Origin of the sequence: Chitinophaga cymbidii, assembly GCF_007992715.1 — a bacterium.
GTDB classification, from domain to species: domain Bacteria; phylum Bacteroidota; class Bacteroidia; order Chitinophagales; family Chitinophagaceae; genus Chitinophaga; species Chitinophaga cymbidii.
In genome coordinates this window covers 57672-115342 of the sequence record NZ_BKAU01000003.1, presented here as the reverse complement: position 1 = coordinate 115342, position 57671 = coordinate 57672, and the positions used below count along the sequence as shown (strand labels likewise).

The window sequence follows — 57671 nt, the reverse complement described above, 5'->3', positions numbered from 1 at the left end:
GTCAGGGGATTGCGGATGCCGTTGCTGGTCCAGGGCACCGGGTCATAAGCGTCTTTATCGCCAAGCAGCGGGTCCACCAGTATTTGTTTATTGCTCATTTCAACCAGCAGCGTGGCGTTGCGGAGTAAACGGATTCTGATCATGCTTCAAAAGTAAGGCAAACGCGCTACTCATCAATCAGTAGGCAGCGGATAATCCGATATCGGTTTTTTATCCCACCAGAGCCGTGTGAAATTCTCGTCCGCGCCGCCCAGCATGCCTACGGCGGCATCATAGGCCGCCCGGTTCGTGGATATTTCCACCGGCGGATAGGTCACCCTGCGCACCAGGCCGGTCCTCGGCACATCCGGACTTTCAGACGCAATGATGGCGTAGCCTCTTGGATAGCCGGTCCTTCTCCGCTCAGACCAGGCTTCCCATCCGTCAGGATACAGGGCGATCCATTTTTGCGTGATGATCTGCTCGAGCCGCTTTTCAAAACTGCCGGCTTCGTCGTATTGAACAGGGATGTCGCTCATGGCGGGACTGCCCCATTTATCCGGCAGCGGCGCGGGCGTGGTGGTGCCGTTACGGTAGTTGATGATCAGTTCCGGTGTTGCGGACACCCGCTCTGTGAGCGACAGCGCGATGCCCTGCTCATACAGTTCCTTCGCTGTACCGCCCATGTTCCATCCGCGCAAAGCGCCTTCCGCGCGCAGGAAAGCTACTTCCGCGGCGGACAGCACACGGTTGGGCGTAAGCGTGCCCTTCCTGTCCGGCGACAACCATTTCGTGCCTACGAAAGAAGTCACGTCCGCCAGCTGGCTGCCCCGTTCCGATGCGGGCAGGCCATTCCGCAAGCCGGTGTACTCGCCGGTGGATACGGCGGGAGAAAAATAATCCGCCATCCGCGGATCGTTATAACCTTTCAATGCGCTGATCATGGTGGCGCTGGCGCGGAAGTCGATCAGGTAAGTGATGCGGGAAAGGATGTTGACGCTGTTGGTGGTGGACAGCACGTTGGCATTGTCCTCATTCGCCAGTATAACACCGGCGGCGACTGCTTTTTCCGCTTCTGTTCTTGCTTTGTCTGCATCCACATAAGCGAGGCGCATGGCGAAGCGCAAACGCAGGGAATTAGCCAGCTTGAGCCACTTTGCCGCGTTGCCGGCGTACACCTGGTCGTGCGCGCCGAAGCCGTTGGCGGCGGGGTCTTGCGCCAGCACAGCGGAGGCTTCGTCCAGCGTTTTGAAGAAATCGTTGTAGATCGCTTCCTGCGAATCATAGGGCACCGTGTTCGCCTGTTCGCCGAAATGGGAATAGATGACCGGGCCGAAGTAATCCGTCATACGGCCATAGATGATCACCCGCCAGATCTTTGCGATGGCATTGGCTACGTCCAGGTTGTTCTCGCGGGTTACTTTTTCCGTGAGGAACAGTTGCGGAGCGGCTTTAGTATAAAAATCATTCCAGAACAGGTCTACCCAGGTGCCGTTCGGCACGAACTGGTCTGTGCTGAAAGTGGCCGGCACGCTCATAAAATACTGGGCGTATATGTCCGCATGCAGGTTCTGCCCTACTTCCACATACACGGCGCAGAGGCCATGGTACTGGGAAAAAGCAAATGCCTGCCCGATCAGCGCGGGCGTGATCTCGTCTTCCGGAAGCAGGTTGTCCGGCGTATTCAGCTCGTCGAAATTTTTCGTGCATCCTGCTACGGCGGCCCAGAGGAGCAATACGAATGCTATTGAATGCTTTTTCATCTTTATTTATTTAAAGTTGATTTTAAGATTGGCGCCAAATGAACGCGATGCGGGAAGGGCGAATGACTGGAAGCCTTCGGAAACGGTGCCGGTGCCTTGCGTATAATCCGGGTCCAGGCTGGATGCGGCCCTGTGGAAGAAAAAGAGGTTCCTGCCTACGAGGGAGATCTGCACGGAGGCCAGCGGGCCTCTCTGAAAGAGGGTTTCGGGCAGCATGTAGCCCAGTGTAAATTCCCGCAGCCGGGTGTTGGTGGCGGAGCGCACGAACATCTCCCCGACCGGCGCATTTCTGCCGCCGAGCAGTTGCCAGAGCTGCTGTGCTTTTACCGGTACGTCATTCTCCGAACCGTCCGCTTTCACAGCCGGGATGTCTGTAAAAATGTTCTTACCGAATATCAGGCCGCCTTCCCTGCCTTGCAGCGTTTCTTCCACCAGACCTTCACCGTAGAGGATCGCGTCGGTAAAGGAGGCAATGTCCCCGCCCTGCTTATGGCTGATCACAAAACCCGCGCTCCAGTTCTTCCAGCTGAAATTGCTGGAAATGCCGCCCGTCCAGTCCGGGTTCACATTGCCGAGCAGCACGGTTTTGCCGGGCGTTGTCTGCGGAAGACCGTTGACGCCTACGATCACGCGGCCCTTGCTGTCGCGCGCGAGGCCCTTGCCATAGATCTGGCCGAAGGGCTTGCCTTCTTCCAGTACAAAATTCCGCATGTAGGTGTCGCCGCCCACGATCAGCGTGGGGATCTCGTCGGACAGCTCCTTCACGACGTTCACATTCCGGGCGAAGTTGATGTTGAAATCCCAGATGAATTGTCCGTTTCGTACAGGCGTGGTAGTAAGTATCACTTCCACACCCTGGTTCTGCACATCGCCGCCGTTGGTGTAAAAGCTGGAAGCGCCGCTGCCGGGGGGCAGCGCCTGCAGGAATATCTGGTTGTCCGTATTCGTGCGGTAAGCTGTAACGTCAAGACCTATACGATCGTTCAGCAGCCGCAGTTCGATCCCTGCTTCGAGGGAGCGCGTCATTTCAGGTTTGAGGTCTTTGTTGGGCAGCGTGGTGCCGAGCTGCAGGTACCCGAGATTGCCGCCTGCCACGCTGGACGCAAACCGCTGCAACAGGCCGGGGGAAGCGCCATTGCCTACCTGCGCCCAGGAGCCGCGCAGCTTGAGGTAGGAAAATACTTTTGGCAGCTGCACGAGCTCGGAAAGCAATGCGCTGACGCCCGCCGACGGATAGAAATACGAACGGTTGTTGGCGGACAGTGTAGAGCTCCAATCGTTCCTGCCCGTCAGCTCAAGGAAAAGCGCGTTCTTCCAGCCGACCTGCGCGTTGGCGTAGAGGGACTGTGTTTCCATGGCTACACCTGGCGTGTAGGTGGCTACCGGCGCCAGTGAGATGTTGGACAACGCGAAGAAATTGGGCACGCTCATACCCGCGCCGGTGCTGGTGTTCAGCGCATCGTCCTTCATATGCCGTATCTCTCCGCCCGCGTTGGCGGTGAAAGACCAATCGGCATGCAACGCTTTGGTATAGCTCAGCAGGAAATCGCCATTCACCAGTGAGGCGGAGCCTTTGCCCACGGCGTAACGGCCGGAGGGATCGCGGTAGGTGCCGTAATAGGATTTCTCTTCCAGCGCGTTGTTCTCCATATCGAAAGAGCCGCGTATCATGGCCCGGAAGCCTTCGGTGAACTGATAGCTTAACGATGCCATTCCCATCAGCCGGTCGATCTTGTTATAACGCAGGTTGCGGTAAAGCGTCCAGTAAGGGTTTGCGCCGGTGACGGTGCCGGGGTTCCAGTAGTTCTGGCGCGTTACGCCGAGCACGGGGTCTACATATTCGAAATGCGTCACGTCCTGGTCCCGGATGTTGGCTGGCATGGTGGCGACCTGCCGCAGGGGGTTGAAGCTGGATTCTCCTTCGTCCAGCCGGTTATCGATCTGCTGTTTCATATAATCGAGCTTCACGTCCAGCGTCAGCTTGCTGGTCAGCTGATTGGTGATCCGCAGGGCGGCGTTATGCCGCGTCAGCTCGTTGCCCGGAAGAATGCCGGCGCCATCTGTATACGTATAGGTGAACAGCGTCCGCGCTTTTTCATTGCCGGCGCTGACAGACAGATTGGTGGCCGAGTTGCGGCCATTGCGGAAGATGTTTTCGCGTGCGTCCCTTTGCGGCAGGAAACTGTATTGCGTATTGGCATCCGCTGGATCGAGCGACCAGTGATCGACCATGCGGCCGTCCAGCTTCGGGCCCCATGAAGATTCGGAGGTTTTGAGATAGTTATCGGAAACGCCCTGGCCATATTCATATTGATAAGGGGTGGAAAGGATGGCGCTTTCGATCATGTAAGTGCTGTTCAGGCTGACTTGCAGGCCGTTCTTTCCTTTTTTCGTTTCGATGACGATCACGCCATTCTGCCCCGCACTGCCGTACAATGCCGCGGCATTGGCGCCTTTGAGCACGTTCAGTGAAGCGATGTTGTCTGTATTGAGGTCGGCCGGACTGGAACGCACCACCACGCCGTCGATCACATACAGCGGCTGGCTGTTGCCGCTAATGGAGCGGTTACCGCGTAGCGTGACCCTTGCCTGGGAGCCAACGCCGCTGGAACCGGAGTTGATGTTGAGGCCGGCGACTTTTCCCTGCAGGGCGTTCACCATGTTGAGTTCCCGGGCTTCCGTCAGCTCTTTGGCGCTGACGCCCTGCGTGCTGTAGGTGAGCGTTCTTTTCTTCCGTTCGAGGCCGAGGGCCGTTACCACCACTGTTTCCAGTGCGGTGACCGAGGGGGCGAGATTGACGTTGAGGTTCGTTTGTCCGTTTACGGGTACTTCCTTTCGTTCATAGCCGGTGTAAGTGAATACCAGCACGCCGTTTTCGGGTACGCTGATGCTGAAGCGGCCGGCTTCGTCCGTCATGGCGGAGCGGCTTGCTCCTTTCAGCACGATGGTGACGCCGGGGAGCGGTGTGCCTCCTTCGCCGGTCACCGTGCCTTTTACAACGATGTCGAAGGTGCCTTTGGTAGCGATGTCGATAGCGTTGGCAGCGGTGCCTTTGGTAACGATGCCGGTAGCGTTGGCAGCGGTGCATAGCAGCAGGAAAGCCAGCAGGATAAAGGGCCGGCGGCCTTTGCAGATCATGCGGGCAGGGAGTGAATACCATCCGGTGCCCGGCGAAGCGGTGATTGCCATAAGCAATTCAATTTTGGTTTGTTACGGAAATAAAACTTGTTCGTTAACGTACCCGGAATTTGTGCAGGCAATAATCTGTCATTAGCGTACCAAGGTTCTTCTTAAAAGCTTTTATGATGCTATTCCGGGTTTTCTCGTACTACAGGGGTAAATAGAGCGGGTATCGCCGGCGGTGGGGCGCGGCGTTTACCGTGGGGCATAGGGTAAATGGGGGGTGTTGCCGCCACCCGGCAAACGGGTCGCGAACTTGCTGCTGACGGCAGCGGTACATCAGGCCGGGCAGATACCGCCAGCCTGATTATCTCGCCAGCAACTTCCTCATCGCTCCGAGCAACACCTTCTCCGCATCCGCCGTTACAGCAGACGCCTGCCCGGTTTCATACCCTCCTTCATCATAAGCCGCAGCCGTACCGATATACCCCGGCGCATAATCTCCATAGGCCGCCACGGTCACAAACAGATCAGGGCGCATCGCTTTGGCGGCCAGTTGATATTCAATAAAACATTCTCCGGGCAAATGCACCATCCGTGCTTTGCCTATACCCAGACAGCTGAGGCTGATCTTCTTTCCTTTTTTTGTTCTTTCCAGCCAGACCAGCTTGGATGCGTTATTAGCGACAAATACGCTGGTTTCCTTGTGCAGCAGCTCTCCCAGGCCGTTGAGGCTGGCTTTGGGCGGCAGCGCGACCGGCGTTGTGCGCCATGTTACATCCGCGGCGGTGATCTTTTCTTTATTTGTCTGCTTCCAGGCGCGTTGCATGCCATCCGCCAGGCGTTCGGCCAGCAGCAAGCGGTTTTCATGCGAGCCGTCATTGTATTTACCAACGGTGATATTTCCGCCGGCGCCGTTGAAATGCAGGTGCAGCGCGTCCGGTACGGCCAGCTGCCGGAAGAAGCGGGCCACGCCGGGAATGTCAGGGTTGGCTACGCCTGTGCGGTAGTAGCTTTGCGGGTGCGTGGCGTAGTAGCTTAATACGGCTACCGGTTTATCATTATTCCAGAAGCTGATCAGTGATACTACGGGGTCTATGAGGCCCTCGGGTTTTTCGCGGACTTCGGCGCTTTTTGTGGCGGAGGTCCGGGAGGCGATTACTTTGCCGTTCTCTCCTACTATGCGCCGGTTGGAAGCGACGTTATGCACTTCCGCCTGTCCGAGGCCAATGTGGGTAACGGGTTTTGCATTTTTAAGGGAACCGCTTACGGCTACACGTAACCGGCGGATCACCTCGCGGGCGAAGGTGCCTTCAAAGCCCAGCGGGTCCATCCCCTCTTTCTTCAGCCATTGTTCCGCGCCGAAATCGCAGACCGGCGCATCGTGCTGATGCAGGGCGTGAAGGGCCACCCGGTCCGGCGTAGTGCCGGCGGCTTCGGCCAGCGCCTTGCAGAATTCATCATATCCTTCATTGGCGATGCCGATCCAGTCGATCACACACAGCACAACAGGATCTCCGGCGCCTGTGAGCACGATTCCTTTTGCACGCAGGCTCTGGTCCCAACTGTTGATCATCTTGTCGTACACCAGCCAGGAGCCCACGGGCGGGGTGGCGTCCACATCAAAGCTGGATATTTTCAGCGTATCTCCCGGTGCGGCGTAAGCATATGCGCGCGGGCAGCAGATCACTGCCAGCAAAAGCAGACAGCAAGCGCCTTTGATGAGCCGTTCGGAACTTGTATTGATAAATTTCATCATCGACTTATAACGATTTAACCGATCTCCCTGATCTTTTACTTTATCTCCGCTATAACGATTTTAACTGATCCCTGTTTTCATATACTTTCATCACGGCGTTGATCACATCATCCATATCCGCCGTACCGGCGATCAGCGGCCCCGATCCCGGCAGCACCACCATCTCCTCGCACACCTGGTCACAGCCGGGAAGATGCCGCGCTTCCTCGCGGTATTTTTGCAGCCTTGCGGCGGGGAACAGCTGTTTATATTCATCCAGCGCAAGGATGTGGTCTATCCATGCTTCGTGATGCAGGCCGTTCCGGATGTACGGGCTCAGCGCGATCCCTTCCGCGGCAACTGCTTTCAGGAATTGCTGGCGGCTGGCGTTGTTGAACGCTTCTTTTTTATACGACATGGCGTAATTGTAATAACCGCCGCTTTCGGTGCCGTCATATTGTTTCTGCGGTATCAGGCCGGCAAAGCCTTTCAGCTTCGAGGAGAGGTATGCGGCATTCCTGTTCCGCAGCAGGAAACGTTCGGTGGCAGTCGGCAATTGCCCGTTCAGTATGGCGGCCTCAAATTCGTTCATGCGGTTCTTCGGGCCAATGGTCACATGTTTGCCTTTGCGGTTCGTGCCGTGATTGTGTACGGTATAACATTCGTCGATCAGGCTTTCATCATTACCCACGATGGCGCCGCCTTCGCCGCAGGCGATAGATTTGCTGGCCTGGAAGCTGAAGCAGCCCAGATCGCCAATAGTACCCAGCGATTTGCCGCGGTGTTTGGCCAATGCGCCCTGGCAGGCATCTTCAATCACTTTCAGGCGATGCCTGCGCGCGATGTCCATGATCCTGTCCATATCCGCCGGCAATCCCATGATGTGCACCGGCATGATGGCTTTGGTAGCAGGCGTGATCTTCCGTTCCACATCCGCGGGGTCGAGCTGGTAAGAGGCGGGGTCGAGGTCCGCCATCACCGGCAGCGCTCTGCTGGTAAGGATCGCGGAGATCGTACCGAAATCCGTATAAGGGGAGGTGATCACTTCGTCACCGGGACCGATGCCCATGGCTTCCACGCATATGGCAAGGGCCTGTGTGCCGGAACCGGTGCCGATGCAATATTTTGAGCCGATCATGCCGGCAAACTGTTTCTCGAAAGTAGCCACCGCGCCGTTAATGGGCGATTGTATCCGGCTCCAGACGCCGCTTCTGGTTGTTTTCACCACCTCATCGATCATCCTTTCATCTACATGCGGCCACTTCGGCCACTTTTTGGCGGCGGTCCTTACAGGTTGCCCGCCGAACACAGCGAGCCGGGAAGGCGGGGCTGAAAAAGCCCGCGGAATCATACCCGCAACGGATGCGGCGGTGAGCGTACCGATGAAGTAGCGGCGCCCGATTTCTTTACCTGCCATATGATAAGGATTTTATTTCGCTGATCGCTACCGGTCGTCCACCCCGCTCCCGGCTCTTCTGCGCCGCTTCCACAAAGGCGCATATTTCCAGCGTTTCCTCCGCGCGCACGGGCACGTTACCTGTTTCAAAGAATGGAATGATCCTGTCCAGCAAACGTTCGTAAGAAAAAGCGCCGTAGTTCACCACGCCTTTCTCTCCGAAGATGGTGCCGCCATACGCCGCTTTACCCGCGCGCGTACCGCGGAAAGTACCGATGCGGCCATCTTCCCATACGCCCACCACAACGTCCATATTATCCTGGTAGAAACGGGTCACCGTTTTGCAGCCGGTGCCCATCACCGTGAACAGCATCTCCACGCCGTGAATGCCATACCAGTAAAAATCGATGTGCGTCTGTTCCAGCTTGGCGGGACTGTAAGCGTCCGCCGCCAGTATCTTCCCTATCTTTTTACCACTTACGATATCGTCTATCCCTTCCGTGAAGCGCAAAGAGGAACAGGAAAAAACGGGCACGTTATGCTGCTTCGCCGCTTCAAAAATGGCGATGGCGTCACGCATGGAGTTGGCGACCGGTTTGTCGATGAACATGCGTTTGCCCGCCCTGATCACTTCCAGCGCCTGTTCCCGGTGCAGGCGGCCGTCATTGGTTTCCAGCAACACTACATCCACCATTTTAAGCAGCTCCCGGATGGAATCCACGATTTGCACGCCTTTCGCCTTTACGGCATCGATGTACCCGGGAATCCTGCTGGCGCTGCTCTCAATATCGCGGCTGCCGTAGGGATACGCTGCCACTACCTTGTATCCGCCAAACTTCTCTCCGGCATTGGGGTTATTGAGCAGATTGGTGAAGGCGGTGCTGTGTGAGGTATCCAGACCGATAATGCCTACACGTTTGCCTGTTTCCCGCGCCCATGCGGCCGATCCTTCGAGCGGCAACTGGGAAAGCACGCCCGCGCCGATGCCTGCATATAATGCCTGCCTGATAAAATCCCTTCTTGGTTGATACTTTTGCATTGCGTATTCCTGTTTTAAATAAACTGCCGTTAACGTACCCGAAAAATTAACAAAAAAGCGCGGCATTTTTCACGAAATCCTGTCTTTTTTAATAATTATAGAAACGGTAGTTCTCGCGTGTAATGATATCGATCGGCATAAAGGTGACCTTTTGCACCGGCGAAGAGATGGCCAGGTGCTGGTAGACCGCCATCACGCCTTTATACGCCTGCTCCAGCGGCTTCTGGCAGATGAGAAAATCGATCACCCCCTTCTCTATGTATTCAATATTCTCGTTTACGAAGTCGTAACCGATCAGGATCACCTTCCTGTCCAGCTTCTCCACAAAGGCCGCCACGTTGGACACACGGGAGTTGGTAACGAACACAACGCCGATATTGCCGTGTTCTTTAAACATATTCGCCAGCCCCTTTTCGATGGATTTGGGATCGGTTTTATTGATATTGATCTTCAGTATCTGGTTGTCCCAGCGATGCGTACGGAAATAATTCCGGAATCCTTCTTCCTTTTTGAGCAGATGGTGCTGATCATCCAGCTCCTTTGATATGTTTACGATGAGAATGCTGTCGTTTTTCTCGATGAGATAGCTGATGAGGTGCGCGGAAAGGTGGCCGCTGGCCTGCTGGTTAGGGCCGATGTAAGCCAGGCTGCCTTCCACGGGCAGGTCGGAATCCATCAGTACGTAAGGAATATGCTGCTTGATGCATTTCTGCACAAACACCACGGATTCCTCCATAAAAGAAGGCGCGAACAGCAGGCCGTCCGGTTTCGTTTTCAGCAGCGCCTGTGACTGCTGCTGGAAAGAAGTAACGGATTCCTGGTCGTAAAAGAATTTTTCCACCACCACGCCATACTGACTGATCTCCGCGGATGCCATTTCAATGCCTTTCAGCGGCCCTTCCCAGAAGCTGGTCTCTTTAGACCGTACGGGGATGAGCGTGGCGATCCTGAACTGTTTGGCCAGTGCGAGGCGCCGGGCATGGATATTGGGTTGATAATTCAGCTCCTTGATGATCTTGAGTATCCGCTCCTTGGTACCCTTCGCAATCCCCGTCCTGTCATGGATCACACGGTCCACCGTAGCGATCGAAACGTTTGCCCGGCGGGCAATTTCCTTGATCCCTGAAAGCTGGTTATTCTTCTTTTCTTTTTTTGGTGATGGCATGGCATTAATCAGTTATGGATGCCCGAAATTATGAAACCTTTGCCGGATACCCTACAGCTTCAGGAACCGTTGTGCATTTCCTTGCCGGAACAGGGCCCTGTCGGCTTCATCCGCCTCCTCTTTCCGCAGGGATTCTATCCGCAGCAGGCCGGTATAGTAATCAAATACGGGAAAATGCGAGCCGAAGGCGAATTTCTCCTTGCCGAAGCGGTTGAACACTTTGGCGAAATGGGTAATATGCCGGCCGGAGGTGTCGAACAGCACATTGGCGTTTTTAAGGGTGGCCTCGTCTTCTTCCGGCAGCGCAAGACCGGTGCTCAGGTTGAGCAGCATATAGCGCGCGTCCGGCACTTCCCGCAGCAGGGGCACGTAATCTTTCAGGCCCCATTCGGTGGCCAGGTCCATCCACGAACGCTGCCGCGAATCCACGATGCGCATGGTAAGCCCCACGGCCACATCATGATCGCGGGCCATTTTCACCAGCTCCACCAGGTTCGGGTCGGTGATCGTGTAATCGTGATAGTTGGGGAACACCCGGATGCCTTTCATCCCGAAATCCTTCACACATGTTTTGAAATCATCTTTCCAGCCGGCATAGATAGGATTGATGATGGCAAACGGCAGGAACCTGTCTTTATAAGCCCGCTTCGAACGGATCTCCTCATACAGCTCTTCGTTGGCGGATTGGGTATTCTTGTAGAACACGCCGTTCAGGTTCGTGATAACGGACAGGTCTACGCCATATTCCTTCATTCTTTCCAGCAATCCTTCGCAATGGTTGTTCAGCAGGCGTTTGAACGGCCAGTGGCCGGTGTATGCGTTAATATCAATCAACATGATAGCCTCCTTTTTTCAGGATGTTATTGTAATTATCGAAGAATATTTTCCGTTTCTGCTCTTCGGTGAGCCGGGCGTCGATCATTTTTCCGACGGACTGGTAGTACATATTGTCGGAGCCATACAGCACCCTGTCCGCGCCCAGGCATTCCACGGCGAACTCCACCATGTTGTTCTCGTTGTTGCTGCCGGACACGTCCACGTAAACATTCGGGCTGTTGCGGAGCGCCTTGCAGGCGTACTCCCAGTCCGGCCCGCCGCCGATGTGGGCGAACTGAAACATGGCCTCGGGGTAGCGCGCGGCGATATCCACGAAGTTTTCGGGGATGGATGACTGCGGTTTGATCTTCTGGTCATATTTCATGCGATAACCGGCGATGCCGAGCGTTGTTTCCGCATGCATGAGGATGATCATCTTCAGGTCGATCAGTTTTTCGATGATGGGATAAAAAAGCGGGTCGTTGATCTTCACCTGGTAATATACTTTCACGCCCCACATTCCCTCGCCGGTGCACCGTTTGATCTCTTCCAGCGATTCCCTTTTGTAGGTGGGGTTGAGCGTGAGCATGCCGGTCAGCCGCTCCGGGAAGCGTTTCATGCATTTGAGGATGAAATCGTTCGCTGCCCTGAAATCCTCCGGGGCAGCGGGCCCGCGCGTAACGGGCTTCGAGATGAACATCCTGTCGATACCAAGCCGCTCCGCGTAGTCCACGTTCAGCTCGGGGCCGTCGTTCGTGAGGCCTACATGCACATGGGCGTCCAGCTTGCGATAGCTGAACACTTCCTTCATGCGGTCAGCCGGCGTGGGGCGCGGGGCCATGCCGGCGGCCGTTTCCTGCAAAAGGCTGCTGCCCAGGATGATGCCTGAAGCGGAGGTAGCCATGTTACGGACAAAATTCCTTCTGTTCATAGGATCACTAATTTGTTTTCATAATGATGTGGCACTTCGAATATGCCGCCGCTGGTCTTGTAAAAGTCAGCATTCAGCTCGAAGGCGCCGTTCCTTCTTTCCATCCATGATGCGCCGGCCAGCCGGTGGTACCTGCTCATCTGCTCCCAGTGCACATAGTTCATGTCGCCGTTCGTTTCCATCAGGCCCATGCCAATGCCGGGGAAGGGCGCCACGCGCGCGGCGAGGTTCTTGTGCCAGTCCACCAGCACCGGGTTCACCGTGAGATCGGCGCAAAGGCAGGGAACGTTGCGTTGCTGCGCCACCTGCGCGATCTTCATGGACTGGCTGAGTGTTTTCGCGATGCCTTTCAGCACCAGCGCGCCGTATCCCTGGTCCAGCTTCCTAAGCGCATCTGCCGGCTCGTGGATGCTTTCATCGGCGGCAATGCGCACGCCCAGGTCCCCCACCCCTTCGTTATTCGCTTCCACAAACGGCTCTTCATACACGAGTATCTGATCGAACGCGCCGATCTTCCGGGCATGATCGAAATACCGCTGCAGCAGCGCTTTGCTTTCATACCGTCCGTTGGCGTCCATCGTGTAAACGAGCCGGCCGTCGGGCGTGTGCGGCGTGCGCAGGTCTTTCAGGGCCTGGTGCACTTCGGTCAGCCGCGCCATGTCTTTCGCCAGCATTTCTTCCTGCGTACCGGGATAGCCGGTCTTGACCTTTATAACAAAATACCCGTCTTTCACGGCATCCACCAGCGTTTCCACCGGCATGTCGTAAGACACCTGGTACATGATGGCGATCTTTTCGTTGTGAAACGACAGCGCGGAGCGGTAAGGCGCCGGTATCATTTCATCGAAGGACGTGAAGCCGTTTTCCCTGGCGTACAGCAACCAGGCGGCATTGTCGATGCTCACGAGGGTGTTGTGCACGAAGTTGGCGTTGAGGTCCTTTTTGCCGGTGATCCGCACGCCGGCGGCGTGTACCCGCGGCCGGATCTTGTCCATCAGCTCCACCGGGTCTGTGAAAGGCGTTTCTTTCACGATCTTCAGCGCTTCGTTGACGAGCACGAACATCAGCGCGTTGCCGCCGGCTTCGGTGTTATCCGCAAACAAGTCCGCATCCGCGTATAATACGCTTTGCGTGGCGATCCCCGTTCCGCTGGCGCCCGAAGCGGATTCCAGGCGGGAAAACACCTGCCATAATTCTGTAAGGTAGCCGCCTTTGAACCCGAAGCGGCCTTTCAGCGGCTCGCGCTCAAACCCGGCGTTCGTTCCGGTTACTTTGATCGTTTTCATACGTTGTCCGCTGCCTGTGCAGCGTGGTAAATTGAATAACATGGCCAGCAAGCCGGTATTTTTGACAAATCCTCTTCTGTCCATATAAACTGAATTTTATAACGTGGTGGCGGGTTGTAACGAGTACAGCACTTCGCCCATGACCATGACGGCCTTTACGGAAAAGTTCGCATCGCATATCGTGATGTCCGCGTCCATCCCCGGCGCGATCGTTCCTTTGCGGTTCTCCACGCCCAATATACGTGCAGGCGTAGCCGTTATCATGCGGATGGCTTCCGGCACGGGCACTTCCGCCATTTGCACCATGTTGCGCACCAGCTGATCGGCTGTTGCCACGCTTCCGGCGAACGCCGTTCTGTCCGGCAACTTCGCCACGCCGCCTTCGATGATCACTTTCATGCCTGTACGAATATTGCCGAGGATGCTTTCTCCCGGCGGCATGCCCGCGCCGCGCATGGCGTCTGTGATCAGCGCAATGCGGTCCGCCCCTTTTATCTTGTAGATCAGCTTCAGCAGCGGCGCGGGCAGATGTCGGCCGTCCGCGATGATCTCCACGTCCATATCATCCAGCAAAAACGCTGTTTCAATCACACCGGCGTAGCGGTAGGCGTTCCTGCGGGTGACGCCGGACATAGCGGAATACAGGTGCGTGGCGAGCGTGTAACCGTTCTCGAAACCTTCGAGCGCTTCCTCGTAGATGGCATCGGTATGCGCCAGCGAGGGCAGGATGCCGTTTGCTTTCAGGAAGCGGGCGAAAGGCAGGGCGCCGGGCAGCTCGGGGGCTGCGCTCCATCTTTTGACCGACTGGCCGGCCGCCCGCACAATGGCTTCATATTCCGCCGGATCGGGATCACGGATGTACGCCGGGTCCTGCGCGCCGCGCTGGTTCATGGAAAGGTACGGCCCTTCCAGGTGAAGCCCCAGGAACTGCGCCCCGCCTGTGTTTCCGGCGGCCACCCGCTGATAGCATTCCACCGTGCGGAGAATGCCTTCCCGGTCGCTGGTGAGGGTGGTGGGCAGCATGGCGGTGGTGCCGTACCGGAGGTGCGTGGCCGCGATCTTCCGGAATCCCTCTTCCTTTCCATCCATAAAATCATGCCCGCCACCGCCGTGCACATGAATGTCAATAAACCCGGGCGTCACGTAATACCCCTGCGCATCAAAGACCGTGGCGGCCTCCGCCTCAATGTCCCCTTCCTCTACCGCCAGTATCCGCGTACCTTTTACCAGCACTGTTCCTCCGGAAATGATCCGGAAGGGTGTAACAATATTCGCGTTAATTATTTTTATCATTGTACAGCCACTTTCCCTTCTGATGATTTTACCGACCAGTGACGCACACGATGGCCGTACACTGCATAATAAACAAGATACAGATAACAGGGCACGAGCACCCAGTAAGCCTCCCGCAGCCCGTGAAGGTCCGCGAAATGGCCGTAGATCACAGGAAGGATAGCGTTGCCGCTAAGGCCCATGATCAGCACGGATGCGCCCAGCTTTGTGAATTTTCCCAGTCCTTCCAGCGCCAGCGGCCAGATGCCTGCCCATATCAGGGAATTGGCAAGCCCCAGCAGCACCACGAACCAGATAGATATGTCCGCCTGATGCCCTAACAAGCTGATCTGCCCTTTTGCAAAAATGATCAGCAGGGAAAACAGGGTGCCGAGCATGGTGCATATCTGCAATGCCTTCACCTGGCTGATGAATTTTGGAATGAGCAGGATGCCGGTCACATACCCGCAAATGGTGCAGAACAGCGTGTATGAAGGAAACACTTTTGCTTCCAGCAGCGGGATGTTCATGGAACCGGCATAACCGATGATCGTATCGATGGCGATCACCTGCGTGCCTACATGCAGGAATATGGCCACGGCGCCCAGCACGAGATGCGGAAATTGCAGGATGCCCGATTTGCCTTCGTTGGCCTGCCTGATCTCCGGCGATTCCTGCTCCGTATCAATATCCGGCAACGGGGAAAAGCGGATCATCAGGCCGAGCAAAAAGAGGAACACGCCCACGCAGATGTACGGCACGATCACGCGGCTTATCAGCTCGTCCAGCGCCGCATCCTTCTGTGCTTCACTCATCAATGGCAGCTGCCTGAACAGGTCGCTGTCCGTTGCACGCAACACCACCGCCGCAAAGATCAGCGGCGCCAGTATCCCCGCTGCCTTGTTGCAGATGCCCATGATGCTGATCCGCTGCGCGGCCCGTTCCTTCGGACCTAAAATGGTGATGTAGGGATTGGCGGCGGTTTGCAGGATGGCAAGACCGGTCCCCAGTATGAATAACGCTACCAGGAAAATACCGTAAGTGCGTGTAGCCGCCGCCGGTACGAACAGAAAAGCGCCCGCCGCCATGATCCAGAAGCCGGTCATCATCCCTCTTTTGAAACCGGTCGATTTTAAAAGATAGGATGCGGGAACGGACATGATGAAATAGGAAATGTAAAAGGCAAAGGTCACCAGGTAAGCCTGGAAATTGTTCAGCTCGCAGGCTATCTTGAAATACGGGATCAGTATGGCGTTCACCCATGATACAAACCCGAACATGAAGAACATCACACCGATGATGGCAATGGAAATCGTCACCTGCCGCCGGTTAAGCGAGCCTACCTGGATCGTTGCGTTTTTTGTCATTCGTTGCAGTTTAAATTAAGGGGTGATGGTCAGGTCGAGCTGGCGCACGACTGTTTCCACCCCATCGATATTATGATTATAAGCGATGAAATAAACTTTATAAGTACCCGGCCTTTTGTAGGTGTACGTGTACCCGTCCGCCACGTCCGTGTTAATCCCCTTCACGGAAATAGCCTTGTCTGGCCCGAGGTTCACCACGCCTTCAACGATCGGTTTGGAGATCACCCAGGTTTCCGTCGGCGGATCGTTATACGGGCTGTTGGGATCATACGGCACGAATACCGGCAGCTGCGCGGTTGGCTGGTATAATGGGCTGGTGGGATCATAGATCGGGTTGTTCGGATCATAGATGGAATATTCCGGGTTGTAAATGGAATCGGCGGGGTCTTTGTATTTGTTCCCCAGCAGCGTGATCCGCGTGGCGTTGATCGTGGTGAGGGAAGGCGCGTCTTCGGGAAACTGGTCGATGGTCCTGAAGCCGGCGTTTTCCTGGTCGGTCAGCAGAAGTTCTTTGCCGCCCAGACTGTCCGCCTTGCTTCTTACCGCGAAGCTCTGTATCCACCACACACGCGCCAGCCCGTTCGTTGCCTGCGGCTGGGTGATGTATTTGAAGCCGATGTAAAGCGGCTGGTCATGCGAGAGCCAGCTGCTGACATCTACCTTGCCGGAAGCGACGTTCGTAGTGGACGAAGCCAGTGTGAGGTCCGCCGTTATGTCCGTCCACGTAGCGGCTTTCACGCTGGCGTGATCGCCGTTGCCGTTGTAGTTGGTGGACAACCATACGCTCAGCTGACCGGTCTGTGTGCCGGTGCCTGCAAGCTGGCTGAAAAAATCCAGCGTGGCGCCCTTACCGGAAAGGTCTACTTCCCGCCCTTCGCGGAATGCATATTCGTTGTACACCTCCCCGGAATAGAATGAGATATTGTCCTGTTCACCGCTGAAGCTGAACACGACCGGCTCATCCACCTTAAATGTTGTTTTCTCCACCGTTACCTCAAAAGTGGGCGGGTCCACATCATCCAGCTTTGAGCAGGCGGCGGCCGCCAGGCAGATATATATCAGACACAAGAATTTGTATTGCATAACATTGCTTTTTAAATGTTTTACCAACCCGGGTTTTGCACCATTTTATTATTGGTGAGCATTTCCGCGTTCGGGATCGGCAACAACAGGTGTTTGGGAACTTCGATGTTTGAATAATAGGAAATGAAAACGTGGCCGGGGATGTCGGTTGACATGGTGGCAGCCATGTCCCGGTTCACGGTTTCGTAAATTTCCCAGCGGATAAGGTCGGCCCTTCTCATGTTCTCGAAGTTCAGCTCGCGCATGCGCTCATCCTGCAAAAATTTCCGGAATGCTTCTTTTGACGCGGTGAACGGCGCTTTCACATCCGCATCCTGCGGCGTGTAGATCTCCGCGGTCACCTGTGCGCCGGAGCCTCCGCCGCCGGAGAGCGTAACCGTGGGAGCCGACGTATAGGCACCCGCGAGCGAGAATGCTTCGCCGGTGGGATCGCGGTCCAGCGTAATGGCCGTTACCACGCCGCCGGTCACAACGGCTTTCGCGGATGCGCCGCTGCCGCCGCCGCCGCTGATCGTAACGGTGGGCGCGGACGTGTAACCGCTGCCGCCATTCGAGATCGTAAAGCTTTTGATGCCTTTGCTCCATCCCCTGCGGCGGATCTCATTCACCATGTTCACCGCGGTAGCAACGGGACCGCTCTTCTCATTCAGCGCTTCCGCATACATCAGCAATACGTCCGTATAACGCAGCAGCGGAACATTGATCGGCGAGCGGGTGGCGCTCTTCGGGATCAGCGTTTCGTACTCCCGGCGGAATTTACCGGGATAACGCAGGTACTTCGTGGCTTCAGACGTGATCTCCCCGATCAGGTTTTTGGTGCCGGAAACAGCCGGCAGGTTCGCGTAGTCAAAAAGCGGAATGCACCAGTATTTGCGCAGGTCGCCGGGCTCGTAGCAATTGTACAGCTTGGCGGTATAGCTCATGTAGCCGTCTGACCGGCCGGTATTGGTATTGGTGGTCCGGATGCCGTTGATCCATCCGTTGCGGCCTGTTTCTACATAGATATCCGATCCGTTGCCGGAAAATTCCGCTTCCCAGATGCTTTCCTTGATATCGTATTTTTCCTGCGCCATGGTGATGAAGATGTTCGGGAAACTGGGGTTTATGGCATGCGCCGCCAGTCCGTCACCCATCAATTTATCCCCCCACTTGATCACTTCATCATAACGTGCGGTTTCTTTCAGCGGGTAACCGGCCATGTAGAGGTTTACCCGCATCAAAATGCCGCGTACGGCGGACTTCGATACACGGCCGCCAAAGCCCAGCGCCGTAATATCCTGCACGAGTCCTTCCGCTTCCGTCATATCATTTACGATCTGGTCATATACCTGCTTGACGGTGGCTTTCTCCTGGTGTACGTCCACAGCGGATTTGCTGGATGCCAGCTTCAGCGGCACGCCGCCGAAGTTCTGCACCGCCAGAAAATAAAAGTAGGCGCGGAGGAAAAGCGCTTCCCCTTTTACGGTATTCCTTTTTTCCTGGGGAATGGCCGTGTTGTTATCTACATTTTCCAGCAGGATGTTCGCCCTGTTGATGCCATTGAACAGCTCCCGCCAGAATGCGGTCACGTAGCTGTCGCCCAGCGCGTGATTCAGCCGGAACGCGCCGGTGGCAATGCTGCTCCGGTTCATAAAACCTTCGTCCGCCGTCCAGCCGAGGAGGTACAGCGCGTTGTTCCCGTACATCGCATCGGCGCCGAGGCAGTGATAAACTGCGGTGAGGGCAAAATCCAGCTCCTCCGCCGTTTTATAATAATTACCGGGAAAAAGCGCATCCTTCGGTTTTGTGTCCAGGAAGTCCTTACACGAACCGGTTGAGATGCAGAGGAGGCCCAGTATGATGATATGTCTGATTTTCATACCTGAAAATTTTTAAGCGGTTTAAAAGTTTGCTTTCAGACCGAATGTGATGGTTCTTGGCTGCGGATAGGCCGAGTAATCGTAGCCCGGCGTGAGAATATTGTTCCGGGTAGACACTTCGGGATCAAGCCCCGTGTATTTGGTCCAGGTGAAAATATTCTGCATTGCCACGCTCAGCGAAAGGTTGGTCATGTATAACTTCTTCAGGAAACCCGCGGGCAGCGCATAATCCAGCGCCACGGTCTTCAGGCGCAGGTAGGAACCGTCTTCCAGGTATTTGGAGGAATGATACCCGATCACACCTTCCCCGCCGGCGCGGAAATGCTCGTTGGTCTGGTTTTCCGGCGTCCAGCGGTTCACATAGCTCGCAAACTGGTTCATGTTGCGCCGTCCGTTCGGATTGCCTTCGAAGGTGATGCGGTTGGCGTTGTAGATATTCGCGCCGTAAGACCACTGGAAAAAGACGTTCAGGCTAAAGCCTTTGTAGCGGAAGTTATTCACAAAGCCGCCGGTATGGATGGGCTGGCCGCGGCCGATGATCGTTTTATCGTCGGAATTGACGATGCCGTCGCCATTCAGATCGCGGTACTTGATATCGCCGGGCTGGATCGTGTTGCGGGGCCTGCCGTTGGAAGGCACTTCCGGTTTCAGCACGTATACCCCCGGCGCCGGTTCGTTAAAATCCGCATACTGATAATTCCCTTCCCAGATATATCCTACCATCATCCCCGAAGGTTTGCCGATCTCGGACGTGTAAAGGTTATCGCTGTAGTTCACGTCCGTTTGCACCGCATTGTCCAGCGAACGCTGGCCTTCCGTCAGCGCCAGCACTTTGTTCTTATTGAAGGCAATGTTGAAGCTGCTTTCCCAGCTGAAATCCTTTGATTCCACCACGCTCGCGTTCAGCGTCAGTTCCAGCCCCTTGTTCTCGATCTTGCCGATATTCTTGAACGCCGTGCTGAAGCCGACGGTCGGCGGCAGCTGTGCGTTCAGCAGCAGGTTGTCCGTCGTTCTTTTATAGAGATCGAGCGTCAGCTCTATCCTGTTACGGAACAGGCCGAGTTCATAGCCCACGTCTGTTGAAGTAGTGCGTTCCCATGTGAGGTCTTCGTTGCCGAGGTTGGACTGGTACACGGCCAGCAGCGGCGTGGCGTTGTTGAAGCCGTAACCGTTCGTGGAGGTGATCAGCATGGAAATGTAGCTGAAATCCCCCACCCGGTCGTTCCCTACCACGCCAAAGCTTCCCCGCAGCTTGGAGTTGCTGATCACGCCGTTCCCTTTCATGAAGCTCTCGTTGTGCATGTTCCAGGCAATGGCCGCGCCGGGGAAATACCCCCACCTGTTGCCGGGCGCGAATTTCGATGATCCGTCCGCGCGGAAGGTGAGCGTGACCATGTAACGCGAATCAAAATTATAATCAAGACGGCCGCCATAGGAGCTGCGCGTGTTGTAGGAATTGGTGTTCACCGGGTTGTAGGGAATGCCTTCGTTCAAACCGGCGAAGCCGAGGCTTTCATTCGGCAGCATGCGCGAAGAATATCCGTCCGACAACAGCTTGTTTTCCTGGAAGCTCAGCAGGCCCAGCGCGGTGATGGTATGTTTCTGGTTAAATGTTTTTGTGTAGGTCAGCGTGTTTTCGTTGGACCAGCTGTTGGTCTTTGTGTGGAGCACGGAACCGTTGATGCCGTCCAGGTTATTCGGGTTGTTCGGGCTGCCTTTGGAGGTTTTGGAGTTGAAGAACTTGTCGTATTTGATGCCGTTCTTCCGCACGCCGCCGGAAACCTTCAGCACCAGGTCGTCGAGAATGTTGATGCTCACATTTCCCAGCCCTTCGAACTGCTCGTTGTAGTTATACTGGTACTGGTTCTGCAGGTCCAGCACGGGGTTGATCCTGAAATCGCTTGGCGTGATGGACGATTCGTCTGCCGGTTCCTCCACCAGGCTTCCTTCGGAATCGGGGAAACCGATGGGGCGGTAGGCCCAGGTGCGGAACATCACGTAGCTGGAAGTGCTGCTGGTGGGCGTGCTGCTGATCACCTGCCCCCATGAGGTCACGTCGGAATAGCCCGCGGTAAAGCCTACTTTGATGCGTTTACTGACGGTATGATCGAGGGATATTCTGCCGGTGTATCTTTTCAGGCCGGTGTTGATGATGATGCCTTCCTGGTCGAAGAGGGAGCCTGAAACGGAATATTTTGTCTGTTCGTTGCCGCCTCTCAGCGCGAGGTTGTAGATGTTCACCTTGCCTTTGGTGAACACATAATCCTGGAAGTCCTCTCCTTTTACATCCTTATAATCCTCCAGTGTTTTTCCGCCGGCGAGGTAACGCCATCCTTCGGCGGTGGAGGGAAATCTTTCCAGTTGGTACCGGATGTACTCATAGGGGCTCATCAGCTCCATCTTTTTCCGTTCCAGCTGGAAGCCGGTGGATGCGCCGAAGGTGATGGACGCTTTGCCGGCCTTGCCTCTTTTCGTCTGGATGAGCACCACGCCGTTGGCGGCGCGGGAGCCGTAGATGGCGGTGGAAGAGGCATCTTTCAGGATGGAGAGGGATTCAATGTCTTCGGGGTTGAGCGTTGCGGGATCGAAGTCTTCCACGGGGAAACCGTCGATCACGTAGAGCGGCGACACGTCCTGCGTCAGCGATCCGGGGCCGCGCACCATGATGTTCACGCCTGCGCCGGGCTGTCCGTCTACGCTGGACACCTGCACGCCGGCCACGCGGCCCGCGAGCGCTTCCGCAAAGGAGCTGACGGGAGCTTTGGCCATGTCTTCCACATTGGCCTTGCCTACCGCGCCGGTGAGGTCTCCGCGGCGAACGGTGTTATAGCCGATCACGACTACCTCTCCGAGGGCTTCCTCTTTGGATTCCATGGTGATGTTAACGGTGGTTCTTCCCGCCACCCTTTCCTCCACCGGCTTCATGCTGATGAAGGTAAAAACCAGTATGTCATCGGGACCGGCATTGATGGAATAGGTTCCATCTTCCCCTGTATAGGTTTTGCTGGTGCCGTTTTTGACAGTGACCGTCACTCCTTTCATGATGCTGTTCGTGCCGGCTTCCACTACCCGGCCTTTGACCACAGGCTGTCCCTGGGCGCTTGACCGAAAAGGTAAAAGAATGGCAAAGGACAATGCGATGAGAAGTGCGGCAAATGAATAGTTACACTTTCGTTCCATAGCAGAATAGTTATGATAGATTAAATTTTGGCCTACTACGGGTACGTACACGACAATGAATGCAAGTTGATAACGAATAAACTTCCCCTCTTCGGGCCTACAATGACCGACGCTTATTTAAAGCCTTCCTTGATGATATTATATTTCGCAGAGAATTTTTGCGGGTCCTGGTGGCAATAGATCAGCACGCCGTCCGCATACTGCTTGCTCAGGTCCAGCACCTGTTTCACGTACTCCGGTGTGGATGCGCCCAGTCTTGAGTGGGCGGTGGCATAGATATCCACGAACACCGGCATGTCTTTTCTGAAGAGCTTCCGGATGGAAGCGATCTCCGGCCCTACTTTCGAGGGGTCCGTGAGGTTGGCGCCGGCGGATTCGGCCCTGTAGGGGAACAGTATCCCGTCCAGCAGCTCCCCATATGTTGCGGCGAACTGCGGCGTGATCTGTTTGTAATACACACAGGGCACAAAAGCGAGGCGTGGGTTAATGTTTTCCGCGGCCTGGAGGCAGGAGTCCGTATAAGCCTTTGTGAAGGTCTTCAGGTTGTGCGCAAAGTCATCGATGCTCCAGGCTACGAGGTTGGGTGCTTTCAGGCTGAGGCGCGCGAACTCGGCGGCCCAGCGTTTGTAATCCATGCCGAAGGGTTCGGATGAAAACCGGGCGATCGGTTTTGATTCTGATGGCGGCACTACGGTCACCCATACCTTGATCCCTTCTTTTGCCGCCAGCGGAAGGAACAGCTGCAGGTCTTCCCAGTCGTTTTCATTCTGCCAGATCAGCCAGTGATAGGTGGTGGCATGCAGGTCTTTCAGTTCGGCCAGGAGCTTCGCCTGATCTACACGGCCATCCGCCTGCCGCGGCGGGGCGCCGTAGGTGCCGAAGGTGTTCTTCAGCGGCGGGGCATGGCTGGCCTGGTGCATCTTCCTGTCAGCGCAGGCTGTCAGCCAAAGCAGGCATGTGAGAAAAATCAATCGTTGCATGTTGTTATTTTTTACTGACACCGATTTTTTGCATGACGGCCCTGATGGCCGCATTCACCTTTTCTTCCACGCTTTTATCAAAAGGCCCGGGCATGCCGTAATAGATCATGCTGGACACGGGCTCGTAGCCTCCTTCTTCCAGTATCCGTTCCGTGGGGATGTAGCAGACCACCTGGTTGCAATATCCTGCCACGAAGAGCTGTTCGCCGGGGTATTGTTTTTTTGCGTTGAGGGCGTAGTCTACCACCGTTTCGCCGCTGAGGGAAAGGATGGTGAGCTTGTTGCCGATGCGCATGGCCTGCACGGGGTAGCTGTGTGCGGAGAGGTCCCATCCCTTGTTCATGGCTTCGGTGATGAGCTTTGCCCTTCGCTGTTCGTACTTGTTGCCGTGCAGCAGGTCGTGCTGCATGGTTTGGGTGGTGACGGGCTGGAACGTGAGGTCTGTTTTTACGAAGGCACTGCGAAGCGGAGTGCCGACCGGTTTCGTTTTGCCGGATACCACTTTTTCCACGGCTTCCGCCAGTTCGTGACCGTGTTGCGCGGCCAGTTCAAGGGTGCCGCGGGGCGAGGGGTTCTGATCTCCCGCGCATCCGATGAAAAAGAGCGCCGTTGCTTCCGGATATTTCTCTTCCAGCTCAATCTGTGCAAAGCCGGCATAATCCCCATTGATAACATTATGCGTTCCTGTTACGGTCGTATTGTGGCAGGCGTAACCGAAGAGGATCGCCTTCACCGTGCCCTGCGCGTCTTTTGCCATCAGCACGGGCACATCATGATCTACATGCCCGCTCCTGCCCGGAATAATGCTGCCGTTGGCCATCTTTTGCCGGCGGTTGATCGCAAATTCCGCGGAACCGGAGCCATAGCTCAGCTCCATGGGCGTGAGGTGCTGCATCGCCATATCCACTACTTCCACCAGCTTGTCGGTAAGACTGACCGCGTATCTCGTAAAGCCCTTGATCGTAGCGGTATCATAGTCCCCGATCACGCTCAGCGCAGGCCAGATCATGGGACCGGAATGCGTGTGGGAGGAATTGAACATGATCTGTGAACGTTTGATGCCGTACTTCTTTTCCAGGCGTTCCGCTGCCGCATCAGAGATCGCGGGCGTCAAGCCGAGCAGGTCGGTGGTGACGATGATGATCCTGCTGTCAGCACTTTCTTCTATCACCAGCGCTTTCGCCCAGAGGTCATGCACCTTTTCCGCGGTCGGGTTATCCCGGCCGGCATACCCCGTGAGATGGAAAGGCAGCTGCGGTGTGATAACAACGCTGCCGGTACCCACTTTCACGAAAGCGGCAAACGATACTTGCTGTAATATCAGCAGCAACAATAACAACGCATATTTCAGTCTAATGGCCATGCTGTATAAATGGATTTTTGATGCTGATCAGATCGGTCACCGTTTTTCCGTTCCTGTCAATGCGCGCAAGCGTATAGATCGTACCATCCGCGGCCACCGCGATCGAGTTCACGTACAGCGGCCGGTCGCCGTTCTCATAAAAGATCGGGCCGTGATCGTTGTAAGTGCCGGACGGAATATGATAGGTGACGAGGTGCAGGTTCTCCAATCCTTTCGCTGCTCCTTTCCCTATCTGATCCAGCCCACCGAGGCGTTTGCCGTTGATGTAGATCGGGCCGCCGGTCAGGTAGTATATCGTTTCCTTATCAGGCCCCACCTGGAAACCGAGGTAGCCGTAACTGAACTGGTCGAACATCCCGCTTTTCCGGGAAAGGCCGGACGTGATCCGTTCTATCAATTCAATTTTTTCCGATACCGGATCGAATCTGAACAGGTACCCGGAATTGCCGTGCACGCCGTACGCCACTTCATCTTCTTCGTGCCAGCAGATCTTCCGCCAGTTATATCCCATGCTGCCGGGCTGTTCCGGCAGGTATTTTCCGAAGTAATCGATGCGGAGGTTGGCTTCTTCCAGCTTCCGGAGGAAGCCGTCTTCCGGCGCATAGGCGTAGATCTCGCCGTTGGCGGTGGAAAAGTACACCGTTCCGTTCCGCTGGTCTACAAAAAGCGAGCGGCAGAGCGACCGGAAATCCTTCCCCGGCGTGCCGCCTTCTCCCCTGCCTGCCACCTGCCCCAATTGCCGCATCTCTCCCGAATCAACATGATAATGTATGAAGTTCCCCAGCGGCCATGAAATACAAAAGATATTCCCCCGCTGCACGTCCATCGTCATGGAAACCGCGCCTTCACCGCCGGGAATCACCGCCAGGTCTTCAAAAGCGCCTGTTTTCATATCATAGGCCAGGATGTGACCGCCATTGTACAGGCGGTATCCTTCCGGTGCGTTCACCGGCAGCCTGTCCATCCCGTCGATCAGCTCGTAAAAGCCGACATGCGTGGAAAAATAAAGCTTGCCGTTCCGCTCAAAGAACTCCACATGACTTTTTCCCTGCGATATAAAATGTTTCCCTTTCTCACCGCATATTTCGGTGAGATCGCCCAACATGCGGATGCTGTTGTTCTGTGGATCATATGTATACATCCTGCCTGCCACGTCGTGTTTGTCCGAAGACAGTACATAATAGATCCGGCCGTCGCTCGCCACCGTGATGGCGTTATAGGAATCATGCGCCAGCTCGAATCCCGAATCAAATGTTTTGGCGATGAGTTTTTCTCCGTGTGAATTTAAGGGCGTTAAAATGCTCTGCTCACCTTGCTTTTCTACTTGCATGAACTTGATATTCGAATTGATTTTTTTTAGATCTTGTCAGCGTTACGGCTGATGTTGCGGACCGCATCGGCGATGCCTTCCATGTCTTTCCGGGAGCCGAGCAGTACGTTCTGCGTCAGCCATACGGCGTCTTTGCAGAGCGCTTCGTTCTCGGGACAACTGTTCCTTTGTTTGTAATCTTCGAAGTCCAGCATCTTCTTCGAATAAAAGCTCTTGTATACCCTTGATGCGAAGGTGTTGCGCATGAACTCCTGTGTATGCATCACTTTATAGCCGCCGGAGCAGGGCAGTCCTTCCTTTCGCAGGGCTTCCAGGAATTTCTGCCTGCTGAGGCCCTTGAAACTTTCGGGATGATAGCGGAAGGAGTACAGGTGATAGGCGCCGCGGGTCACCTTGTCGTATAGTTTGATGGGCCTAACGCCGTCGATATCTTTCAGCATGGACGACAGGTAGGCGGCGTTCTCATGCCGGGTATTCGTCTGTTCTTCCACGCGCTTCAGCTGCGCCAGCCCGATGGCGGCCTGGTATTCGGTGAGCCTTATCTTGGATGCTCTCATGAAGCTGTCTCCCGCCACCGCGCCGGTAGAGGTGCCGTAGGCATACCCGAGGTTATGTGCGGCAAAGCAATTGTCGATGAACCGTTCATCGTTGGAAACGATGGCGCCGCCTTCACCGATGGGCAGGTTCTTTGAGTTCTGGAAGCTGAAGCAGCCGGCCTTGCCGATGGAGCCGACCTTCTTACCGTCGTACTCCGCAAGGTGCGCCTGACAGGCGTCTTCGATCACCGCCAGGTTATGTTTCTGCGCAATGCTCATGATCCTGTCCATATCCGCGGGAAGGCCGAGGATATGCACCACGAGGATGGCTTTCGTACGTTTGGTGATCTTGCTTTCCAGTTTGGCCGGATCGATCTGGTAAGTAGCCGGATCGATGTCCGCAAACACGGGCATGGCATTATTGGCGAGGATGGCCTGTACGGAAGCGATGAATGTATAAGGTGTGGTGATCACTTCGTCACCCGCGCCGATGTCCAGCTGATTGATGGCGGTAATGAGGGCGTTGGTGCCGTTCACTACGGTCAGGCACCGTTTGGTGCCGATGGCTTCCGCCCATTTGCTTTCAAACTCGTCTACCAGTTTGGCTCTTGACCACACGCCGCTCCGCACGCTGTCCATCAGCACCTTTTCATCTTCGGCCTGTACCCACATCGGCCATTTTATCCAGTGGGAATCCGCCCAGAGCGGGCTGCCGCCGAGGGCGGCCGGTACACGGGGAGATAATGTGCCGGCAAAGGAACTGTTGAGCAGGCCTGATGCAAACAGGAATCCTGCCGTTCCTAATGAACCCTGCCGTAAAAACTCCCTTCTTGAAGTGTGACCCATTTGAATATGTTTATAACTGTTGATAATAATTGAGCAGACTGAAAAACGATCTTTTGGCTGATTTCCGTTAACGTACCCGAAAATAACTAAAAAATTTATATGCTGTCTATTTTTTGCTGATTTTTTTTCCGGGATGATTGTTATTGCGCAACGGCATAGATTTTCATGTTTTCAAGGTTGAGTTGCAGCACCGCCATGCCGTTATTTTTCCGCCGTATTTCCACAGGCGTCTGACGGCCGCCGGTTTCCGGGCTGAGCAGATGCAGGGATGAAAGCGGTATTTTTGCCGTGTCGATCTCTATCTGCAACCGGTTATCCTGGATGGCCGATGTGATCTGTTTCAGAATGGGAACGTTACCCATATCCCTGATATCCGGATGCGGCACGGGCTTCATGGCGGTATTCATGAAGTGAAGGACCGTTTTCCCTTTGTGGTCCCTGGCCCGGATGGCCCATCCCCTGTCCCCTGCCGTTTGCCGGATGGCGGGACTGAACTTTCCTTCGGAAATGAGCTGTTCCAGTGCGGCTGTTTTTACTATATGCAGGCCGCGGTATTTTTTCTTCAGCAATGTTTCGGACAAAGGGGATTTCCGACGGAAACCCTTCTCATCATGTGTACCGAAAGGCAATACCAGCCAGGCCGTTCCGTTTTTCGACAGATAGGTGCTGATCGCATGAAATTGCGGGTCGGAGACGCAGCCCATACTGTCCAGCACCAGCGGCGTTTCCTCCGCGCAGAGCGCATCCGCATCCGCCAGCTCTTCGTAACGCACAAAGCGGTAACCGGTATTATGTTCAATGAACTGCTCCGACCATTCCCGAACTTTTGTCCAGTGTTCTTTGCCGTCGGGGCCTTTCCAGCCGTTCGCCTTGCAGAAATTGTTATATGCCAGCCGCACTTCAGCGATATCTTTTCCTTCCATATAATCCAGGTCACTGTATTGCTTCTCCCAGTTGTTGGACGGCCGTGCTACATCCTCATTGCTGGCGGCATCCACCGGATCTTCTTCCAGCCGCATTTCCAGTGTGCTGATCCAGTTGGCTACGCCCCAGAAGCGTGCAAGGCTCCAGCCCAGGTAACCGCCTTCCTCATAAATGGTGTAGCTCAATGCGATCGCGGGGGAATGGCCTCTTTTCTCCGCGATGTCTTTCTGCTGCAAGGCTTCCGCATCTTTTTCCATCCAGTCCACACACCTGATATTGGTGCCCACGTTCTCCAGCATGAAGAAATCCACGTGCTTCGCAATCCTTTCGAGGTTGAGGGAAATGGCATTCAAAACAATGGGCCCTGTGCTGGAACAGCAGGTCATCAATGGTTTCCGGCCAATCACCGACTTGACCATCTGCACATGGTCCGCAATGCTGTCGTCTTTCATTTTGAGCCAGTCGCGGAATGCCGGGTTTTCATAGTTGCCCCATTGCAGCATCGGCTTGCTGGTATCACCGAAAAAGCTTTTGTCTTCAAATGGCGGTATTTCATGCCCGTAATCTCTCCGGAACCGCTCCCGGCAATACTTACAGCCGCAGGTGGTGAGTCCGGCGTAGTTACACATATCGTCTACCTGGTAACCGTCATGCCCTACTTCCTTTTCCAACCGTTCCAGGTATTTGCGATGCATGTCCAGGAAGCCGGGATTATTGTGGCAGAAAGTTTCCATCTGGTATTGCAGCGCATAACCACGGCTGCCGTCGCGGATATCTGTTTCGCAGAGATCATGAAAAAGATGGCCCTCATATTGCGCGTGCTTTGCCGCGACGGGATCGTGGAAAAGCAAGGTATGATGCCGCTGCCGCTTGTGCAGCTTTCTGAATTCCGCTTCTCCCCGCGGGCGTTCCACATGATTGCAGGAATAATGTTCGATGAATTTGATGTTGTATTGGTGCAGCTCTTCGCGCACATCCGCGAGGTATCCGTGCAGTTGCCCGAAGTAATTGGCAAAATCAAAACGGATATGAAACCCGAAGCTGACGGCGGTATCAATGTCCGCTTCCGCGAAGCCCGCGGCACGGCGCTTTATCTTGTCCGTGATCTTCTTCTGTGACCAGAGCAGGTCTTCCAGCGTACACCACCAGCTGGCTACCCGGCGTGGCACAAATGGCACGTCCGGCCCCGGCGGTATGTTTTGCGGTGCGATGATCCTGTTCGGCACTACCGGCTGTGCCGCCGCGCCCGGGGGAAGCGTACCCGCAAAGCTGCCGGCAACACCTATTCCCAAGCCTGATAAAGACAGCATGCGGATGAATTCCCGCCGGCTGTTCGATTTATTTGTCGCCATAAAATTTTTGTATTTGGTAAATGACCGGCGGAATTACAATGCCGGAATTGAACATTATTGTAGAAGTGTTGCAAGGGCATCTGCCATAAACCTGATCGCGCTGATGTTACCATCGCCGGCCCGGTCACAATACCTGCCATCAACCTTGCTGCGCCGTCGCCATAACATCACCCGACAACAGCCATCAACTTCGCTGCACCAGCACTTGCAATACCTCTGAATTATCAATGTTTTAGAAAATGTCCCCTGCCTGCGCTGCACAGGCTTTCCCACTAAGACCAGAACGATCCGCCGAAAAAAATTTTGGTTTTTATAGCCCTGCCATTATAGAATGTCAGAAATTTAACGCTATATTCGTGTACGTTAACGGAAACTGAACAAATCTAGTTTTTAAAAGCATAAAAAGCAAGTCATTTTACTTGCATCATCAAAAATTTATACCGTTTTATCAATCAGGATTAAAATTCGACTAACAATGCGGAATACTCTCAAACTGTGCGCTGGACTGCTTTTGCCAGCAGCCCTGTTAATATTCGGAAGTTGTGGGAATAAAGAAAAATACCCGGGCCCGCTATCGCCGGAGGAAGCATTAAAAAGCCTCCAGGTGATCGACGGACTGAAAGCAGAACTGTTTGCCGCGGAGCCGCTGGTAACTGACCCTGTATCCATGGAATTTGATGAAGACGGTAACTGTTATGTGGTGGTTATGTCCGACTACCCGGACAAACCCGCGCCGGGCACAGAAAAGGGGCATATCCTTGTGCTGCGTGATCTGGACGGGGACGGCAGGGCGGATACATCTATTGTATTTGCCGGCAAGCTGTCCGAAGGCACCAGCATCCTTCCCTGGAAAGGCGGCCTGCTCGTGACCGCCGCGCCCGAGATATTATATATGAAAGACACGACCGGCGATTTCGTGGCCGACACGCGCGAAGTGATGTTCAGCGGCTTTTTCAAGGACAATCCTGAAACGCAGATCACCAATCTACGCTTCGGGGTTGATAACTGGATCTATGCGAATAACCGCGGCCAGGACGGTAACGTTACCTTTCGTGACCGGCCGGACGCTCCTCCCCTGTCAGTAAAAGGCGCGGACTTCCGCTTTCGCCTGGACCGCGGGCTTTTTGAACTGGAAACCGGTCCCGGCCAGTTCGGGCAGGTGCTGGACGATTACCGCAACCGCTTTGTTACCGAGAACTCCATACATATCCAGCAGACGCTTATTGCATGGCGGTATACGCACCGGCATCCGCATCTGCCGTCCACCCGCTCCATCAAGAATATTTCCGATCATGATCCCATCATGTTCCAGGAATCCGCAACTCCTTACTGGAGAGCCGAAAGGAGCCGCAGAAGAAATAAGGAGTTCCAGGAAAAGAACCTGAACCGCGTGGAATATGAAAGAGGGCATTTTACCGGCGCTTCCGGCGGCACGTTCTATAACGGCGATGGTCTGCCCGCATCGTTTTACGGGAATATATTTACAGGTGAAGTAGCGGGGAACCTTGTGCACAGGGACGTTCTCAGCATCGGAAAAGACGATGTTCATTTTACCGCAAAACGCGCGGAAGGCGAATTCAACAGGGAGTTCATCTACTCAAAAGATAACTGGTTCCGCCCCGTGAACTTCTCCGTTGGGCCGGATGGTTACCTGTATGTGCTGGACTATTACCGCCAGCATATCGAAACACCGGTATCCATTCCCGACGACCTGAAAGCGGAAATGGACTTCTACGAAGGATCGGACAAAGGACGTATTTACCGCATCATGCCCGCTGGCAGCGCATATAAAAAAGCTACGCCGCAGCTGAGCAAAGCGGGCAGCGACAGCCTCGTACAGCTTTTCGCGCATCCCAACCAATGGTACGCGCAACAGGCGCATCGCCTGCTGGTGGAGCGGCAGGACAAATCGGTGATCCCCGCCCTGCAAACAATGGCGGCACAACACACCGATCCCCGCGCCCGCCTGCATGCACTGTATGTACTGGAAGCATTGAACGCCCTGAACCTTTCCATCGTTAAAAAAGCACTGGCAGACAGCTCCACAGACGTGTGTGAACACGCGGTTATCCTCGCAGAAAGCTACCCGCAGTGCCTCCCGGACCTGCTGGCAATGGTGAAGGACAGTCCCGCCAAATTAACATTGCAGGTGGCGCTCAGCCTCGGCCAGTTCAATCATGCAAGCGTGACAAACGCGCTTGCCGAAGTGCTCGGCCGTTATGGCGACAGCAAAGTAATACAGATGGCCGTGCTCAGCGCTGAAACGGGCTCTGCCCCCCCACTGCTGGAAACCCTGTTCAACAGTCCAACCGGGAAAGACACCGTGAAAATCCCTGCCAGCTTCATTCACGACATCGCATTTGTGACCGGTTCGCGTAACGATAGCAAGCAGGTAACACAATTTTTCCAGCTGCTGAAACACGCGGACATGCAAATCAGCAACCGCCTGGCCTCCGCCGTGAAAGGCTTCGTAAGCGGACTGGAAAGATCGGAAGGCATTGATCCCGCGCTGAAAGCCGGGCTTAAAACATTCAAATCCGGGCTGAAAGATGTATCCGGACAAACCGTCACTGATCTGGAAAAACTGATCGCAACAAAATACTGATCGAATATGAATACGCGCAGAGATTTTATCAGGAACGCCATCGGCATGAGCGGCCTGCTGCTGGGAGGTTCTTTTTTAGTCAGCCGCTGCGGCAATCCGAAGAAGCCGGCCAAAGACGCCGGGGAAAGCAAGAAGCCCGTTTCCTGCAGCGATCTGTCAGGCATCAGCCCGGAAGAAATAGAAAAGCGGAAGCGGTTGGGATATGTGGATGAAACACCGATCGCGGACAGCAATTGCGGCAACTGCAAGCTGTACCTGCCGCCGGGGAAAGGAGAGAGTTGCGGAAGCTGCTCTCTGTTCAAGGGGCCGGTGGAAGTGAATGGCTATTGTACGTACTATGCGCCGCTTTCGTAAACGACAGAAGCGAATTGTCTTTCCAAACTAAACGGTCGTTGGTAAAGGGAAAGCGAAACGTTCTTTCCAAACGCAAAACTGCCGTTGGTAAAAGGGGAAGCGAAACATTCTTTCCAATCCAAAACGGTCGTTGGTAAAGGGAAAGCGAAACGTTCTTTTCAAACGTAAACTGCCGTTGGTAGAAGCGGAAATAATTTGTTCTTTATAAGCATAAACCATATCAGTTTTTACCGGGAAAAGGCAGCATCAAACAGAACGCCTGCTTTTTCCCGGCTCATGTAAAAACATCCCGATATGCTAACGATCATACAGATACTGGCGGCGACACTTTTTAATGGATGCTACTCTTTTTCTACGATCCCCGACACCGCCATCTCACTGAAACGCGCCAACGAAATGCTGGACGCCCTGCCCAAAGGCGATCCCTGGCTACGATTAAAAGACGCCAGCACGCTTGCCTGGGGCGAATCCCCGGTACTGCACGCCCTGGCAGACCTCTACGAAACCTCTCATGACCCGGCTTACCTTTCCACACTGGCCGGGCGCGCGCAACTCGTGCTTTCTCACCGGAACGACAGGCGCAGTGTGCCGGACGGCTCCGGCAACATACGCCCCGGCTGGAGCATGGCCTTCAAATATGTGGTGGCCGCCGGCGAGCTGAAGGGAAGCAACAACCAGCCGGTTATCTACATCCGCTCCACGCCTTCCTCCAACAATCATGTGACCTCGGTAGAAGTGATTCCGGTATCACCCGGAAAGGTGACGATCAAAGCGCACAACCCGTTTTACAAACGGTACGAAACCTTTACCGGCGTCAGCCTCGATCCGGCGGACGAGCGCTTCGCTGAAAAAGTGATCAACGACCCCATGGCGCCCTACTCTTCCGGTTCCGGCAGCTACACGTCCAGCTCCAACCTGATACGGATCACTGTGCTGAATCAAAACCCACTGCCGGCGCAGACCGTCAAACTGTCGCCCATACCGCTTGCCTACACCGGTTATTACGGCGTGATCTATCACCCGATGCTGCGCTTCGCGGAAACGGTAAAAAAAGATCCGGCGCTGAAATCCTTGCTGCCGGCGGCCGACAGCTTCATCCTCGCGGCTGAACAATCGTATGCCGATGTGCTGCAAAGGCTTTGGCGGGAAGGTCCGGGGCAGGACGAAGGATACATCCTCACCTGCGAAAAAGGGGAATCGTTCCCGGCGGATAATGTGGGGCAGCCGTTCAATTTCCTCGGCAGGCATGTGTGTGCGTTGCTTGCGTTGCACCGCCTCACCGGTAAAGCGGCTTACAAAACCGCCGCGGAAAAAATGTGCCGGTTATTCAAAAACCGCCTGCGGTATAACAGCAGCGCGGACCTGTATGAGTGGAATTACTGGTACGAGCCGATGACCACTACCGGCTGGAAACCGGCAGACAGCCTCTCCGCGAATGTAAAGTACTTCCGCCCCGCTGCGATTACAGAGGACGTTTCGCACGGTATACTCGATATTGCGATGGTGACAACAGCGGCGGAAAACAAAGTGGTGTTTGACGATACCGACATGAAACGGTTTGCGAATACGCTGCTGCTGCATGTATTAATGCCGGACCGCAGCGGTGTAAGAAGACGGGTGGATGGTAAAGGGCCGGAGCATCCGCCTTACTTCAACCAGCTGCATGGCTGGCTGGAACTGGCATCCGGCAATCCCGCGGTATATGAGGCGATTCGCGCCGCTTACCTGGTCAAGGGAGAAGAATCCCTGACTTTCTGTGCGCGGCTGCTGAAATGGGAGCGTAAGTTGCGCTAGTTGCCCAGGCTTTTAACGGCGATGTAAGCCATCAGCCCGGTGCTGATCCGCAGCGCATCTTCATCGATATTAAAAACGGGCGTATGCAGGGAAGCGGTGATGCCTTTCGAGGCGTTCCCTACGCCCAGTAAATAAAAGCAGGAACTGACCTGTTCCCCGTAATAGGCAAAGTCCTCCGAAGCCATCCAGATATCCAGGTCCACCACATTTTCCCGGCCCACATAGGTTTCCATGAAACCGGTGATGGAGGCGGCGAGCGCTTCGTCGTTAACAAGACAGGGATAGCCCCGTGTGATCTCCAGCTCGCAGGTGGCGCCCATGCCTTCGGCAACGGATTCGGTGATGCGGCGTATCCGTGCATGCGCTTCGTTCCGCCAGGCTTCGTCCATTGTACGGAAAGTGCCTTCGATGTATACGGCGTCCGGGATCACGTTCACGCTTCCATCTGCGATAAAACGGCCGAAAGACAGTACGCTTGGCACGGAGGGGTTCGCCATCCTGCTAACCACCTGCTGCAATGCCACGATCACCTGCGATGCGATAGTCACCGGATCGACGTTCAGATGCGGCATGGCGCCGTGGCCTCCCCTGCCGGTGATCCGCAACGTGATCTGGTCCATCGACGCCATGAATTTTCCACGGCGGATGCCGATCTTGCCGCAGGGCAGCGAGGGCATTACATGCTGACCGATCACCGCGGAAGGAGCAGGATCTTTCAACACACCATCCCGTATCATCTTCGGCGCGCCGCCGGGAACCTTTTCTTCGCCGGGCTGAAAAAGCAGCTTGACCGTACCGCCGAACAGATGTTTCAGCGAATGCAGAATGGCCGCGGTGCCCAATAGCGAAGCCGTATGCGCATCGTGCCCGCAGGCATGCATCACACCGTTATTCAATGAAACATATTCCAGCTCATTCGCTTCTGTGATCGGCAATGCATCCATATCCGCACGAAGACCGATCACTTTGTCCGACGCAAGTCCGCCCTTCAATATCGCGAGCACGCCCGTGTCCGCTACAGGTTTCCATTCAATACCAAGCGCGTCCAGCGCCTTCTTTACAAAAGCGCAGGTACCGTATTCTTCGAAAGAAAGTTCAGGATGCGCATGCAGGTAGCGCCGGTTGCCGATCACCTCCGGATAAACGGAAGCGGCCAGCTTCTTGATCTCTTCCAGTATCATATCTTGTCGTTTCTGATGAATGCCGTTACGAACGGATCATCCACAAGATAGGGATATTGTTCCGTGACGCGGGTAATTTCCTCCGCCTGGCCGGGAGACAGCTTCTCTTCGGGGCTCAGGCACCAGGTGCCTTTCATCAGTCCCTGCCGCCGCAGTACTTCATGAATACCGGCAATACTTCCCTTAAAATTATGTTTTACGTCAAAAAGAGCGGCATTCATGTCCGTCACTTCCACACCATTCGCGAGCAGGCTGTTAAAATCCGCAACGCCTTCCGCGAGCGATCTTTTAATGCGCCGGAACAGCTCTACCGAGCGATGCGTCCATACCGCATAATGCCCGAGCAATCCGCCAACGAATCGTTTTTCCAGTACTGTTCCGTTTTTTGAAAAACGATACGGCGTAAGGAGGTCCGCCACGATGTTATCGTCATTACCGGTATACAGCGCGATCTCCTCCGCCCTGCCGGAATCGCATACAGCGCGTACCACATCCAGCGTCTGGTAACGGTTGAATGCAGCGACCTTGATGGCATATACATTGGGGATGGACGCAAAGGCCTTCCAGAAATCGTAGCTCAGCAAACGGCCGCCCACAGCGGGTTGCAGGTAGAAACCAAAAACCGGTATCAGCTCCGCGATGGCTTTTGTCCGGTCGATCAGCTGCTGCTCTGTGAGCGATTGCAGGCCGCCCATGCTTACAAGACCGAGATGATAGCCGTATTGTACGGCCAGCCGGGCATCTTCCAGCGCGGCTTCCACCGGCCCGCAGATGCCGGCCACTTTGATAAATGGTTGATCTCCCATCGCCTTTTCAATTTCCTCCGCCGCAATCCTTAAAACCGGTTCCAGGTAGCTGAATGCCGGTTTCCTGATCTCGAACTGCGTGGTATGCACGCCCACCGCCACGCCGTCCACGCCACTCGCCATATAATAGCGGGTGAGCCTGCGCTGGCTCTCCTCGTCGATGGTAAGATCTTCCCGCAGCGCCAGCGGATGAGCCGGGATGAAAGCGCCTTGCTGCACAAGGGCATTGATCTGTTCGTTCAAATATTTCACATGGATCGTTTTAAAATTTCCCTTCCCTTTCCTGGAAATGTGTGGGTTTGTTGATGGTTTTGCCGCCGCCTGTCACCCATCCGGCGATCAGGTCGATCATCTGCTTCAGCGTTACTTTCGGATAGCCGAAAAGCGAAAAACATTCGGCGGAATTGCTTAACAGCGCATCCGGCTGTTCGGCGTTCACGAAGAAAGGCGTTTTATGCATCCGCTTCCCGAATTCGTTGGCCAGCCAGCGGACAGCCACCGTTTCCGGCCCAGTTACGTTCACCGTCTTCGCCGGTGATTCGCAATGCAGCAGCGCGCGTATCGCGATTTCGTTGGCATCGCCCTGCCAGATCACGTTCACATGCCCCATACGCAGGTCTATTTCTCTTTCTTCATAGACAGCTTTCGCGATTTCCAGCAACACGCCATAGCTCACATCATTGGCGTAATTAAGCCGGTAAATGAATAACGGCGTACCATGCAGCGAAGAAAAATACTGGAACATCCTTTCCCTGCCGAGGCAGGACTGCCCGTACTCCCCTACCGGAGCCGCGGGCGCCTCTTCCGTGAGGCCGCCGTTCAGCACCGGGGAAAGCGGATATACGTTACCGGTAGAGAACACCACGATCCGCGCGTCTTTGTACTTTTCCGCTACCCTGCCCGGCAGGTAAGTATTCATGGCCCAGGTGTAGGCTTCCTTACCGGTGGTGCCGAACTTCTGCCCGGCGAGGTAGATAACGTTCCTTGCCACGGGAAGGCTTTGCAGCTCTTTATCATTCAGCAGGTCCGCCTTAATGGTTTCGATGCCCAGGCTGTTCAGCTCTTCCTGCAGGCCCGGTTCCGAAAACCGAGAAACACCGGTGATCTTCTTTTTTATACCCGCGGCGTCCACTGCGGCCTTTGCCAGCCGGGCCATGGCGGGGCCCATTTTTCCGCCCACGCCGAGCAAAAGTATATCCCCGTCCAGCTGCGCGATATCCCGCAACAACGCCGGCGAGGGCTTCAATAATTCCTGATAAATATATTCCATGATCTCAATTGATTTTTTATGAAAGGAAAAGGTCGCGGAAATTCAGTCCCGCCAGGAACAGAACGATCAGCAGCCCCACTGCGCCCGCGATCTTCACAAAAGCGCTGTTCTTCGCCGGCCCCATGATCTTTTCGTCGTTGGCGATCAGGTACATGGCGATGCCGATAAAGGGAACGATGAAGATGGTGACGCTTTGGGCGAATACGATCAGTTCCAGCGGCAGCTTGCCGAATGCAATGGCGATCACCGCGCCGGACGCCATTACCAGGGCGATGAAAAAGCGGGTGGACCGGGCGCTGAAATCACTGCCATAGCCCAGGGCATCTCCCAACAAAGTGCCCCCAACACCGGCATTTCCCACAATGGAGGAGAAGGAAGCGGCGAACAGACCGACGAGGAAAAGTCCGGATGCATACTCTCCGAACAGCGGCGCCAGCGCGAGGGACATGTCCGTGGCCGTATTCACTTTAATACCGTTCGGGTGCAGTACCGTGGCGGCGCAGATCATTACAATAGCGCTCATCAACCCAAGGATGATAATACCTGTTACACTGTCGCTTTTACGCTGCGGGCCCGATTGCTGTATCCTTCTTCTCTCCTGTACGAGATACGACTGGTAAAATGCGCCGACGATGGAAAAGCAGGAGGCCATGAACGCGATCACCAGCCCCTGCGAGCCTTCAGGAATAACAGGGATGAAGCCCGCGGCGGTATCCACCGGGTCCGGCCTGGCGAGGAACACCGTTACCACAAAGGCCAGCAGCATAATGCCGATCAATGCGATCATCAGTATTTCCAACGTTCTATAAAATCCTCTGAAAAAAAGAAGGCTGATGCCGATGATGTTGAAAAGGATGATCCAGGGCGTTACCGTGGTGTGGGTCAGTTCCGCCAGCGCCACGCCCACACCTACTGAATTGCCGGCTTGGAAGGAGGTGCAGACGAGGAAGATGCCAATGCCAGCAATGATCCCCGCCGGGCGGCCCCAGCGGGCGGTGATGGTCTTCAGCAGGGATTGCTGTGTGGCGTACCCGATGCGGGCGGACATCGTCGTAAAGATCACCATGAAAAAAATAGCCACAACGATGATCCATAACAGGTCGGAGCCATAGTTGGCGCCGAGCTTGGAAGTGATGGTCATCTTACTTGGGCCGAAGACCAGTGCGGCGATGATCAGGCCGGGGCCGAGGGACCGTAGCCATGATGTGATTTTTGCCATTCGGAAAACGATTTTGGTGATTTACGGTAACGTTACCGAAAGTAAAACATAAAATCGGTTTTTTCAAAGGGCAGTGTTATTTTTTTCTGCTTCGCGCATGCGAAAAAGGGCAAACCATAGGATAGTTTGCCCTTTCCGGATGATGTAACCTTCCTCACGGTGTTTTCCTGTAACCGGAAACGCCCACCGGCGAGCCGGGATTAGGCAGGTAGTAATTGGTCGTATCCACATCCGCCAGCGCCACCGTCAGGAATTTGGTGTTCGCATTGCTGCCGGTGCCTTCGGTGTAGGTAGCGCCGCCTTCCGTGTATATGTAAGCGTTAGGGTAAACAGTCCCTCCGGCTGTTCTTGGTTCGATGAGCGCGTTGGCATTGATGATATGCGCGGCCGTTGCCGCGCCGCTGTTGCCGTTCAGCCGGATCAGGTTCCCTCCTGTTTTGGCGAACGTATTGTTCGTGATCTGCACAACGCCGTTGGCGGTGGGCCGCAGGCTCACGCCGTCGTTCCCGGCCTCGTTGGTACGGAACAGGTTGTTGTGTATCACATGCGTGGCGCCGCCTTCGCCGGAACCGTAGAACTGCAGCAGCTCGCCCCAGCCGTTGTGCACATAGTTGTCGTGCGTATTGGTGTTGGTCGTGCGCCCGCCGATCAGGATGCCGCCGTTATGCGAATAATTGTGCTGCAAAGCCCAGTTGGTCACCTCGTTGTTATACACTTCCAGCAGATCGATCGCGGAAGTCTGAATACCATCCGCGCCAATGTTGTGCACATAGTTGTCGTATATTTTTACGTTGTACCATTTTATCGGCTGCACATACTGATGCCCCGGTATGAACCCGGAAGAATCGCCGTAATAGGACGTTCCCGCCGTAAGGTCCCAGTAAGTGGCCGTATGCCCCACATACATGGCTTCGTTATGCGTGCCGTCTATTTCAACATCATGAATTTTCAGGTTGAACATCTGCGAGTTGGGATACCAGCTGCTCGTATCGGTGATCAGCGGATCTGTTTTGGCCCAGATGCCGGTGCCGCCGTCGTTGATGGTGAGGTTCTTTATTTCGAAATTATCCGTATGCCGGCGGAGCACCAGGTTCATATAAGCCTGGCGGGCCGGCTGCGCGGAGCCGTTAATGACGAAGTCCGATTTGTCGGTTTCCGCACCAAGTATAATGTGGTGGCAATTGGTAAAAACCAGCCCTTCCGCCCAGGAACCGCCGTTCCAGGCCGGGTTTCCGATAGTGGTCACCGTGCCGGAAGCATTGCGGATAATGATCGGCTCGGAAGCGGAACCGCTCAGATTCGTAAAGAAGACGGCCGAAAAATCACCGTCCAGGTTAAGTATGTCGCCCGGCAGATAATAGTCGTTGCTATTATCGATCATCAGGCGGCCGTTGACATCCGGGGTAAGGGTAAATTCCCTGGCGTTGAGGAGGGACATTTTACTTTTTTCTTCCGGCAGTACAACGGTCCTGCGGCAGCTGGTAAAACAAAAGGACACGGCAATAACGATCGCCGGAATCCAGCCAATTGGAGAATGCAATGTAAGCTTCATGGGAACAATGTATTTTGGGTGATAGAAATGAAAAAACGTGGGAAATCGGGTTATAACATAAGAAGCGGGCAACACACACTACTAATGTAAAAAGAAGATGCCGGATACGGGTGTTGTTTTTAAGGCTTGGAAAGTTGACCGGCCCTTACAGGCGGCAGTATGCTGATCCATATTGCTATTTGAAAGTTTCCCATAAGTTTGCACTTTTGCAGGATAAACATCACAGCCAGCTGATTGACGGACTACTTACCAGATAATGAGCAAGCATTGCTTTTGCAGATAGCAGAAGGGGATGAAATTGCCTTCAGTGAGCTATTCCGTTTCTATTATCCCAGGCTGCTCCACTTCCTCGGCCGTTTTGATCAAAGCTCCGCCAATGTGGACGAGGCCATCCAGGAAACCTTTATCCGCGTGTGGATGGCCCGTGACCAATTACCCAGCATCGATAACTTCAGGGCCTGGCTGTTCACCATCGCATCGCGGGAGGCCATTGCGCTGATACGCAAGCATCTGCTGACGCAGAAGACCAGCGAGGTATTTTTGAAAAATCAGCCGTCCACCGGTCCCGAAACGCCCGCTGATATCGCGCAGACGGGGGAAATAAGACGCCTCGTGGAAGAGGCTGTTGCGCGCATGCCGCCTGCCCGCCGGCGTATTTACCGGATGAGCCGCGAAGAAGGGCTGAAACCCGCTGAAATCGCATCCAGGCTTAATCTTTCCGTCAATACGGTTAAAAATACCCTCGTCACCGCGCTGCACGACATCCGCAAATTCCTCTCCGCACACGGCCACACCATCATCCCCCTGTTTGCCACCCTTCTTTTCAATAATTTTTTTAAAGGCGAATAGTACGTTCTTTTCCGCCGCTCTTCTATCATACATAAAGCCGTCATCAGCATATGAAAAATGCAATCGCCAGGCAATTAATTGAGAAATATCTGAATAACACCCTCTCCCCGGAGGAAAGACAGCAATTGCTTCGCATGACGGAAGATGCTGATGATACTGCTTTGCAGGAGCTGCTTTCCGGGATGCTGGCGGATGATCCCGCTGCTGACCGTCCGGTGGATGAGGAACGGCTCAGGCATTCGCTGATGAAAGTACTGGAAGCGGACAAGCCGGGATCCCGGCCGGTGCGCGTTCTCAAAATGCCCTGGTTGCGCTATGCAGCCGCTGTTGTGCTGATAGCCGGCGCGGGCACTTATGTATGGCTTACCAATACGGGCAAGCCCAAACCTGCTGTTGTCAATATCCCTGCATCGGTGAACGACATCGCCCCCGGCGGGCAAAAAGCCGTGCTGACGCTGGCCGATGGCAGTACCATTCTGCTGGACAGCGCCGCCAACGGCCGGTTAGCCACCCAGCAAGGCAGCCAGGTCATGAAAAAAGACGGACAGCTCATCTACACCCCTCCTGGCGGGGAACAGGGCGTGCTCACTTACAACACCCTGCGTACGCCCAGGGGCGGCATGTACCAGCTCAGCCTGCCGGACGGCACCAAAGTATGGCTCAACGCGGCCAGCGCTATCAGCTATCCTGTTGCGTTTTCCGGTAAAGAGCGCGTAGTGTCCATGACGGGCGAAGCCTATTTCGAAGTGGCGCCGCATGCGCAGATGCCGTTCAGGGTGAAAGTCAACGAAACAAATTCAGTGGAAGTACTGGGCACACATTTTAATGTAAAAGCCTATACCGAAGAAGAGCTGATCAGCACCACGCTGCTGGAAGGCGCTGTACGCATCGCCAGCAACGGGAAAAAGGTCACGCTGAAACCCGGGCAGCAGGCGCAGGCTTCCGTTAAGCAGCTATCCGTCAAAGCGCTTGGGCGGAACGGCATTTCAGAAGCAATGGCCTGGAAAGAGGGGCGGTTTAACTTCCAGGACGTGAACCTGCAGGAGATCATGCGGCAATTGTCCCGCTGGTACGATATAGAAGTGGTGTATGAAAAAGGGATTCCAGACCTGGAATTTATCGGTGGAATGGAAAGATCGCTTCCGCTATCGGAAGTATTGAAAGGTTTAAGAATGTCCGGAGTAAATTTCCGCCTTGAAAATGGAAAGCGGCTGATTGTATCTCCATGATGAACATTTACATCAACTAAAGAAGAAAGCAAAGACCAACCAGATCCGGTTCGTGGAGGGCGTCATCCACGATCAGGGCGACTTTTGTGTTCATTTTTTTATTCATTTTATCAACTAAATGTGTTTTTAATGGCTGCTCAATCAAAAACAGCTGTATCACGATGGCAAGCCACGTGGCTTGGCGTTATGCTGCTGATGTCGATCTGTCTTAGAATGAATGCCCAACAGGCAGGGCCCCTTATTACCTATACCGGAAAAGATGTGCAGCTGGTGACAGTGTTCCAGGCTATCCGCGAACAAACCGGCTACACGGTATTTGCGGCCAAGAACCTGCTGAAAGAAACCCAGCCTGTAACCTGCGCCGTGCGCAACATGCCGCTGACGGAATTTCTTGCGCTGATATTACGCAACCAGCATCTCTCCTATGAGGTGAGCAACAAAACCATTTTTCTGAAAGCGCGGCCTGCTGTTCCGGTGGATGAACGCCCGGATGAACCGGGTATGATCAGCGGCACCGTGAAAAATGAAGCGGGCGCGCCTATCGCACCGGCTACGGTGATGCTGGAACCACAGCAACAGGGCGTTGTTACCAATGAACGGGGAGAATATCAATTCAAAAATCTGCCCGAAGGATTTTATACGGTCCGGATCTCCTGCATAGGATACAGCCCGGAAGTGCGAAAAGCCTATGTCAGTAAAGGCGGGCATACGTACGTTGATTTCGTATTGAACGAATCATCCAGCCAGCTGAAGGAAATTGTGGTAAGCAGCGGCTACCAGACATTTTCCGTGAAGCGGAGCGCGGGCGCATATGCCAAGCCGGACATGCAAACGCTGCGGGACAGAACTACGTCCATGAACATCCTGCAACGGCTGGACGGACTGGTGCCGGGGCTCACGGTCAACAACGCGCCCTCCGCATCCGGTACGCCCGTGCTGATCAGGGGCCTTACTTCCATTAACAGCAACAAATCCCCGCTGCTGGTAGTGGACGGCGTTCCGCTGGATAACATCAACTCCCTGAACCCGCAGGACGTAGAAGATATTACCGTATTAAAAGACGCCTCCGCCGCCTCTATCTGGGGTGCGCGGGCGGCCAACGGCGTGATCGTTATCACTACCCGCAAGGGCGGCAGAAATGAACAGCTCGCCATCGAATACGATGGTTTTGTGAACTTCCAGGGACGGCCGGATGTTGACTACTATCCTGTGCTCAGCAGCCAACAGTTCATCCAGGCCGCCAGCGATATTTTCAGGCCGGACCTGTATCCCTGGGCTAACGCCAGCGCCTACACGGGGCTGGGATCTACCGGCGTACCGCCGCACAACGTGATCCTGTACAACCGCCACCGGGGCCTCATCTCCGATGCGCAGGCGGCCGCGAGCCTGGACAGCCTGGCGGCGATCAACAACATCCAGCAGATACGCGATATCTGGTACCGGCCGGGATTGCTCACAAACCATACGCTTTCCGTGCGCGGAGGCGGAAAGTCTTACGGCATTTACGGCTCCATCGCATACACCGGCACGCAAAGCAACAAGCCGGGTGAAACGAACAACACTTATAAAATAAATGTCAGGCAGGATTATACTGTCAACAAACGCCTCGACCTGTTCCTGATCACCGACCTGACGAACGTCAGCACCAGCGCGCCCAGGAATGTAGAAGCCGATAACCGCTTCCTCCCCTACCAGTTATTCCGGGACGCGCAGGGCAACCCGCTTTCCATCCCTTATGTAAAGCAGTTGTCGGATTCAACGCGGCGGGCGTTTGAAGGGAAAAGCGGGATCAACCTCGATTATAACCCGCTGCTGGAGCGTGAGTACGGTTACACGAAAGCTGACCTGCTGCAGGCGAGGATCACAGCGGGACTTACTGTGAAGCTGCTGGATGGATTGTCTTTTTCCGGCGTATACGGACTGTTCAAAACGGCGGAGAAGATCAGGTCTTATGACGACAGCCGCAGCTATCTTGTGCGGTCGGAGGCCGTTCAGTTTGCGGTACCGTCAACCGTGCCGGGCCAGCAACCCAAATATTATCTCCCCGTTACGGGCGGCAGATACGCGCTTACAAATGCTTCGCAAAACAACTGGACGGTGCGTAACCAGCTGACCTATGAGCGGGCCTGGGAAGGCAAAAGGCATCAGCTTTCCCTGCTGGCCGGCCAGGAGGCGCAGGAGCAGCTGCTGGTCAGCAGTCAGTCACTTACCCGCGGCTATAACGAACTCTTGCAGACCTACCCGGCGATCGATTATGCCACGCTTTCCACTACCGGCGTGTCCAACCCCGTTATGCCGAACAACGGATCAAGAAGCCTGCTCGCCAATGCGCAGCCGTTCGGTGAAACGGAAACGCGCGTACGCTTCCTTTCCTACTATGGCAACATGGGTTATACTTACCTGAACCGCTACACGCTCAGCGGCAGCATCCGGCTGGACGAGTCCAACCTCTTCGGCAAGGACCGCTCTTCGCAGAGCAAGCCTGTGTGGAGCATCGGCGGGCGCTGGGAACTGGGAGATGAAGCGTTCATGGGGCAGCAGCATGCATTCAATAACCTTGCACTGAGGGTTTCGTACGGCCTTACCGGCAACTCCCCGATGCCGGGTACCGCTGCTTCCTACGACATCCTCACGGCGCAGTCAGGTGCCACGCTGCCGGGCAATACCGGTCTTACCATTGTAACACCAGCCAACGCGGCGCTTACCTGGGAAAGCTCCCGCACCTTGAATATCGGTGTTGATTTTGGCGTCCTGAAAGGCAACAGGCTCAGCGGCTCGCTTGATTTTTACAGCAAGCAGACGGATAACCTGATCGGGCAAATGGAGGTGAACCCTTTCTCCGGGTATAACACGGTTGTCGGGAATTTCGGGAATATGCGCAACACCGGCATTGAAGCTTCCATACGTTCGCTGAACGTAGAAGCCGGCCGTTTCCGCTGGATCAGCCAGCTGGTGCTGGCCTATAACCGCAACGAGATCACAAAGCTCAATCAGCCGGCACTGATCGCTACCGGAGCACAAAAGGCAAGCACCATCTATCTCGCGGGTTATCCCGCATTTGCTGTTTTTGCTTATGACTTCGCGGGACTGGACGGTGAGGGCGATCCGCAGATCAGGCTGCAGGACGGTAAAGTGACCAAGGAAAGAAATGCCGCCATGCCTGAAGACGTAGTATACATGGGCACCTATCAGCCGGTATGGAATGGCGGGTTGTCGAACACCTTTACGTTCGGGAACATCACGCTGGCGGCAAATATCATATACAACTTCGGGAACGTGATGCGGAGGGATGTGAATGATTTCTATTCCGGTAACGGACTGATCACGATGACCGCCAACAACGCCATGCAAAGCGGCGACCTGCGTTTCCGCAGCGGCAATGTGCACGCGGAATTTGCCGACAGGTGGCAGCAGCCGGGCGATGAGCTGATCACCAATGTTCCTTCCTGGATACCGGTGAACAGCGTGAATGCCAGCCGTCGCGATACAAGATATTATACGCAGGGCGATATCAACGTTGTGAGCGCCGCCTATGTAAAGCTGCGGGACGTATCGCTGATCTACGACCTTCCCCGCAAGCTCGTGTCTGTAGCGAAGCTCAACGGCGTGAGGCTGCGCCTGCAATTATCCAACGTGATGTTGTGGAAAGCCAATAAATACGACATCGATCCTGAATTCCATGATGCGCCGGGTGGCAGCGCGGCCGGACAGCTAGCCGGCGGCCTCCGCTACATGCGCACCAATCAGGGCACCGTTACGGCAGGTTTGAATATTCGGTTTTAACAAGGAACATTTATTAAAAGAAGGACATGAAAAAATATATTGCTGCTCCGGCTTTGCTGCTTTTGTTGCTGACAGCCGGCATATCCTGCAAAAAAAGTTTCCTGGAGGTTTTGCCCAAGGGTAAAGTGATCGCGGTTGGTTATAAGGATTATGAATTGCTGCTGAACAATCCTAACCTGCTGAATGTGGGTACGGATGCGCAGCTGTTGATGGGGGACGAAGTAACCGCCATCGAGCCTTATTACAGCGGCCTTACCTTACGGGAACAACGGCTTTTTACCTGGAGCGACCAGATCTATCAGCCGGATGAAAACAGCGCGGAAACTTCCGGCCCGCTTTCCAGCATCTATACCTATAACAAGATCATTAACGAAGTGATGGACGCGCCGGACGGAACGCCGGAGCAGAAAAGGATGATACGCGCGGAAGCGCTTGCGGGGCGCGCATGGACCTATTTTCTGCTGATCAATTACTACGGCAAACCGTACCAGTCGTCCACAGCCGCCAGTGATCCGGGATTTCCCATTATCACGACGGCCGACATCACCGCCAATAAGTTCAGCCGTGCTTCCGTGCAGGAAGTTTACGATTTCATCATCAGCGACCTGGAAGAAGCGCTGCCGGCCCTCTCCGTTCCCGTCTTTCACCGCCTCCGCATGAGCAAGCCTGCCGCGCAAGCGCTGCTTGGTAAAGTATATGTTTTCATGCGGCGGTACGAAGAAGCGCTGCCGCTGCTGGAATCCGCACTGCAGGGGCTTGCCAACACGCAGGTACCTGTTCAGCTGTACGACTATAATGAAACATTTGCACCGGGCGGCGCATTTACGCCGATCGATATGTTTGGCCCTAATTATCCCGTTACCGCCGAAAACCAGGAAGCATTATACCTGCGCCAGTTTTCGAACTTCCATGTATTATTCAACACGCTGCAGGTAAAAGGCGAAACGATGGAGTTATATGAACCTTCAGACCTTCGCCTCTTCCTCTACTCGAAAACGCCTTTCCCCGCCGGTGCTGAATTCCAGGCGGGCGCACAGCGCAGAACAGCGCCCAGCATTGTGCCTTTCGGCGTGGTAGTACCGGAAATCTATCTGCTGGCGGCGGAATGTAAAGCAAGACTGGAAGACCTTCCCGGCGCCGTAGCAATGCTGGAACAATTGCGCGTTAAACGCATGCCGGAAGCCGATGCCGCGGTACCGTCCGCCATCGCCGGCGATCAGCTGCAACTGCTGCGGTTCGTGATGGATGAACGCCTGCGGGAGTACGCCGGGCTTGGCGTCCGCTGGTTTGATATGAGAAGGCTTTCCGTTGATCCGTTATTCGGCAATCCTTCCTATAACCATACGCTCTACCAGGCAGACGGCACTACCACGGTATACCCGCTGCGGCCGGAACGGCTCGTGCTTAAAATTCCGCCCAGGATGCTGCTTACCAACCCGGGCATGGACGATAATCCATAAAACAGAAACCAATCAACTGATAAAAAACAGATCGTTACATGAAAAAGATCAAACTTTCGTTACTCGCTTTGTTAAGCTGTTGCTCGCTGCTGGTCAGCGCGCAGGAACAGACCGCCCTGATGAAGCAGATGAAAAGCCTGAGAGAGGAACATGATCCGGAAAAGGGCGTGCTCATCATGAACAGGATCATTGCAGACAACAAGCTGGACGCGGTAAAAGATGCCGAAACCATCGATATGCTCAAAGGCACTGTTGCGCTCACCTTCCTCCACGAGCGCCGGTACGACGGGTATAAAAAATACATCGACGGCATACAGAACAAGTTCAACCGGACTTCCTACATGAATATGGGCGCCAGTATGCTCGTGAAAGAAAAGATCGACACGGTGATGGCGGAAAAAATCGCCAGGGAAACGCTCGACCTTTATTTTTCTTATAAAGATGATCCTGCCGCCCGGCCCGAAAGCATGCCGGAAGCCGACTGGAAGCGGTTCATGTCTTTTGCCCAATATCCTTATTACGACACTTACGCCCACACGCTTTTCGTTAACGGTAAATACCGGAAAGCGCTGGAATACCAGGAAAAGGCGTTTGACGGCCCTCCTGAAGAAGGGATGTCGTCTTCCGTAGAACGCTATGCCCGCCTGCTGGCAAAGACCGGCCAGCAGAACAAAGCGTACGATCTGCTGGTGGCCCTGACCCGGAAGGGCAAAGCAACGGCGGACATGAATGCGCAGCTGAAAGAATTGTATGCCCGCAAACACGGCAACACCAACGGCTTTGAAGCATATCTTGATCAGCTGCAAAAGGGTGTGCAATCGGCGCTGAAAGAATCGTTGAAGCCCAAGATGCAGGACGTGGAAGCGCCGGGCTTTGCCCTGCTGGACCTGAGCGGGAAAAAGGTATCGCTGTCCGATTTCCGCGGAAAAGTAGTGGTACTGGACTTCTGGGCTACCTGGTGCATGCCCTGCATTGCCTCCTTCCCTTCCATGCAGAAAATGGTGAACCGTCATCCTGAAGTGGCGTTCCTGTTCATTGCCACGCAGGAAAAGAAAGAGGGTGCTTTGCAGCGGGTGAAATCATTCATGGAGAAGAATAAATATTCCTTTCATGTGCTGATGGATGAACCGCTGGCGGACAAGCCGGCAAATTACAAGGTGGTTTCGGACTACAAGCCCAAAGGTATTCCGGCCAAAGTGGTGATTGACGGCAAGGGCAGGATGCGTTTTATGAGCACGGGTTTTTCGTCTGATTCGGAGCTGATCAATGAACTGGAAGCGATGATCGAGTTGGCGAAGGAAGCATCCTGATCGCCGTTATTGTCTGTTGAAGGAACGGTCCGCGTTCGGATATTTCCTCTGAAACGCTCTATTCATCAGCCTTTCAGCATTTTTCAAAAACGGAAGTAAAAAATATTTTTTTTAATTCAACCGGATTTATACTTTTGCGGCGGAGGAATGGCAGAGCGGTCGATTGCGGCAGTCTTGAAAACTGTTGACTGTAACAGGTCCGGGGGTTCGAATCCCTCTTCCTCCGCTGAAAGCAAAAAGCACTGATTTTCAGTGCTTTTTGCTTGATACCAGGAATGCAAAGCGGAATACCTTTCATTTTCCAATCACCTCCTTCCGATGAGCAAGTCCCCAGTTCCAGAGCTCATATAAAACCTTATTGAGCGATCTTCCATGTTTGGTAATAGTGTATTCTACAGTTGGCGGGGATGTGTCGTAAACATCTCTTTTAATAAGCTTGTTAGCTTGCAGGGCCTTCAATTCTTTGGCCAATGTTTTGTCCGTTATGCCTGCTACTTCTCTCCCAATTTCCGAAAAGCGTTTAGGGCCACTGCAAAGTGAATAGAGAATCAGCAATTTCCATCTTCCTTCAACGGCTTCCAGCGCATCCTTGATAGAGAGCATCGCTCTTGAACAATCTTTTTCGGGCAGCATATTTTCAACTTTAAGCCACTTTCAATCCGGATAGTGCTTTCCAAAGGGAAAGTACTATCGGTTGGAAAGTAAATGTAAGTACTTTTGCGGCTAACTATGATTGAAATTTTTAAAACCAATATTCAAGCGCAAAGTCAGGCAGAAAAAGTTATGGATGCGCTGGCAAAGGTCTTGCCGAACGCCAGGATCAGCTTTGACCTGGATGACCGGGATAAGGTACTCCGCATCGAAAACCCGGACATTGATACGGACGCAGTAGTTGCTACCGTCGGGAACCTCGGCTTTAAATGCAACGTAATACCTGATAAAGTTTGTCCGGATATGCGTAATTCTGCGGAGAATATGAAAGGGTTCTGGGATGGAAGCTTTGTTGAACACAAAGCCATGTGGGGCTTCGAACCAACCAGATCTGCCGCCATAGCGAAAGACCTGTTTATGCAGCATGGCGTGAAAGATGTTCTTGTTCCCGGTATCGGATATGGTAGAAATGCACGTGTCTTTACAGAAAGCGGCATGAAGGTAACGGGCATCGAAATATCCCCGGCAGCGATCGAAATGGCTGAAAACTATTACGGCTCGGGGATGAAAATTTACAATGGTTCTGTTACGGATATGCCATTTGACAGCCATTTATATGATGGTATCTTCTGTTACGGACTGCTTTATTTGCTGGATGCTGATCAACGGAAAAAGATGATACGTGATTGCTACAATCAACTAAAGCAGGGAGGCTGGATGATCTTTTCCGTAGTTTCTAAAAATTCTCCGAACTACGGCAAAGGAAAGGAGGTGGCTGTTGATACATTCGAGATTGGGAAGGGCGGGCAAATATTTTTTTATGATATGGAAACTGTCAAGCGTGACTTTAGCAGGTATGGATTAACAGACCTTTTTGAAATCGAGGAGCCTCATAATCTCGCCATGAGTAAGCCCCCTTTTCGTTTTATAGTCATTCAATGCAGAAAGGGGATTTAATTCTTCCGGGAAGAATACCCCCGCCCCTTGGCGTGCGGGGGTATCCGGAATTGTATCATCGGCCGGGCGGCAGCGGCCAACCCTGGTTTTGATCCAGCTTGAGGTTCTTGGTAAGCTCGGAACCAGGGATCGGGAACCAGTACATCCTCTTATCAAACTTGAGCGGACGCGGGTCCCGCTCGGGATATTCATATGTGTAGGTGCTTCCGGTCCTGGTGATATACACGCTGTGATACTTTGTGTTATTCAGCATCTCATGCGCCACTCCCCAGCGCTTGAGATCCCAGTACCGCTTTTGCTCCACAAGGCAGAACTCTACGTACCGCTCATTTCTGATCAGGTCGCGCATTTCATTCTTTGAAAGACTGCCCACGGTTAACGTTGTGGTGATCCCCGCTCTTGTTCGCACTTCGTTGACGGCATCGTACACCGATTTGTCCGGGGCAGGCAGGTATTCATTGGCGGCCTCCGCATAGTTCAGCAGCACCTCTGCATACCTGATCTCCAGCCAGGGCTGGTCGGAACCGGCGCGGTAGGAATAGTTGATGTTCTGGGTATCGAGCGCTTTCAAGGTGTAGTACCCGGTAAGGGTATTGCCGGCGTCCATATTCCCATAGTCACGGCCACCCTCGAAGGTTTCAAGCGTGATCTGTGTGAGCGCGCCTCCTTTGTTGCCCCAGGTTGCAGCACCGTTGTAACCGATGCTCGCATAAAAACGATCGTCGCGGCCCGTGTAGGGATCGTTGGCATTATAACCGGAACCGGGCTGCCCGATCAGCTTTCCGTTCTTCATGGGAAAAGCGTCTACCAGCTCCTGCAAGGGGAAGCGCTGCCCGCCATCGCCGGCGCCGAGGTACGGCGGTTTAACCAGTGCATCCAGGCCATGGGATTTAAATCCCCTTTTGTATTGCACCTCGAATATGGCTTCTTTGTTATTGACGGATTTATCCAGCCAGAGCGCCTTCAGATCGGGGTTGAGCTCATATTTCTCCAGCGCTATCACTGCCTGGTTGGCATCTGCCGCGGCCTTCCAGCGTTCCGCCGCTCCGGCGCCCTGCGTGTTGGAATGAATGGTTTCAATATCCTTATACAAGGCATTATCATCCGTGGTGAGATATTGAGGGCTGGCCCAGTATAAGGCCACTCTGCCTTTTAGCGCCAGGGCCGCTCCGCTGCTGACCCTGCCACGGGGCGCATCCGGCGGCAGCTCGGTGGCGGCCTGATCCAGCTCGGCAATGATAAACCTGAAACAATCGTTCAGGCTGTTCCTCGGAACGCTCAAATCGTCTGTAATATGCTGCACTTTGGTAATGATCGGCACACCGCCATAGCGCTGCACCATTTCAAAGTACAGAAATGCCCGCATGAACCGGGCTTCGCCTTTATAACGGGTTTTAGTGGCATCGTCCATCTGCGCGCCATCAATGTTAGCCAGGAAGTCGTTGATCCGCACTACCTCTTCATACTTCCAATAAGCGGTATATCCACCTACATCTCCATCCACCCACTGATCGTAAATATGATTATTGGGCTCATTGCCGGTCCAGTTGCTCCTGGAATCGTCGGCTATATTATCGTAGAAGTTATAATTCCAGCCGGGCCGGTCGCCATAGATCGTATTCAGGTACAGGCTGATGAGCTTGGGATCTTTCCACAGGTCTATTGATGTGATGGCATCCGGGTTGTTCTGGTCCAGCAGGTCGCTGTTACATGCGCTGAAAAGCAGGGATGCACCGGCCAGGAGCCATATATTCAAAGATATATACTTCATAAAAACAGTTCTTTAGAATGAAAAATTAAGGCCCAATGAAAGGTTACGTTGCTGCGGATAAGACCTGCCCGTACCATCGCCCAGCTCGGGATCGAACTCCTTGAAAGGGCTCCAGGTAAGCAGATTGGTCCCGGCTACATATACCCTGAGTTTCAGATTGCGTTTTCTCATCCACGGAAGCGTGCTTAATGAGTAACCAATGTTCACCGACTTCAGCCTCAGGTAAGCGCCGTCCCTCATCCAGAAGGTAGAGCTGCGGGAGTTGTTGTTACTGTAGTCTATCGTCGGCCTTGGATACTTTGCGTCCGGGTTTTCCGGCGTCCAGTAATCGGTAAGATAGGCAAAACTATTGTTTACTTCCGCCCTGAAAAACACCATCGCTTCCTCGCCCAGCATAATGGTCCGTTTACCTGCTCCCTGGAAGAAAATATTAGCGTCGAAATTTTTCCAGCGCAGGTCGGAAGAAAAGCCGAAGACCATGAGGGGCGCGCCGGAATTGTCGCTGATCTGCATCTGGTCGGCTTCGGTCACCTCGCCATCGCCGCTGATATCAGCATATCTGATATCGCCCACATTGGGTTTGGAGCCAAACTGGTTGACCCATTCGTCTACCTCCTTCTGGCTCTGAAAAAGACCTATGTCAACATATCCTACCATGGCATTCAGGGGGCGGCCCAGGCTGTTCTGGTAATCAGCGATACCCTCCGGCACGTCCAGCCTGGTGAGCTTATTGGTAGCATATGAAAAATTGAACCGGAAATTATAGCCGAAGGAATTGATATTTCCGCGGTAGGAAAGCGTCAGCTCCACCCCCTTGCTTTTCATTTCGGCGTAGTTCTCATCCGGCAGCCTGCGGCCGAATGTAGCCGGGGTAGACAGGATGCGCGGCCTCAGCATATCCCTCGTAGTCCGGAAAAAATAATCCGCTTCTATACCAAGATGGTTATTGAACAGCGTAGCATCCAACCCGATATTCTTCGATACCAGCTTTTCCCAGGTAAGATTGTAATTCGGGAAAACACCGGAAACGAGATTGATCTGCGATTCGTTTTCTATCACCGGCGGAAAGAAGTCCGGCCAGATGTTCGGATATTTTCCCTGCATGTAATTATAGGAATCCATAAACTGGAAGGAAGATATCTTGTCGTTCCCTGTTTCACCAATGGAAGCGCGGACCTTCAGGTTGTCGATAAAATCGAAAGCGCTGGTTTCCTTAAAAAAGGATTCTTCCGATATTCTCCAGCCGGCGGATGCCGCGGGGAACAATCCCCATCTCCGGGATTTGGCGAACCGGTAAGAACCGTCCCTCCTGGCCGATACTTCCAGCAGGTATCTGTTATCGTAGCCGTAGTTCAGTATTCCCACAAAAGACCTTCTGGCATCGCCGATCGTGGAGGTGCCGGACAGCGATTGTTCCAGCGGTCCGCTGGCATTCAGTTCATCCTTTATGGACGACACAAAATCCCGCTTCAGGCCACCCATCAGGAAACCTTTGCTTTCGAGCTGCTCGTATAAGGCTATCGCGGAAACGTTGTGCCTGCCAAATTGCCGGGTGTAATTCAGCGAAGCATTCAGGGTAAGCTGATTGGCTTCGTTCATGTCCTGGGTAAGCTGTGTTTTATTCAGGTTGTTGACGTTGATCAGGCTTGCTTCACCATTGTCTTTATACACCATGTAAGGGGTGTTGAACACTTTATGAAAAGTGGAATTTCGGATAATGGAAACGGTGCCTTTCAGGCTGAGACCGGGTGTGAGAACGTCCAGCTTTTGTTCGGCGTTCAGCGTGGCGCCGAATGTTTCGATGCGGTTCCTGTCGTACCCTGACGCGCTGGTTTCAGCCACAGGATTGGGCTGGCCATTGATGTAGTTGAACTGTCCGGAAGAATTGTACGGCCGGTAGATCGGCGCGGCCTGTATGGCGTGCATAAAGATCGGATAAGCGTCCAGGCCGGCGGCATTGGTGTTGGCCCTGCTTGCATCTATGCTCAGCCCTACTTTCAGCGTGCTGTTGATCCGGGCGTCTACGTTGCTTCTGAGATTATACCTTTGATAATTATACTGGTCCCACATGCCATTCTGGTTGGTATAGCCCAGGGATGCAAAGTAGCTGACCGCTTCCGTGCCGCCGTTTACGGATATGTTGTGCTGACTTAGCATGCTATTGCCTTTAAAGGTTTCTTTAAACCAGTCTGTACTGCTGGTTTTGAAGCTTTCCAGTTGCTCCGCGGTAAAGAATTTGCTTGCCTGTGAAGGGTTAGAAGGATCAAAGCCGCCGTTCAGCTGCGCCTGGTTGCGGGTGATGCCATACTCGTAAGCATTCATCATATCCGGATACCTGGTGGGTCTTTCGATGCCGGTGGAAGCGGTATAGTTGATCACCGGCTTACCGATATGCCCGCGCCTGGTGGTTACCAGGATCACGCCGCCAACTGCCCTGGCGCCGTATACGGCCGTGGCAGATGCATCTTTCAGAATTGAAATACTGGCTACATCGTTTGCGTCTATATTGCCGAAATCATCTCTTACCACACCGTCTACAAGGATCAGCGGGCCGGGTTCATTCACCGAGCTTCTACCCCTGATCTGTATCCAGGCGCCTATACCCGGCCGGCCGGACTGTGTAGTGGCCAGCACGCCGGTAACACGCCCCGCCAATGCGTTGGTGATATTGGAGGTGGCGGTCTGTTTCAGCTCGTCCCCGGAAACAGTGGAAATAGCGCTGGTCAGGTTCGCCCGCGTCTGCGAGGTATATCCTTTGATGACCACTTCATCCAGCCCGCGGATTTCCTCCGTCATGGTAACATCTATTCTTACCCGGCTGTTTACGGGCATCCGCTGCGTTTTGTAGCCTACAATGGAAAACACCAGTACACCATTTGCAGGAACGGTGATGGTATAGTTCCCGTTTTCGTCCGTCACGGCATGCTTGCCGGAACCTTCTATCAGTACCGTAACGCCGGGCATCTTCCCCGATTTATCGGAAACCGTGCCGTTCACTGTTATATCCGCAACCGGCGCCGTGCCTGCAAATACAGGACTGTAGCCGGAGATGACAAGAAGGAAAAATATAAGTGCGGCTAATCTGTTTTTCATAATCGTTTTTTGATGAGTGCGAAAAATGTTTATTTACGGATTGATCCAGAGCTCAGCATCGTCGGCCTCGAAATTCGGGCTCCAGTTATCTCCGGCGTCATTCGGCCTGTCCATCAGGAAGCCGATCCTGGCCGTTCCGCCTACGACGTTAAAATCGATGCTCAATTGCGTGTATCCGTTGTTGTTACCTACCGCTTTCTTTACGTCTCCTTCCCCACCGTTGGCGACCAGGTACATTCCTTCCATATCGGTGGAATTGATCCATACCTTGAAGGTGTACTTGCCATCTTCCAGTCCGGTGACCTGCTGCGTAACAGAGCCGATGTAAGCCAGCTCATACGTATGTCCGTTCCCCGGGTCTACAGACGGCGTCCAGAAGAGCAGGCAGCGGGTACCTGTTTTCGGTCTTTCCGCGATAAAGAAGCCGCCCCATCCCGGACTGCCGGGATAGCTTACCTTCACGGGTTCCCAGCCGGTGACCACATAGCTGTCCTTGGGGTCCATCTCAAAGCCGGGATTGGCGATCGCTATCATTTCCGGCGCTGTTAACTTCGGCACGCGGATGCTGATGGTCCTCGAATTTTCGTTGCCGGTAGTGCTTTTGGCGGTGAGCACCACGTTGTACCTGCCGTTTGCGGGGTACAGGTGCGTAGGTGATTCTTCCGTGGAAACCGGACTGCCGTCGCCAAAATCCCAGGTGAAGGATATGCCGTTCACGGATTTGTTGGTGAACGTTATTTTCAGGGGATCGGCTGGGTCTTCCGCATAGGAGAAGTTGATCTGGGGAATAATGTCTACCGGCTTCGTAGTTACGGTCAGCTCTTTGGTGGATTCAATGCCGGTAACGCTGACTACCGTCAATGCGATGGTATAATCGCCGGGGGTGGCGTAGGTATATGTTGGTTCCGTCTCATTGGAAACGGGGCTGCCGTCGCCAAAATTCCAGGTGATGCTTTTGGCGTTCTTCGATTTGTTCGCCAGCCTGACCGTGAGATTCTCGGGAGCCTGGATGGTGGCGGTAAAGTCTGCAACGGCCACCACCCGCGTAAAGGGAGAAGTGTCTATCTCCCTGGTGCAGGATTCCAATATTCCCGTGACAAGCAGCACAAGGGACATTGTGGTAAAGATCTTTTTCATACTATCATCATTTAAATAAGTGGTGAATGATCATCGTTTATTTTTTTTCATAGAACAGTCGCCATTCCGACAGCTGTGTAGCCTGATCACCGTTGTTGGCCGTGATGTGCAGCCGGTACCAGGTATAGGGAACTGTGTTTTCAAACGAGTATACTTTCGTCTGCATCCTTTCCTCAAAACTTTCCTTTGCCTGGCTGTCCAGCTTCACCCACTTTTTACCATCTACAGACCCCAGCAGCTTCCAGTTGCGGGGATCTCTTTCAGGCACATCGTTTGCCGATGATATGGCGTACTGGTTCACGATGACCGGTTCGGGCGACTGGTACTGTACCCACAGGTTACCGGAGAAGCCGTAGCAGTACTTGGTGTTCCTGTTGTTATCAAACAGCTTGTCTACATCTTCCTCTATCTTTTCAGGAACGAACTGGGCTTTTTTTACGCCGCCGTTGTTGGTAATGTCCGTCACTTGCGCGGACAATGACTGGGCGGAAAGGGAACACAGGATGATCCCTATTCCACGGATCAATTTTCTTTTCATAACTGGAATGAATTGATATTTGGTTGTTTAAGAAATGTATATGCAATAAGCCGCCAGGCGCAGATCAGGTGATGATCTGCACCGGTGCATCCGCTGCTGTTCCGGTTGTTTCTAAAATGAAAGGGCTGTGCCCGCTGTGAAGTTTTTCATTTGCGGGTAATAGTATCCTACCCCGTTTTCCGCTTCCGGATCAAACTCTTTGAAAGGGCTCCAGGTAAGGAGGTTCGTTCCGGCAATGTACACACGTAATTTCCTGTTATTCTTCTTCAGCCAGGGCCAGTTGAAGGTATAGCCTATGTTGACCGTTTTCAATCTAAGATAGGATGCATCCCGCAGCCAGAAAGTGGAGTACCTGTTATTGTTAAAGCTGGCATCGATCGTGGTGCGCGGATATTTTGCATCTTTGTTTTCGGGCGACCATGCATCCAGCAGATAGGCAAATGAGTTGTACTTGCCGCCGCGGAAGAGCGTAATCGCTTCCATGCTCAGCATTAACGACCGCCTGGCCGCACCCTGGAATAAAAAATCCATGTCAAATCCCTTCCAGCGGAGACCTCCTGAAATACCGTAAATGAATTCGGGCAGCATATCATATGGACTGATCACATCCTGGTCCTGGTCGGTGATCTCTCCATCACCGTTCACATCCGCATATTTGATATCTCCCGGCGCCTGCTTCTGTCCGAATTGCTTTCCGCCGTACCATTTCTCCACTTCTGTTTCCGACTGAAAAATACCTACCGCGCGGTATCCTACCTGGAAACCGACCGGCCGGCCCTGCCGCTTC

General features: G+C 54.1%; 40 protein-coding genes and 1 tRNA gene (2 of these 41 cut by a window edge). 10 read left to right on the top strand and 31 right to left on the bottom strand.

All coding sequences use genetic code 11. The annotated features are described in order from the left end of the window. The 20 genes from CCY01nite_RS16025 to CCY01nite_RS15930 all read right to left on the bottom strand — a co-directional run. On the bottom strand, window positions 1–143 hold the start of the coding sequence (locus CCY01nite_RS16025) for an MBL fold metallo-hydrolase (protein ID WP_222614414.1). It extends 631 nt beyond the left edge of the window; only the first 143 of its 774 coding nucleotides appear in the window; the start codon lies at window positions 141–143; the stop codon falls past the left edge of the window. 30 nt (window positions 144–173) lie between these two features. Further along, entirely contained in the window at window positions 174–1742 is a 1569-nt protein-coding gene (locus CCY01nite_RS16020) for a SusD/RagB family nutrient-binding outer membrane lipoprotein (RefSeq protein ID WP_146863873.1), read from the bottom strand. 6 nt (window positions 1743–1748) lie between these two features. After that, window positions 1749–4931 (bottom strand): SusC/RagA family TonB-linked outer membrane protein, encoded by a 3183-nt coding sequence (locus CCY01nite_RS16015; RefSeq protein WP_146863870.1) that lies wholly within the window; start codon window positions 4929–4931, stop codon window positions 1749–1751. A 298-nt stretch (window positions 4932–5229) separates the two neighbouring features. After that, on the bottom strand, window positions 5230–6621 hold the full coding sequence (locus CCY01nite_RS16010) for a hypothetical protein (RefSeq protein ID WP_222614413.1): 1392 nt from the start codon (window positions 6619–6621) through the stop codon (window positions 5230–5232). A gap of 49 nt (window positions 6622–6670) precedes the next feature. Continuing rightward, on the bottom strand, window positions 6671–8017 hold the full coding sequence (locus CCY01nite_RS16005; RefSeq protein WP_146863867.1) for a DegT/DnrJ/EryC1/StrS family aminotransferase: 1347 nt from the start codon (window positions 8015–8017) through the stop codon (window positions 6671–6673). Continuing rightward, on the bottom strand, window positions 8007–9035 hold the full coding sequence (locus tag CCY01nite_RS16000) for a Gfo/Idh/MocA family protein (RefSeq protein WP_146863864.1): 1029 nt from the start codon (window positions 9033–9035) through the stop codon (window positions 8007–8009). Before CCY01nite_RS16000 ends, CCY01nite_RS16005 begins: the two co-directional genes overlap by 11 nt. A gap of 88 nt (window positions 9036–9123) precedes the next feature. After that, on the bottom strand, window positions 9124–10200 hold the full coding sequence (locus CCY01nite_RS15995) for a LacI family DNA-binding transcriptional regulator (RefSeq protein ID WP_146863861.1): 1077 nt from the start codon (window positions 10198–10200) through the stop codon (window positions 9124–9126). A 51-nt stretch (window positions 10201–10251) separates the two neighbouring features. Continuing rightward, window positions 10252–11037 (bottom strand): amidohydrolase family protein, encoded by a 786-nt coding sequence (locus tag CCY01nite_RS15990; protein WP_146863857.1) that lies wholly within the window; start codon window positions 11035–11037, stop codon window positions 10252–10254. Continuing rightward, entirely contained in the window at window positions 11027–11947 is a 921-nt protein-coding gene (locus CCY01nite_RS15985; RefSeq protein WP_146863854.1) for an amidohydrolase family protein, read from the bottom strand. Before CCY01nite_RS15985 ends, CCY01nite_RS15990 begins: the two co-directional genes overlap by 11 nt. After that, entirely contained in the window at window positions 11944–13317 is a 1374-nt protein-coding gene (locus tag CCY01nite_RS15980) for a mandelate racemase/muconate lactonizing enzyme family protein (RefSeq protein ID WP_146863851.1), read from the bottom strand. The genes CCY01nite_RS15985 and CCY01nite_RS15980 overlap by 4 nt, the downstream gene beginning before the upstream one ends. 12 nt (window positions 13318–13329) lie before the next feature. Next, the gene (gene nagA / locus CCY01nite_RS15975; protein WP_146863848.1) at window positions 13330–14526 is read right to left on the bottom strand and encodes an N-acetylglucosamine-6-phosphate deacetylase; all 1197 of its coding nucleotides are present in this window, start codon (window positions 14524–14526) and stop codon (window positions 13330–13332) included. Beyond that, the gene (locus CCY01nite_RS15970) at window positions 14523–15872 is read right to left on the bottom strand and encodes a sugar MFS transporter (protein ID WP_146863845.1); all 1350 of its coding nucleotides are present in this window, start codon (window positions 15870–15872) and stop codon (window positions 14523–14525) included. The genes nagA and CCY01nite_RS15970 overlap by 4 nt, the downstream gene beginning before the upstream one ends. 15 nt (window positions 15873–15887) lie before the next feature. Next, window positions 15888–16955, bottom strand: coding sequence for a DUF5017 domain-containing protein (locus CCY01nite_RS15965; RefSeq protein ID WP_146863842.1), 1068 nt, complete (start codon window positions 16953–16955; stop codon window positions 15888–15890). 20 nt (window positions 16956–16975) lie between these two features. Beyond that, complete coding sequence (locus tag CCY01nite_RS15960) at window positions 16976–18814, bottom strand: RagB/SusD family nutrient uptake outer membrane protein (RefSeq protein WP_146863840.1); 1839 nt, start codon at window positions 18812–18814, stop codon at window positions 16976–16978. Window positions 18815–18835: 21 nt separating this feature from the next. Next, window positions 18836–21994, bottom strand: a complete 3159-nt coding sequence (locus tag CCY01nite_RS15955) for a SusC/RagA family TonB-linked outer membrane protein (RefSeq protein ID WP_146863837.1) — start codon at window positions 21992–21994, stop codon at window positions 18836–18838. Window positions 21995–22107: 113 nt separating this feature from the next. Beyond that, a complete protein-coding gene (locus tag CCY01nite_RS15950) occupies window positions 22108–22974 on the bottom strand; it encodes a hypothetical protein (RefSeq protein ID WP_146863834.1) in 867 nt (288 codons plus the stop codon). A 4-nt stretch (window positions 22975–22978) separates the two neighbouring features. Beyond that, window positions 22979–24337 (bottom strand): neutral/alkaline non-lysosomal ceramidase N-terminal domain-containing protein, encoded by a 1359-nt coding sequence (locus tag CCY01nite_RS15945; protein ID WP_146863832.1) that lies wholly within the window; start codon window positions 24335–24337, stop codon window positions 22979–22981. Beyond that, a complete protein-coding gene (locus CCY01nite_RS15940) occupies window positions 24327–25667 on the bottom strand; it encodes an NHL repeat-containing protein (RefSeq protein ID WP_222614412.1) in 1341 nt (446 codons plus the stop codon). Before CCY01nite_RS15940 ends, CCY01nite_RS15945 begins: the two co-directional genes overlap by 11 nt. 26 nt (window positions 25668–25693) lie before the next feature. Further along, a complete protein-coding gene (locus CCY01nite_RS15935; protein ID WP_146863829.1) occupies window positions 25694–27049 on the bottom strand; it encodes a DegT/DnrJ/EryC1/StrS family aminotransferase in 1356 nt (451 codons plus the stop codon). A gap of 140 nt (window positions 27050–27189) precedes the next feature. Continuing rightward, a complete protein-coding gene (locus CCY01nite_RS15930; RefSeq protein WP_146863826.1) occupies window positions 27190–29325 on the bottom strand; it encodes a hypothetical protein in 2136 nt (711 codons plus the stop codon). A 475-nt stretch (window positions 29326–29800) separates the two neighbouring features. Here CCY01nite_RS15930 and CCY01nite_RS15925 point away from each other — a divergent pair, with 475 nt between their 5' ends. The 3 genes from CCY01nite_RS15925 (at window position 29801) to CCY01nite_RS15915 (ending at window position 34078) form a co-directional block, all read left to right on the top strand. Next, window positions 29801–31930 carry a PVC-type heme-binding CxxCH protein gene (locus tag CCY01nite_RS15925; RefSeq protein WP_146863823.1) on the top strand — a complete coding sequence of 710 codons (2130 nt, stop codon included), beginning with the start codon at window positions 29801–29803 and terminating at the stop codon, window positions 31928–31930. Between the two features lie 6 nt (window positions 31931–31936). Continuing rightward, window positions 31937–32284, top strand: a complete 348-nt coding sequence (locus CCY01nite_RS15920; RefSeq protein ID WP_146863822.1) for a high-potential iron-sulfur protein — start codon at window positions 31937–31939, stop codon at window positions 32282–32284. Between the two features lie 294 nt (window positions 32285–32578). Further along, window positions 32579–34078, top strand: coding sequence for a hypothetical protein (locus CCY01nite_RS15915; RefSeq protein ID WP_146863820.1), 1500 nt, complete (start codon window positions 32579–32581; stop codon window positions 34076–34078). On the opposite strand, the gene CCY01nite_RS15910 is transcribed toward CCY01nite_RS15915, so the two are convergent. The 5 genes from CCY01nite_RS15910 to CCY01nite_RS15890 form a co-directional block, all read right to left on the bottom strand. Beyond that, entirely contained in the window at window positions 34075–35259 is a 1185-nt protein-coding gene (locus CCY01nite_RS15910; protein ID WP_146863818.1) for a M20 metallopeptidase family protein, read from the bottom strand. The two genes, CCY01nite_RS15915 and CCY01nite_RS15910, sit on opposite strands and share 4 nt — an antisense overlap. Further along, a complete protein-coding gene (locus tag CCY01nite_RS15905) occupies window positions 35256–36317 on the bottom strand; it encodes a dihydrodipicolinate synthase family protein (protein ID WP_246129955.1) in 1062 nt (353 codons plus the stop codon). The genes CCY01nite_RS15910 and CCY01nite_RS15905 overlap by 4 nt, the downstream gene beginning before the upstream one ends. A gap of 10 nt (window positions 36318–36327) precedes the next feature. Further along, on the bottom strand, window positions 36328–37335 hold the full coding sequence (locus CCY01nite_RS15900; RefSeq protein WP_246129954.1) for an NAD-dependent epimerase/dehydratase family protein: 1008 nt from the start codon (window positions 37333–37335) through the stop codon (window positions 36328–36330). Between the two features lie 16 nt (window positions 37336–37351). After that, window positions 37352–38554, bottom strand: a complete 1203-nt coding sequence (locus CCY01nite_RS15895) for an Nramp family divalent metal transporter (RefSeq protein WP_146863812.1) — start codon at window positions 38552–38554, stop codon at window positions 37352–37354. A 154-nt stretch (window positions 38555–38708) separates the two neighbouring features. After that, a complete protein-coding gene (locus tag CCY01nite_RS15890; RefSeq protein ID WP_146863809.1) occupies window positions 38709–40106 on the bottom strand; it encodes a right-handed parallel beta-helix repeat-containing protein in 1398 nt (465 codons plus the stop codon). A gap of 273 nt (window positions 40107–40379) precedes the next feature. Here CCY01nite_RS15890 and CCY01nite_RS15885 point away from each other — a divergent pair, with 273 nt between their 5' ends. The 6 genes from CCY01nite_RS15885 to CCY01nite_RS15860 all read left to right on the top strand — a co-directional run bounded on the left by CCY01nite_RS15885 (window position 40380) and on the right by CCY01nite_RS15860 (window position 48963). Next, window positions 40380–40955, top strand: coding sequence for an RNA polymerase sigma factor (locus CCY01nite_RS15885; RefSeq protein ID WP_186831089.1), 576 nt, complete (start codon window positions 40380–40382; stop codon window positions 40953–40955). A 50-nt stretch (window positions 40956–41005) separates the two neighbouring features. Next, the gene (locus CCY01nite_RS15880; protein ID WP_146863804.1) at window positions 41006–42184 is read left to right on the top strand and encodes a FecR family protein; all 1179 of its coding nucleotides are present in this window, start codon (window positions 41006–41008) and stop codon (window positions 42182–42184) included. 213 nt (window positions 42185–42397) lie between these two features. Continuing rightward, window positions 42398–45967, top strand: coding sequence for a SusC/RagA family TonB-linked outer membrane protein (locus CCY01nite_RS15875; RefSeq protein WP_186831088.1), 3570 nt, complete (start codon window positions 42398–42400; stop codon window positions 45965–45967). Window positions 45968–45993: 26 nt separating this feature from the next. After that, window positions 45994–47427, top strand: coding sequence for a RagB/SusD family nutrient uptake outer membrane protein (locus tag CCY01nite_RS15870; protein WP_146863798.1), 1434 nt, complete (start codon window positions 45994–45996; stop codon window positions 47425–47427). 38 nt (window positions 47428–47465) lie between these two features. Further along, window positions 47466–48737 (top strand): TlpA family protein disulfide reductase, encoded by a 1272-nt coding sequence (locus CCY01nite_RS15865; RefSeq protein WP_146863796.1) that lies wholly within the window; start codon window positions 47466–47468, stop codon window positions 48735–48737. Window positions 48738–48878: 141 nt separating this feature from the next. After that, window positions 48879–48963, top strand: a tRNA-Ser gene (locus CCY01nite_RS15860). Between the two features lie 68 nt (window positions 48964–49031). Here the strand turns inward: CCY01nite_RS15860 and CCY01nite_RS15855 are convergent. Next, a complete protein-coding gene (locus tag CCY01nite_RS15855; protein ID WP_146863793.1) occupies window positions 49032–49370 on the bottom strand; it encodes a winged helix-turn-helix transcriptional regulator in 339 nt (112 codons plus the stop codon). 96 nt (window positions 49371–49466) lie between these two features. Between CCY01nite_RS15855 and CCY01nite_RS15850 the strand changes: the two genes are divergently transcribed. Continuing rightward, the gene (locus CCY01nite_RS15850) at window positions 49467–50345 is read left to right on the top strand and encodes a class I SAM-dependent methyltransferase (protein WP_246129953.1); all 879 of its coding nucleotides are present in this window, start codon (window positions 49467–49469) and stop codon (window positions 50343–50345) included. Window positions 50346–50400: 55 nt separating this feature from the next. On the opposite strand, the gene CCY01nite_RS15845 is transcribed toward CCY01nite_RS15850, so the two are convergent. The 5 genes from CCY01nite_RS15845 to CCY01nite_RS15825 form a co-directional block, all read right to left on the bottom strand. Then, a complete protein-coding gene (locus CCY01nite_RS15845) occupies window positions 50401–52116 on the bottom strand; it encodes a RagB/SusD family nutrient uptake outer membrane protein (protein ID WP_146863790.1) in 1716 nt (571 codons plus the stop codon). A gap of 12 nt (window positions 52117–52128) precedes the next feature. Continuing rightward, entirely contained in the window at window positions 52129–55209 is a 3081-nt protein-coding gene (locus tag CCY01nite_RS15840; protein WP_146863787.1) for a SusC/RagA family TonB-linked outer membrane protein, read from the bottom strand. A gap of 33 nt (window positions 55210–55242) precedes the next feature. Beyond that, entirely contained in the window at window positions 55243–56346 is a 1104-nt protein-coding gene (locus CCY01nite_RS15835) for a PKD domain-containing protein (RefSeq protein WP_146863784.1), read from the bottom strand. Window positions 56347–56383: 37 nt separating this feature from the next. Beyond that, window positions 56384–56884: a discoidin domain-containing protein gene (locus CCY01nite_RS15830; protein ID WP_146863781.1), complete on the bottom strand. Its 501-nt coding sequence runs from the start codon at window positions 56882–56884 to the stop codon at window positions 56384–56386. A gap of 111 nt (window positions 56885–56995) precedes the next feature. Next, a protein-coding gene (locus tag CCY01nite_RS15825) for a SusC/RagA family TonB-linked outer membrane protein (protein WP_186831087.1) crosses the window boundary here: on the bottom strand, window positions 56996–57671 show its 3' end. It continues 2588 nt past the right edge of the window; only the last 676 of its 3264 coding nucleotides appear in the window; the start codon falls outside the window, past its right edge; the stop codon is at window positions 56996–56998.

Bases quoted from the DNA above. Each gene is read 5' to 3' on its own strand.
- CCY01nite_RS16020 (WP_146863873.1), bottom strand. From the start codon at position 1,742: ATGAAAAAGCATTCAATAGCATTCGTATTGCTCCTCTGGGCCGCCGTA.
- CCY01nite_RS16015 (WP_146863870.1), bottom strand. From the start codon at position 4,931: ATGGCAATCACCGCTTCGCCGGGCACCGGATGGTATTCACTCCCTGCC.
- CCY01nite_RS16010 (WP_222614413.1), bottom strand. From the start codon at position 6,621: ATGATGAAATTTATCAATACAAGTTCCGAACGGCTCATCAAAGGCGCT.
- CCY01nite_RS16005 (WP_146863867.1), bottom strand. From the start codon at position 8,017: ATGGCAGGTAAAGAAATCGGGCGCCGCTACTTCATCGGTACGCTCACC.
- CCY01nite_RS16000 (WP_146863864.1), bottom strand. From the start codon at position 9,035: ATGCAAAAGTATCAACCAAGAAGGGATTTTATCAGGCAGGCATTATAT.
- CCY01nite_RS15995 (WP_146863861.1), bottom strand. From the start codon at position 10,200: ATGCCATCACCAAAAAAAGAAAAGAAGAATAACCAGCTTTCAGGGATC.
- CCY01nite_RS15990 (WP_146863857.1), bottom strand. From the start codon at position 11,037: ATGTTGATTGATATTAACGCATACACCGGCCACTGGCCGTTCAAACGC.
- CCY01nite_RS15985 (WP_146863854.1), bottom strand. From the start codon at position 11,947: ATGAACAGAAGGAATTTTGTCCGTAACATGGCTACCTCCGCTTCAGGC.
- CCY01nite_RS15980 (WP_146863851.1), bottom strand. From the start codon at position 13,317: ATGGACAGAAGAGGATTTGTCAAAAATACCGGCTTGCTGGCCATGTTA.
- nagA (WP_146863848.1), bottom strand. From the start codon at position 14,526: ATGATAAAAATAATTAACGCGAATATTGTTACACCCTTCCGGATCATT.
- CCY01nite_RS15970 (WP_146863845.1), bottom strand. From the start codon at position 15,872: ATGACAAAAAACGCAACGATCCAGGTAGGCTCGCTTAACCGGCGGCAG.
- CCY01nite_RS15965 (WP_146863842.1), bottom strand. From the start codon at position 16,955: ATGCAATACAAATTCTTGTGTCTGATATATATCTGCCTGGCGGCCGCC.
- CCY01nite_RS15960 (WP_146863840.1), bottom strand. From the start codon at position 18,814: ATGAAAATCAGACATATCATCATACTGGGCCTCCTCTGCATCTCAACC.
- CCY01nite_RS15955 (WP_146863837.1), bottom strand. From the start codon at position 21,994: ATGGAACGAAAGTGTAACTATTCATTTGCCGCACTTCTCATCGCATTG.
- CCY01nite_RS15950 (WP_146863834.1), bottom strand. From the start codon at position 22,974: ATGCAACGATTGATTTTTCTCACATGCCTGCTTTGGCTGACAGCCTGC.
- CCY01nite_RS15945 (WP_146863832.1), bottom strand. From the start codon at position 24,337: ATGGCCATTAGACTGAAATATGCGTTGTTATTGTTGCTGCTGATATTA.
- CCY01nite_RS15940 (WP_222614412.1), bottom strand. From the start codon at position 25,667: ATGCAAGTAGAAAAGCAAGGTGAGCAGAGCATTTTAACGCCCTTAAAT.
- CCY01nite_RS15935 (WP_146863829.1), bottom strand. From the start codon at position 27,049: ATGGGTCACACTTCAAGAAGGGAGTTTTTACGGCAGGGTTCATTAGGA.
- CCY01nite_RS15930 (WP_146863826.1), bottom strand. From the start codon at position 29,325: ATGGCGACAAATAAATCGAACAGCCGGCGGGAATTCATCCGCATGCTG.
- CCY01nite_RS15925 (WP_146863823.1), top strand. From the start codon at position 29,801: ATGCGGAATACTCTCAAACTGTGCGCTGGACTGCTTTTGCCAGCAGCC.
- CCY01nite_RS15920 (WP_146863822.1), top strand. From the start codon at position 31,937: ATGAATACGCGCAGAGATTTTATCAGGAACGCCATCGGCATGAGCGGC.
- CCY01nite_RS15915 (WP_146863820.1), top strand. From the start codon at position 32,579: ATGCTAACGATCATACAGATACTGGCGGCGACACTTTTTAATGGATGC.
- CCY01nite_RS15910 (WP_146863818.1), bottom strand. From the start codon at position 35,259: ATGATACTGGAAGAGATCAAGAAGCTGGCCGCTTCCGTTTATCCGGAG.
- CCY01nite_RS15900 (WP_246129954.1), bottom strand. From the start codon at position 37,335: ATGGAATATATTTATCAGGAATTATTGAAGCCCTCGCCGGCGTTGTTG.
- CCY01nite_RS15895 (WP_146863812.1), bottom strand. From the start codon at position 38,554: ATGGCAAAAATCACATCATGGCTACGGTCCCTCGGCCCCGGCCTGATC.
- CCY01nite_RS15890 (WP_146863809.1), bottom strand. From the start codon at position 40,106: ATGAAGCTTACATTGCATTCTCCAATTGGCTGGATTCCGGCGATCGTT.
- CCY01nite_RS15880 (WP_146863804.1), top strand. From the start codon at position 41,006: ATGAAAAATGCAATCGCCAGGCAATTAATTGAGAAATATCTGAATAAC.
- CCY01nite_RS15875 (WP_186831088.1), top strand. From the start codon at position 42,398: ATGAATGCCCAACAGGCAGGGCCCCTTATTACCTATACCGGAAAAGAT.
- CCY01nite_RS15870 (WP_146863798.1), top strand. From the start codon at position 45,994: ATGAAAAAATATATTGCTGCTCCGGCTTTGCTGCTTTTGTTGCTGACA.
- CCY01nite_RS15865 (WP_146863796.1), top strand. From the start codon at position 47,466: ATGAAAAAGATCAAACTTTCGTTACTCGCTTTGTTAAGCTGTTGCTCG.
- CCY01nite_RS15855 (WP_146863793.1), bottom strand. From the start codon at position 49,370: ATGCTGCCCGAAAAAGATTGTTCAAGAGCGATGCTCTCTATCAAGGAT.
- CCY01nite_RS15850 (WP_246129953.1), top strand. From the start codon at position 49,467: ATGATTGAAATTTTTAAAACCAATATTCAAGCGCAAAGTCAGGCAGAA.
- CCY01nite_RS15845 (WP_146863790.1), bottom strand. From the start codon at position 52,116: ATGAAGTATATATCTTTGAATATATGGCTCCTGGCCGGTGCATCCCTG.
- CCY01nite_RS15840 (WP_146863787.1), bottom strand. From the start codon at position 55,209: ATGAAAAACAGATTAGCCGCACTTATATTTTTCCTTCTTGTCATCTCC.
- CCY01nite_RS15835 (WP_146863784.1), bottom strand. From the start codon at position 56,346: ATGAAAAAGATCTTTACCACAATGTCCCTTGTGCTGCTTGTCACGGGA.
- CCY01nite_RS15830 (WP_146863781.1), bottom strand. From the start codon at position 56,884: ATGAAAAGAAAATTGATCCGTGGAATAGGGATCATCCTGTGTTCCCTT.